The sequence below is a fragment of the Pseudoalteromonas sp. MB47 genome (assembly GCF_011319765.1).
Classification (GTDB): domain Bacteria; phylum Pseudomonadota; class Gammaproteobacteria; order Enterobacterales; family Alteromonadaceae; genus Pseudoalteromonas; species Pseudoalteromonas simplex.
Map to the genome: position 1 here is coordinate 57,672 of NZ_VFBD01000011.1, position 54,023 is coordinate 111,694.

68 protein-coding genes, 1 tRNA gene and 1 other RNA gene (2 of these 70 cut by a window edge) are annotated in these 54,023 nt (G+C 42.3%); 27 read left to right on the forward strand and 43 right to left on the reverse strand.

Annotated features, from left to right (window positions below; genetic code table 11):
* A protein-coding gene (gene zntB, locus IMPJCBKJ_RS06990; protein WP_054554207.1) for a zinc transporter ZntB crosses the window boundary here: on the forward strand, positions 1 to 133 show its 3' end. 839 nt of this gene lie to the left of the window's left edge; only the last 133 of its 972 coding nucleotides appear in the window; the start codon falls outside the window, past its left edge; its stop codon occupies positions 131 to 133.
* Here the strand turns inward: zntB and IMPJCBKJ_RS06995 are convergent.
* The gene (locus tag IMPJCBKJ_RS06995; protein WP_138601139.1) at positions 128 to 349 is read right to left on the reverse strand and encodes a Rho-binding antiterminator; all 222 of its coding nucleotides are present in this window, start codon (positions 347 to 349) and stop codon (positions 128 to 130) included. The genes zntB and IMPJCBKJ_RS06995 overlap by 6 nt on opposite strands.
* A 62-nt stretch (positions 350 to 411) precedes the next feature.
* Positions 412 to 486: transfer RNA gene (locus IMPJCBKJ_RS07000), tRNA-Arg, on the reverse strand.
* Positions 487 to 705: 219 nt separating this feature from the next.
* Between IMPJCBKJ_RS07000 and IMPJCBKJ_RS07005 the strand changes: the two genes are divergently transcribed.
* Positions 706 to 888, forward strand: coding sequence for a hypothetical protein (locus IMPJCBKJ_RS07005; protein ID WP_054554205.1), 183 nt, complete (start codon positions 706 to 708; stop codon positions 886 to 888).
* Here IMPJCBKJ_RS07005 and IMPJCBKJ_RS07010 read toward each other — a convergent pair.
* The 3 genes from IMPJCBKJ_RS07010 to IMPJCBKJ_RS07020 are packed head-to-tail and all read right to left on the reverse strand — an operon-like array spanning position 885 to position 2,593.
* Positions 885 to 1,691: a phosphotransferase gene (locus tag IMPJCBKJ_RS07010; RefSeq protein ID WP_138601286.1), complete on the reverse strand. Its 807-nt coding sequence runs from the start codon at positions 1,689 to 1,691 to the stop codon at positions 885 to 887. The genes IMPJCBKJ_RS07005 and IMPJCBKJ_RS07010 overlap by 4 nt on opposite strands.
* The gene (pnuC, locus tag IMPJCBKJ_RS07015) at positions 1,692 to 2,315 is read right to left on the reverse strand and encodes a nicotinamide riboside transporter PnuC (protein ID WP_054554203.1); all 624 of its coding nucleotides are present in this window, start codon (positions 2,313 to 2,315) and stop codon (positions 1,692 to 1,694) included. It abuts the gene before it with no gap.
* Positions 2,316 to 2,335: 20 nt separating this feature from the next.
* Positions 2,336 to 2,593 (reverse strand): YkoF family thiamine/hydroxymethylpyrimidine-binding protein, encoded by a 258-nt coding sequence (locus IMPJCBKJ_RS07020; RefSeq protein WP_054563401.1) that lies wholly within the window; start codon positions 2,591 to 2,593, stop codon positions 2,336 to 2,338.
* Positions 2,594 to 2,708: 115 nt separating this feature from the next.
* On the opposite strand from IMPJCBKJ_RS07020, the gene IMPJCBKJ_RS07025 reads away from it, so the two are divergent.
* Positions 2,709 to 2,948, forward strand: a complete 240-nt coding sequence (locus tag IMPJCBKJ_RS07025; protein WP_166339563.1) for a DUF2960 domain-containing protein — start codon at positions 2,709 to 2,711, stop codon at positions 2,946 to 2,948.
* A 5-nt stretch (positions 2,949 to 2,953) separates the two neighbouring features.
* Here IMPJCBKJ_RS07025 and alr read toward each other — a convergent pair whose 3' ends face one another.
* From alr to radC, 17 genes are all read right to left on the reverse strand, one after another.
* On the reverse strand, positions 2,954 to 4,033 hold the full coding sequence (gene alr / locus IMPJCBKJ_RS07030; protein ID WP_166339565.1) for an alanine racemase: 1,080 nt from the start codon (positions 4,031 to 4,033) through the stop codon (positions 2,954 to 2,956).
* Positions 4,033 to 5,412: a replicative DNA helicase gene (gene dnaB / locus IMPJCBKJ_RS07035; protein WP_054554199.1), complete on the reverse strand. Its 1,380-nt coding sequence runs from the start codon at positions 5,410 to 5,412 to the stop codon at positions 4,033 to 4,035. Before dnaB ends, alr begins: the two co-directional genes overlap by 1 nt.
* 111 nt (positions 5,413 to 5,523) lie before the next feature.
* Positions 5,524 to 6,465: a DUF4097 family beta strand repeat-containing protein gene (locus IMPJCBKJ_RS07040; protein WP_054554198.1), complete on the reverse strand. Its 942-nt coding sequence runs from the start codon at positions 6,463 to 6,465 to the stop codon at positions 5,524 to 5,526.
* Positions 6,466 to 6,476: 11 nt separating this feature from the next.
* On the reverse strand, positions 6,477 to 6,962 hold the full coding sequence (locus IMPJCBKJ_RS07045; protein ID WP_082389308.1) for a hypothetical protein: 486 nt from the start codon (positions 6,960 to 6,962) through the stop codon (positions 6,477 to 6,479).
* Entirely contained in the window at positions 6,949 to 7,500 is a 552-nt protein-coding gene (locus IMPJCBKJ_RS07050) for an RNA polymerase sigma factor (protein ID WP_054554197.1), read from the reverse strand. The genes IMPJCBKJ_RS07045 and IMPJCBKJ_RS07050 overlap by 14 nt, the downstream gene beginning before the upstream one ends.
* A 142-nt stretch (positions 7,501 to 7,642) precedes the next feature.
* Entirely contained in the window at positions 7,643 to 9,391 is a 1,749-nt protein-coding gene (locus tag IMPJCBKJ_RS07055; protein ID WP_346774155.1) for a PilX N-terminal domain-containing pilus assembly protein, read from the reverse strand.
* A complete protein-coding gene (locus IMPJCBKJ_RS07060) occupies positions 9,384 to 9,908 on the reverse strand; it encodes a prepilin-type N-terminal cleavage/methylation domain-containing protein (protein ID WP_166339567.1) in 525 nt (174 codons plus the stop codon). The genes IMPJCBKJ_RS07055 and IMPJCBKJ_RS07060 overlap by 8 nt, the downstream gene beginning before the upstream one ends.
* Positions 9,905 to 10,306, reverse strand: a complete 402-nt coding sequence (locus IMPJCBKJ_RS07065) for a prepilin-type N-terminal cleavage/methylation domain-containing protein (protein WP_166339569.1) — start codon at positions 10,304 to 10,306, stop codon at positions 9,905 to 9,907. Before IMPJCBKJ_RS07065 ends, IMPJCBKJ_RS07060 begins: the two co-directional genes overlap by 4 nt.
* Positions 10,303 to 10,755, reverse strand: a complete 453-nt coding sequence (locus IMPJCBKJ_RS07070) for a GspH/FimT family pseudopilin (protein WP_054554194.1) — start codon at positions 10,753 to 10,755, stop codon at positions 10,303 to 10,305. The genes IMPJCBKJ_RS07065 and IMPJCBKJ_RS07070 overlap by 4 nt, the downstream gene beginning before the upstream one ends.
* A gap of 5 nt (positions 10,756 to 10,760) precedes the next feature.
* Positions 10,761 to 11,192 (reverse strand): type IV pilin protein, encoded by a 432-nt coding sequence (locus IMPJCBKJ_RS07075; protein ID WP_327077894.1) that lies wholly within the window; start codon positions 11,190 to 11,192, stop codon positions 10,761 to 10,763.
* A 303-nt stretch (positions 11,193 to 11,495) separates the two neighbouring features.
* The gene (gene rplI / locus IMPJCBKJ_RS07080; protein ID WP_054554192.1) at positions 11,496 to 11,948 is read right to left on the reverse strand and encodes a 50S ribosomal protein L9; all 453 of its coding nucleotides are present in this window, start codon (positions 11,946 to 11,948) and stop codon (positions 11,496 to 11,498) included.
* Positions 11,949 to 11,983: 35 nt separating this feature from the next.
* On the reverse strand, positions 11,984 to 12,211 hold the full coding sequence (rpsR, locus tag IMPJCBKJ_RS07085) for a 30S ribosomal protein S18 (protein ID WP_002962753.1): 228 nt from the start codon (positions 12,209 to 12,211) through the stop codon (positions 11,984 to 11,986).
* Positions 12,212 to 12,223: 12 nt separating this feature from the next.
* On the reverse strand, positions 12,224 to 12,526 hold the full coding sequence (priB, locus tag IMPJCBKJ_RS07090; protein WP_036973732.1) for a primosomal replication protein N: 303 nt from the start codon (positions 12,524 to 12,526) through the stop codon (positions 12,224 to 12,226).
* Positions 12,527 to 12,592: 66 nt separating this feature from the next.
* A complete protein-coding gene (rpsF, locus tag IMPJCBKJ_RS07095) occupies positions 12,593 to 12,934 on the reverse strand; it encodes a 30S ribosomal protein S6 (protein ID WP_036973113.1) in 342 nt (113 codons plus the stop codon).
* Positions 12,935 to 13,162: 228 nt separating this feature from the next.
* Positions 13,163 to 13,318, reverse strand: coding sequence for a 50S ribosomal protein L33 (gene rpmG / locus IMPJCBKJ_RS07100; protein WP_022946036.1), 156 nt, complete (start codon positions 13,316 to 13,318; stop codon positions 13,163 to 13,165).
* An 11-nt stretch (positions 13,319 to 13,329) separates the two neighbouring features.
* A complete protein-coding gene (gene rpmB / locus IMPJCBKJ_RS07105; protein WP_036973115.1) occupies positions 13,330 to 13,566 on the reverse strand; it encodes a 50S ribosomal protein L28 in 237 nt (78 codons plus the stop codon).
* Between the two features lie 273 nt (positions 13,567 to 13,839).
* Positions 13,840 to 14,514, reverse strand: coding sequence for a DNA repair protein RadC (radC, locus tag IMPJCBKJ_RS07110; protein WP_166339571.1), 675 nt, complete (start codon positions 14,512 to 14,514; stop codon positions 13,840 to 13,842).
* Between the two features lie 144 nt (positions 14,515 to 14,658).
* Here radC and coaBC point away from each other — a divergent pair, with 144 nt between their 5' ends.
* Together coaBC and slmA are read left to right on the forward strand one after the other, a co-directional pair.
* Positions 14,659 to 15,852, forward strand: coding sequence for a bifunctional phosphopantothenoylcysteine decarboxylase/phosphopantothenate--cysteine ligase CoaBC (coaBC, locus tag IMPJCBKJ_RS07115; protein WP_063529717.1), 1,194 nt, complete (start codon positions 14,659 to 14,661; stop codon positions 15,850 to 15,852).
* A 112-nt stretch (positions 15,853 to 15,964) separates the two neighbouring features.
* On the forward strand, positions 15,965 to 16,552 hold the full coding sequence (gene slmA / locus IMPJCBKJ_RS07120) for a nucleoid occlusion factor SlmA (protein WP_166339573.1): 588 nt from the start codon (positions 15,965 to 15,967) through the stop codon (positions 16,550 to 16,552).
* A gap of 42 nt (positions 16,553 to 16,594) precedes the next feature.
* On the opposite strand, the gene IMPJCBKJ_RS07125 is transcribed toward slmA, so the two are convergent.
* The 3 genes from IMPJCBKJ_RS07125 to rsmI all read right to left on the reverse strand — a co-directional run bounded on the left by IMPJCBKJ_RS07125 (position 16,595) and on the right by rsmI (position 18,954).
* Positions 16,595 to 17,116, reverse strand: a complete 522-nt coding sequence (locus IMPJCBKJ_RS07125) for a hypothetical protein (RefSeq protein WP_054554188.1) — start codon at positions 17,114 to 17,116, stop codon at positions 16,595 to 16,597.
* Between the two features lie 572 nt (positions 17,117 to 17,688).
* Positions 17,689 to 18,054: RNase P RNA component class A (gene rnpB / locus IMPJCBKJ_RS07130), an RNA gene on the reverse strand.
* 42 nt (positions 18,055 to 18,096) lie between these two features.
* Positions 18,097 to 18,954 (reverse strand): 16S rRNA (cytidine(1402)-2'-O)-methyltransferase, encoded by an 858-nt coding sequence (gene rsmI / locus IMPJCBKJ_RS07135; RefSeq protein ID WP_138616426.1) that lies wholly within the window; start codon positions 18,952 to 18,954, stop codon positions 18,097 to 18,099.
* A 61-nt stretch (positions 18,955 to 19,015) separates the two neighbouring features.
* Between rsmI and IMPJCBKJ_RS07140 the strand changes: the two genes are divergently transcribed.
* From IMPJCBKJ_RS07140 to dolP, 4 genes are read left to right on the forward strand one after another with little or no spacing between them, the layout of a single operon-like run.
* Positions 19,016 to 20,893, forward strand: coding sequence for a penicillin-binding protein activator (locus IMPJCBKJ_RS07140; protein WP_166339575.1), 1,878 nt, complete (start codon positions 19,016 to 19,018; stop codon positions 20,891 to 20,893).
* Between the two features lie 37 nt (positions 20,894 to 20,930).
* A complete protein-coding gene (locus tag IMPJCBKJ_RS07145) occupies positions 20,931 to 21,302 on the forward strand; it encodes a YraN family protein (RefSeq protein ID WP_138602020.1) in 372 nt (123 codons plus the stop codon).
* A gap of 32 nt (positions 21,303 to 21,334) precedes the next feature.
* Positions 21,335 to 21,922 (forward strand): SIS domain-containing protein, encoded by a 588-nt coding sequence (locus IMPJCBKJ_RS07150; protein WP_138602022.1) that lies wholly within the window; start codon positions 21,335 to 21,337, stop codon positions 21,920 to 21,922.
* A complete protein-coding gene (gene dolP / locus IMPJCBKJ_RS07155; RefSeq protein ID WP_054554183.1) occupies positions 21,922 to 22,488 on the forward strand; it encodes a division/outer membrane stress-associated lipid-binding lipoprotein in 567 nt (188 codons plus the stop codon). The genes IMPJCBKJ_RS07150 and dolP overlap by 1 nt, the downstream gene beginning before the upstream one ends.
* A 65-nt stretch (positions 22,489 to 22,553) precedes the next feature.
* Here the strand turns inward: dolP and IMPJCBKJ_RS07160 are convergent, their stop codons facing one another.
* The 8 genes from IMPJCBKJ_RS07160 to IMPJCBKJ_RS07195 form a co-directional block, all read right to left on the reverse strand.
* Positions 22,554 to 22,994, reverse strand: a complete 441-nt coding sequence (locus tag IMPJCBKJ_RS07160) for a ClpXP protease specificity-enhancing factor (RefSeq protein WP_054554182.1) — start codon at positions 22,992 to 22,994, stop codon at positions 22,554 to 22,556.
* On the reverse strand, positions 22,994 to 23,620 hold the full coding sequence (gene sspA, locus IMPJCBKJ_RS07165) for a stringent starvation protein SspA (protein ID WP_054554181.1): 627 nt from the start codon (positions 23,618 to 23,620) through the stop codon (positions 22,994 to 22,996). Before sspA ends, IMPJCBKJ_RS07160 begins: the two co-directional genes overlap by 1 nt.
* A gap of 79 nt (positions 23,621 to 23,699) precedes the next feature.
* Complete coding sequence (locus IMPJCBKJ_RS07170; RefSeq protein ID WP_054554180.1) at positions 23,700 to 24,437, reverse strand: cytochrome c1; 738 nt, start codon at positions 24,435 to 24,437, stop codon at positions 23,700 to 23,702.
* A complete protein-coding gene (locus tag IMPJCBKJ_RS07175) occupies positions 24,434 to 25,699 on the reverse strand; it encodes a cytochrome b N-terminal domain-containing protein (RefSeq protein WP_054554179.1) in 1,266 nt (421 codons plus the stop codon). The genes IMPJCBKJ_RS07170 and IMPJCBKJ_RS07175 overlap by 4 nt, the downstream gene beginning before the upstream one ends.
* The gene (gene petA / locus IMPJCBKJ_RS07180) at positions 25,699 to 26,289 is read right to left on the reverse strand and encodes a ubiquinol-cytochrome c reductase iron-sulfur subunit (RefSeq protein ID WP_054554178.1); all 591 of its coding nucleotides are present in this window, start codon (positions 26,287 to 26,289) and stop codon (positions 25,699 to 25,701) included. Before petA ends, IMPJCBKJ_RS07175 begins: the two co-directional genes overlap by 1 nt.
* Before the next feature lie 620 nt (positions 26,290 to 26,909).
* On the reverse strand, positions 26,910 to 27,302 hold the full coding sequence (gene rpsI / locus IMPJCBKJ_RS07185; protein ID WP_095209788.1) for a 30S ribosomal protein S9: 393 nt from the start codon (positions 27,300 to 27,302) through the stop codon (positions 26,910 to 26,912).
* Positions 27,303 to 27,310: 8 nt separating this feature from the next.
* Entirely contained in the window at positions 27,311 to 27,739 is a 429-nt protein-coding gene (gene rplM / locus IMPJCBKJ_RS07190) for a 50S ribosomal protein L13 (RefSeq protein ID WP_054554177.1), read from the reverse strand.
* 269 nt (positions 27,740 to 28,008) lie between these two features.
* Positions 28,009 to 29,180, reverse strand: a protein-coding gene (locus IMPJCBKJ_RS07195; protein ID WP_166339577.1) for an IS3 family transposase whose coding sequence is annotated in 2 segments (ribosomal slippage) — positions 28,009 to 28,907 and positions 28,907 to 29,180 — 1,173 coding nt in all. Because the reading frame shifts where the segments join, the coding sequence is not laid out codon by codon here.
* A 31-nt stretch (positions 29,181 to 29,211) separates the two neighbouring features.
* Here IMPJCBKJ_RS07195 and IMPJCBKJ_RS07200 point away from each other — a divergent pair.
* Positions 29,212 to 29,364: a hypothetical protein gene (locus IMPJCBKJ_RS07200; protein WP_166339579.1), complete on the forward strand. Its 153-nt coding sequence runs from the start codon at positions 29,212 to 29,214 to the stop codon at positions 29,362 to 29,364.
* An 87-nt stretch (positions 29,365 to 29,451) separates the two neighbouring features.
* On the opposite strand, the gene zapE is transcribed toward IMPJCBKJ_RS07200, so the two are convergent.
* The gene (gene zapE / locus IMPJCBKJ_RS07205; RefSeq protein WP_054554176.1) at positions 29,452 to 30,540 is read right to left on the reverse strand and encodes a cell division protein ZapE; all 1,089 of its coding nucleotides are present in this window, start codon (positions 30,538 to 30,540) and stop codon (positions 29,452 to 29,454) included.
* A gap of 178 nt (positions 30,541 to 30,718) precedes the next feature.
* Here zapE and IMPJCBKJ_RS07210 point away from each other — a divergent pair, with 178 nt between their 5' ends.
* The 3 genes from IMPJCBKJ_RS07210 (at position 30,719) to IMPJCBKJ_RS07220 (ending at position 33,819) form a co-directional block, all read left to right on the forward strand.
* On the forward strand, positions 30,719 to 31,162 hold the full coding sequence (locus tag IMPJCBKJ_RS07210) for a YhcB family protein (protein WP_055020791.1): 444 nt from the start codon (positions 30,719 to 30,721) through the stop codon (positions 31,160 to 31,162).
* Between the two features lie 123 nt (positions 31,163 to 31,285).
* Positions 31,286 to 32,638 carry a Do family serine endopeptidase gene (locus tag IMPJCBKJ_RS07215; protein WP_138602010.1) on the forward strand — a complete coding sequence of 451 codons (1,353 nt, stop codon included), beginning with the start codon at positions 31,286 to 31,288 and terminating at the stop codon, positions 32,636 to 32,638.
* Between the two features lie 98 nt (positions 32,639 to 32,736).
* Complete coding sequence (locus tag IMPJCBKJ_RS07220; protein WP_166339581.1) at positions 32,737 to 33,819, forward strand: trypsin-like peptidase domain-containing protein; 1,083 nt, start codon at positions 32,737 to 32,739, stop codon at positions 33,817 to 33,819.
* Positions 33,820 to 33,886: 67 nt separating this feature from the next.
* On the opposite strand, the gene murA is transcribed toward IMPJCBKJ_RS07220, so the two are convergent.
* The 7 genes from murA to IMPJCBKJ_RS07255 are packed head-to-tail and all read right to left on the reverse strand — an operon-like array spanning position 33,887 to position 38,543.
* Positions 33,887 to 35,146, reverse strand: a complete 1,260-nt coding sequence (murA, locus tag IMPJCBKJ_RS07225) for a UDP-N-acetylglucosamine 1-carboxyvinyltransferase (RefSeq protein WP_138602006.1) — start codon at positions 35,144 to 35,146, stop codon at positions 33,887 to 33,889.
* 15 nt (positions 35,147 to 35,161) lie between these two features.
* A complete protein-coding gene (locus IMPJCBKJ_RS07230; protein WP_054554171.1) occupies positions 35,162 to 35,419 on the reverse strand; it encodes a BolA family protein in 258 nt (85 codons plus the stop codon).
* 5 nt (positions 35,420 to 35,424) lie between these two features.
* On the reverse strand, positions 35,425 to 35,718 hold the full coding sequence (locus IMPJCBKJ_RS07235; RefSeq protein WP_054554170.1) for an STAS domain-containing protein: 294 nt from the start codon (positions 35,716 to 35,718) through the stop codon (positions 35,425 to 35,427).
* Positions 35,711 to 36,388, reverse strand: a complete 678-nt coding sequence (locus IMPJCBKJ_RS07240) for an ABC transporter substrate-binding protein (protein WP_054554169.1) — start codon at positions 36,386 to 36,388, stop codon at positions 35,711 to 35,713. Before IMPJCBKJ_RS07240 ends, IMPJCBKJ_RS07235 begins: the two co-directional genes overlap by 8 nt.
* A gap of 2 nt (positions 36,389 to 36,390) precedes the next feature.
* A complete protein-coding gene (mlaD, locus tag IMPJCBKJ_RS07245) occupies positions 36,391 to 36,939 on the reverse strand; it encodes an outer membrane lipid asymmetry maintenance protein MlaD (protein ID WP_054554168.1) in 549 nt (182 codons plus the stop codon).
* Between the two features lie 13 nt (positions 36,940 to 36,952).
* Complete coding sequence (gene mlaE, locus IMPJCBKJ_RS07250) at positions 36,953 to 37,732, reverse strand: lipid asymmetry maintenance ABC transporter permease subunit MlaE (protein WP_054554167.1); 780 nt, start codon at positions 37,730 to 37,732, stop codon at positions 36,953 to 36,955.
* Positions 37,725 to 38,543 carry an ATP-binding cassette domain-containing protein gene (locus IMPJCBKJ_RS07255; protein ID WP_082389312.1) on the reverse strand — a complete coding sequence of 273 codons (819 nt, stop codon included), beginning with the start codon at positions 38,541 to 38,543 and terminating at the stop codon, positions 37,725 to 37,727. The genes mlaE and IMPJCBKJ_RS07255 overlap by 8 nt, the downstream gene beginning before the upstream one ends.
* A gap of 248 nt (positions 38,544 to 38,791) precedes the next feature.
* Between IMPJCBKJ_RS07255 and IMPJCBKJ_RS07260 the strand changes: the two genes are divergently transcribed.
* From IMPJCBKJ_RS07260 to mgtE, 12 genes are all read left to right on the forward strand, one after another.
* The gene (locus IMPJCBKJ_RS07260; RefSeq protein ID WP_166339583.1) at positions 38,792 to 39,760 is read left to right on the forward strand and encodes a calcium/sodium antiporter; all 969 of its coding nucleotides are present in this window, start codon (positions 38,792 to 38,794) and stop codon (positions 39,758 to 39,760) included.
* 3 nt (positions 39,761 to 39,763) lie between these two features.
* Complete coding sequence (locus IMPJCBKJ_RS07265; protein WP_166339585.1) at positions 39,764 to 40,735, forward strand: KpsF/GutQ family sugar-phosphate isomerase; 972 nt, start codon at positions 39,764 to 39,766, stop codon at positions 40,733 to 40,735.
* A 3-nt stretch (positions 40,736 to 40,738) separates the two neighbouring features.
* The gene (kdsC, locus tag IMPJCBKJ_RS07270; protein WP_138602001.1) at positions 40,739 to 41,290 is read left to right on the forward strand and encodes a 3-deoxy-manno-octulosonate-8-phosphatase KdsC; all 552 of its coding nucleotides are present in this window, start codon (positions 40,739 to 40,741) and stop codon (positions 41,288 to 41,290) included.
* The gene (gene lptC / locus IMPJCBKJ_RS07275; protein ID WP_054554162.1) at positions 41,287 to 41,841 is read left to right on the forward strand and encodes an LPS export ABC transporter periplasmic protein LptC; all 555 of its coding nucleotides are present in this window, start codon (positions 41,287 to 41,289) and stop codon (positions 41,839 to 41,841) included. Before kdsC ends, lptC begins: the two co-directional genes overlap by 4 nt.
* The gene (gene lptA / locus IMPJCBKJ_RS07280) at positions 41,831 to 42,352 is read left to right on the forward strand and encodes a lipopolysaccharide transport periplasmic protein LptA (RefSeq protein WP_054554161.1); all 522 of its coding nucleotides are present in this window, start codon (positions 41,831 to 41,833) and stop codon (positions 42,350 to 42,352) included. The genes lptC and lptA overlap by 11 nt, the downstream gene beginning before the upstream one ends.
* Entirely contained in the window at positions 42,349 to 43,074 is a 726-nt protein-coding gene (lptB, locus tag IMPJCBKJ_RS07285) for an LPS export ABC transporter ATP-binding protein (RefSeq protein WP_054554160.1), read from the forward strand. Before lptA ends, lptB begins: the two co-directional genes overlap by 4 nt.
* Positions 43,075 to 43,180: 106 nt before the next feature.
* On the forward strand, positions 43,181 to 44,677 hold the full coding sequence (locus IMPJCBKJ_RS07290; protein WP_054554159.1) for an RNA polymerase factor sigma-54: 1,497 nt from the start codon (positions 43,181 to 43,183) through the stop codon (positions 44,675 to 44,677).
* Between the two features lie 26 nt (positions 44,678 to 44,703).
* Positions 44,704 to 44,991, forward strand: a complete 288-nt coding sequence (gene hpf / locus IMPJCBKJ_RS07295; RefSeq protein ID WP_054554158.1) for a ribosome hibernation promoting factor — start codon at positions 44,704 to 44,706, stop codon at positions 44,989 to 44,991.
* Positions 44,992 to 44,994: 3 nt separating this feature from the next.
* The gene (gene ptsN, locus IMPJCBKJ_RS07300) at positions 44,995 to 45,447 is read left to right on the forward strand and encodes a PTS IIA-like nitrogen regulatory protein PtsN (protein ID WP_054554157.1); all 453 of its coding nucleotides are present in this window, start codon (positions 44,995 to 44,997) and stop codon (positions 45,445 to 45,447) included.
* Entirely contained in the window at positions 45,448 to 46,293 is an 846-nt protein-coding gene (gene rapZ, locus IMPJCBKJ_RS07305) for an RNase adapter RapZ (RefSeq protein WP_138601999.1), read from the forward strand.
* A 13-nt stretch (positions 46,294 to 46,306) separates the two neighbouring features.
* Positions 46,307 to 46,579 (forward strand): HPr family phosphocarrier protein, encoded by a 273-nt coding sequence (locus IMPJCBKJ_RS07310; RefSeq protein ID WP_054554155.1) that lies wholly within the window; start codon positions 46,307 to 46,309, stop codon positions 46,577 to 46,579.
* A 211-nt stretch (positions 46,580 to 46,790) separates the two neighbouring features.
* Positions 46,791 to 48,149, forward strand: coding sequence for a magnesium transporter (gene mgtE / locus IMPJCBKJ_RS07315; protein WP_138601996.1), 1,359 nt, complete (start codon positions 46,791 to 46,793; stop codon positions 48,147 to 48,149).
* A gap of 77 nt (positions 48,150 to 48,226) precedes the next feature.
* On the opposite strand, the gene IMPJCBKJ_RS07320 is transcribed toward mgtE, so the two are convergent.
* Both IMPJCBKJ_RS07320 and IMPJCBKJ_RS07325 read right to left on the reverse strand, forming a co-directional pair.
* Positions 48,227 to 50,404, reverse strand: a complete 2,178-nt coding sequence (locus IMPJCBKJ_RS07320) for a YgiQ family radical SAM protein (protein WP_166339587.1) — start codon at positions 50,402 to 50,404, stop codon at positions 48,227 to 48,229.
* 121 nt (positions 50,405 to 50,525) lie between these two features.
* Positions 50,526 to 52,721: an EAL domain-containing protein gene (locus tag IMPJCBKJ_RS07325; protein ID WP_054554152.1), complete on the reverse strand. Its 2,196-nt coding sequence runs from the start codon at positions 52,719 to 52,721 to the stop codon at positions 50,526 to 50,528.
* 177 nt (positions 52,722 to 52,898) lie between these two features.
* Between IMPJCBKJ_RS07325 and IMPJCBKJ_RS07330 the strand changes: the two genes are divergently transcribed.
* On the forward strand, positions 52,899 to 53,477 hold the full coding sequence (locus IMPJCBKJ_RS07330) for an SRPBCC family protein (protein WP_138601925.1): 579 nt from the start codon (positions 52,899 to 52,901) through the stop codon (positions 53,475 to 53,477).
* Positions 53,446 to 54,023: the 5' portion of a TIGR03899 family protein gene (locus IMPJCBKJ_RS07335; RefSeq protein WP_138601923.1), read on the forward strand. Its footprint extends 310 nt past the window's final position; 578 of the gene's 888 nt are visible here — the first part of the coding sequence; the start codon lies at positions 53,446 to 53,448; its stop codon lies off the right edge, out of view. Before IMPJCBKJ_RS07330 ends, IMPJCBKJ_RS07335 begins: the two co-directional genes overlap by 32 nt.

Genomic DNA, 54,023 nt, shown 5'->3' on the forward strand with positions numbered 1-54,023 from the left:
AGGCTTATTAGGTGTAAACGTAGGCGGTATTCCGGGCACTGAAAGCCCTTACGCATTTAGCTTGTTTATTATTTTCTTGGTGGTGCTAACCGTTGGGATTGGCATTTACTTTAAAAATAAAAAATGGCTATAGCTCGACAACCTTTTTAATTAAATCAAGGCGGATGGCATGTTCGCCTTTTTTTGTTGCCAAAATCAGGTGCTCGCCATCGGAGTTGAGTATTTTGAGGGTCTCAGCTTTTCCTTCTAACTGCTCACCAGATTCTAAGGTAATGCGTAATAAAGAGTTATGCATGCACCATAATTCATATTTATCGTAGTCGCCACAGGCGATAGGTTGATAAGTCATTAGCTTTTTGAGATTGCTGAAGGAATAAATCGAGCTTAGAAGATATTAAAGTGAAGAGCAAATGGCGCTCTCGGCAGGGATCGAACCTGCAACTTAGCCTCCGGAGGGCCACGTGATATCCATTTCACCACGAGAGCACATTTGTCGTTATCAATACTGACTCGCGATATCAGCATGACAACCCGGCAATGATAATGGCATCTTGCGCTAAATGCTAGCATCAAGGCCTTTATATGCACACAAATTCAGCAATTTGCATTAAAACACTTCACTTTCGTGCAGAACCAAGGTATTAACGTATACTTAATAAAATTAATAACAAGGTGGCAGTATTGCCATGTAAGGGGAATTTGATCATGAGTTTAATGTCTACAGAGCAAGTCGCGGAATTTTTGGGTGTAAAAGTTGAACGCGTAAAGCGCCTTGCTCGCGAACATTTACTGATCTCGAAATCACAAGATGACAAAGGGGAGCCTTTGTTTGAACAAGAAGATGTAAAAAAATATAAAGAACTTGCTGAGCGAATTGGCGGTCTTTAATTTTTAGCTTTTTCTATGAAGTGGTTAAGCTGTGTTAGCAGTGGCGCCACTTTATCCATCGCACCACGTTGTTCATACCAACAAATACATAAAAGTAAAAACAGCGCATGAAATGCCGCGAGCTTTTCAACTGATAAGTAAAACTCGTGATGTTCGCACACTAACGCTTGGTAATGTTTAAGTAACGCCAGTTGCTGCTCATCATTTAACGCAAAGCTCACCACCAGCGCAGCTAAGTCAAAGTAAACATCGTTGCTTTTGGCATATTCAAAGTCGATTAAAAACATACCCGTCTCATTCACAATGATATTTTCTTTCACTAAATCATTATGACAAAAGCCCATGTCTTTAGGTGCACTATCAATATAAGCCAGTGACTGCTTAATTAGCTCTGCGTGTTGCTGGTATCGCGCTGTTTGCTGGTAGTAGTTAATTTCATAAGCAATATTCATCGGCTCGGTTAGCACAGGGTAACGGTGTAAATTAACTAAGTCGGGCAATAAGCTACTACAAAATTCACCGCTGGCAATACTACCTGCCACGTATTCGAAAATAGCCGTGTCGGTTGCTTGTTCTAACCAAAGTGGGGCTGGGCAGCAGCTTTGCTTTGCAAAATGCGCTTGCGCTGCAAGACCAATCGCCGGCCAGTGGTCGCGATAGTGCTTAACCAAAAAATCTTGGCTTGCTGTTTTTACTAGGTAGTTATCATTGCTTAACCCCTCAACCAGTGGACTGATTGAGGTGATAACTAAACGTGAGTTGAAGCGCGTAAAAAGCGCGTGAATTTGTTGCTCAGTTTTCATCTATAGCTGTGCAAGCGGCTTAGCCTGATGCTGCTCGTATTCTTCATACCAAGTTTTAAAGCCCCATGCGGCCATAATGGTGTAAAACACGAAAAGTACTAAGGTTGGGTAATACCCTTTTTCAAAGTACAGATACATAGATGCTGCATCAATTACAATCCAGTACAACCAGTTTTCCAGCACCTTCTTGGCAACAAGGTAGGTTGTCACCACCGCAAAACAGGTGGTAAAGCTGTCTAGATAAGCAAAATCAGCGTGAGTGTAATTGGTCATCACAAAACCAATGGCAACTGAGGCCAGTGAGGTGGCAAGCAAAATCACCGCATGGCGCTTTAACGACCATGAAATAATGGGCAGATGATCTTTATTGTCCACGCCCCTGCGCCAAACGACCCAACCATATACCGCCATATACATGTAGTAAAAATTCAGGAGCGACTCCATCAACAGTGCGCCATTCCAGTACATTACGGTATAAATAAAGGTGCTTACAAACGCGGCAGGCCAACACCATAAGCTTTCTTTAATCGCTAACAGCAAATACGCCACCGATAAAGCAACGGCAATATATTCCCAATGCGACATGGCAGTAAAGCCTGAGAAGGTTTCGTTTAAAAATTCCATAACACGCGCTACTGTAGGCTTTAGTCTTCGCTAGGCGACAAGTCACCATGTAAGAATTTACAGACGAAAATAGCTTTACCAAACTCTTCATAAGAACGTTTGATTTCAGTATTAAGTACAGACATCACTAAATCATAGTCACCAAAAATCTGAGTAGATAGGGTGTTGGTGATCACTTTAAGCCCTTCATAACTGTTTACACGGTCAATAAAACCTTTGATAAACGGAATGTAGTCTTGATGTAGTGGGTACTTACTGATCTCTACTGAAAGTTTCATTATGAGTTACCGAGTCTTTAAAAAGTATTGCATTGTAACCCGCTTGTACTAACAAGTCATGGCTATGGTTATTTTTTAGTGTAAAATCAGCCCCGATAAACATTGAGGATTCATTATGGCACGCCGCATCACTTACAAATTTAAAAACCAGCCTCGCGAAATCAATTTTGCAAAAGATAAATACCGCGATATGTACCATGCGATCGCAGCGGCTGAAGGCATTGATTTAAGCAATTATTTAAAGATGGAACAACAGGTCGAAATGACTTCAAAAGGCTCTGCAGCAGTACGTAACTTTCGTGACCAAGAATTCGCACGAATGGGTTTCAGTGACGTATATTTTATTAAAGAGTAACAAAGTTACTCTTGATACTCGTAGCTGACTCGTGGGGTGATATTACAGAGTAATTCGTAAGGAATAGTTGTTGCGCACTGGGCAATCTCTTCAACGGGAAGCTCTGGCCCCCACATGATCACCTCATCACCCACTTTTATGTTGTCGCGGTTATCACCAATATCCACCGTGATCATGTCCATCGCCACACTGCCAACAATACCATAGCGTTGTGATTTGATAACCACAGGTGTGCCCTGCTCGGCATGGCGTGGATAACCATCCCCATAGCCCATCGCAACCACCGCAAGCTTAGTCGGTTTATCGCTATGCCAGCGTCCGCCATAGCCAACACACTGATCGGCATCGACATCGCGTATCGCGATAACTCGCGTTGTTAAACGCATAACAGGCTCTAATCCGTGCTGTTGCCCTACACCATTAAGCATCGGTGATACGCCATAAAGCATCAAGCCAGGACGCACCCACTCACCATGACCTTTTGGCCAAGCAATAATACCAGCAGAGTTTGCAAGGCAATGCTGCTCACTTTTGCCATCTGCCAGTGAATCAAATAAGGCAATTTGCTGAGCGGTCTTTTCATCATTGATGTCATCGGCGCACGAGAAATGCGTCATTAACTTAATGTCATCACGGGCATTCTGGCTTGCTTTTAAGCGACTGTAGAAAGACTCAAATTGCGATGGTGCAATACCCAGTCGATGCATCCCAGTATTCACCTTTAACCAGCATGCAATTGGTGCATCAAGGCTTGTTTCTTCAAGCGTTGCGAGCTGATTTTCATCATGAATAATGGTTTGAAAGTTATTGGCAAGCAAGATAGGTAAATCATCTTTATGAAAAAAACCTTCAAGCAATACAATCGGTTTTGTCAGTCCACCTGCACGTAGCGCTAACGCTTCGTCTATTCGCGCAACCGCAAAAGCATCCGCATCATTAAGGTATTGGGCAATTTTTACTAAGCCATGGCCATAGGCGTTGGCTTTAAGCACTGCCATTACTTTGCAACCAGGCGCAAAGCGCTTCACTTGTGCTAAATTATGAGCAAGTGCTTTTAGGTTGATTTCGGCAATGGCTAAGCGCATTAGTATTCGTCGTCCATGGCTGGACCCGCGTAGTTATCAAAACGCGAGAATTGACCTTGGAAGGTTAAACGTACTTTACCGATTGGGCCGTTACGTTGCTTACCTATGATGATTTCGGCCACGCCTTTTTCTGCACTGTCTTCGTTATACACTTCATCACGGTAAATAAACATGATTAAGTCGGCATCCTGCTCGATTGAGCCTGATTCACGTAAGTCGGAGTTGATCGGGCGTTTATCGGCACGTTGCTCTAGGGTACGGTTAAGCTGCGATAGTGCAATAACCGGACACTGCAGCTCTTTTGCCAGTGCTTTTAATGAACGAGAGATTTCAGCGATCTCTAAGGTACGGTTATCCGACAAGCTTGGCACACGCATTAGCTGCAAGTAATCGACCATGATCATACTAATACCGCCATGGTCACGGGCAATACGACGTGCACGTGAACGCACATCTGTTGGTGTTAGGCCCGATGCATCATCAACATACATCTTACCTTTTTCCATCAACAAGCCCATGGTTGACGACAGGCGCGCCCAATCGTCATCATCTAGCTGGCCGGTACGCACCTTAGTTTGGTTAATACGACCTAGCGATGCTAGCATCCTCATCATGATTTGCTCTGAAGGCATCTCTAATGAGTAAATAAGTACAGGCTTGTCTTGGGTCATAGCGGCGTGTTCGGCTAAGTTCATCGCAAAGGTTGTTTTACCCATCGATGGACGTGCCGCCACAATGATAAGGTCAGAAGGCTGCATACCCGCCGTCATTTTATCCAGATCGGTATAGCCGGTACTTACACCCGTCACACCATCTTGTGGCGACTGATAAAGCTCTTCAATCTTATCAACGGTTTTTTCTAAGATACTGTGTAAGTTTTGTGGGCCTTCGGTGCTTTTACTACGCTGCTCAGCAATTTTGAATACTTTACTTTCAGCAAAATCAAGCAGGTCATGACTAGTTCGCCCCTCGGGGCTAAAACCAGCTTCTGCAATTTCGTTCGCAACACCAATCATTTCACGAATAACAGCACGCTCTCGTACGATATTCGCGTAAGCATCAATGTTCGCCGCACTTGGCGTGTTCTTGGCAATTTCAGCAAGGTAGGCAAAACCACCAACACTACTTAACTGATTGTTTTTCTCTAAGCTCTCAGAAATAGTGATCAAATCGATTGGATCACCCCCTTCAGCAAGATTCACCATTGCTTCAAAAATGAGCTTATGGGTGCGGGTATAAAAATCCTGCGCAACCACTAACTCAGCAACACGGTCAAACGCTTGATTATCAAGCATTAAACCACCTAAAACAGATTGCTCAGCTTCAATTGAATGGGGAGGGACTTTTAACGTATCGACTTGCTTATCTGGTTTGGCCATAACATCACAAAACTAAAATTGAATGGCTCTATTCTATCTACTTGCTAAGGCTGTGCAAATAGTAAAGCGGGAAAACTTCCCGCTTTATTGTAATTGAGTGAACTGCAATCGTTATTTCTGTTTACGAAGTTCAATGCGTCCGCTAATCGTATCCATTTCGATATCAGCATCCCCACCGTTAATACTAAATTCTAAGTCGCTAGATGGGCCGTATTTCGCCTTCGTTGCTCTGTCATCACTAAGCTCATTAACAATTTTACCGTTAGCGTGAGCTTCAATTTCAAACGTTGCCGATACATCTGCAGGGAAGTAAAACTCGGCATCACCACTGACTGATTCAAAACGAATATTGGCATCTGCTAGCAGCTTATTGATGTGTACTTCTGCTTCACCATTTACAGTATTGATGCGCAGTTTTTTAATTGCATCAAAAGCAAAGTCGATATCACCGTTTACGTTTTCAAGACGCACATCTTGTGCTTTGGTTTTTGACTTAATGTCGCCATTCACCGCGGTAAAGCGTAAAGCACCTTGTGAGTTTTTATCGTTAATTTCACCATTAACGGTTTCAAAGCGAATATCACCGTTTAAGTCGTGGGCATTTACATCGCCATTGACCGTTTCAAAGCTCATGTTGCCGCGAATATCTTGCACTGTGATATCACCGTTGACGGTATCAATCTCTGCGCCCGCTTCAAGCTCTTTAGCACTAACTGTGACATTCACCCCAGCAAATTCAAGCTCACTGCTTTTTGGCATGTAAATGGTTAAACGAGAACCGTCACCACTATTCCAGCCACCTAAGTTACGCGGCATTTTTACGATAAATTCAACACGGCTGCCTTCAACCTCTAAACGATAGCCTTGTGCTTTATCGTCAAGCTCACCTTCGATTTTAAGTTGTGGTTTATCCCACCCTTCAATGCGTACATCACCACGTTGGTTTTCAATAAAAATGCGTTTATTTGCAGGTACATCAATTTGTTCATTAATGGTTTGTCCTGCCATTGCCATCAGTGGCAGTAATCCTAAAGTTAAGGCTAGTAATTTCATAATTGTCACTCCTAAATCGTTTGCCACTTCGGTGCATGCACCTTGTTAATTAAGTCCAGTTGTTGCTGATAAACCTGTGACAGCATTTGTAATAAAGCTGGGTTTTCAGGTTCATTCTCAAGTGCTTGCTTTATGGCACTTTCGGCTTCTTCTAACTCTTTTAGTTGTTGCTGCCAGTTATCGGTTAACGCAGGTTGATTTTGATACTGCACCAACAAACCTTGCTTTTGCTTAGTAAAATAATCGCTCATTGCCATCATGCTATTTGGCTCACCTTGGCCAACAAAAAGCTGTACGGTCAATAGTGCGGCAATACAACAAGCGGCAACTGCAGCGAGTTTATTCCAGCCATGGTTTGGCTTCTCAGTTTGCTCTGGTTGCCCTGTTGCAATTGCTCGCTCAACACCGGGCCAAAGATCTTTATCAGGGCTAATATCTTGCTTATGGTTAAGCGAGTCATTTAAAAATTGTTCAAATTCTGGCTTACTCATTTTCATACCACTCTTTTAATAACTGCCTTGCACGGTGAAATTGCGATTTACTTGAACCGACCGCCATATCAAGCATGCTTGCTATCTCTTCATGGCGATAACCTTCAATTGCATGGAGTACAAACACCATACGTGCTCGCTCAGGTAGTCTCAGTACTAATTTGTCGAGGCCGTTAAAGCCGTCGCAATCTGCTGCGCTTTGCTCATCCATACCGCTTTGTTCAAAACTCACTACTTTTTGAAACCAGCTTTTATGTTTGCGAATGTAGCTAATCGCAATATTGCTGGTAACACTATGTAACCAAGTCGAAAATTGTGAGCGTCCATCAAAGTTAGCAATTTTGTGCCACAACTGTACAAACACTTCTTGTGTTGCATCTTCGGCGTGCTCTTTGTCTGCAAGTAATCGCAAACAAAGGCTATAAACCCGCTTCACATGCAACTCATAAAGTGTTGCATAGGCAGCTTGATCACCGCTTTTTACGCGCTCAATCAAGGCATGCTCACTTTGCTGGGCGAACGCTTGTTCTGCATCTATCAACATCCTGGATGTTGTCCTTTATGATTATTGTTGTGAATTTAGTGTATTAGACGTAAGGAGGAATTCAAAAGGTTTAAATGAAATTAAATTTTTTTGTGTAAGCTACAAATAATTGAGCTTACACAATTTTATTTGGGGATTTGCGTTATTCGGCAGGTGATGCTTCGCTTTCTTCTTCAGTTGTTTCTGCGGTTTTGTAGCTCCAACCTAAAAATACGATACGTGCCGAAGAAGCAGGCGTGCCGCCATTTTGTACTTGTAATAAACCCGCATCATAGTGAGCACCACTGCCCCCTGTTGCGGTAATTGTAGAGCCACGTACACTACCAAACAGCTCACCACTTCCCGATAGCTTCACCGTTGTCAAAGGGGCATAAATAGCCGCATATAAATTCGCAGCACCGCTAAATTGCACGCCATTTACACCATTAAATGATGAGTAGAATGATAACGACGGATGACCACTAGTAGTTAATCCTTCTTGCTCAGTAATAACTTTTGCGCCTGCGCCAATATTGACTTTTCCGGTTAATAACACAGTTAAACTACTGTCTTTTTTAATAGTCAGTGTTGTGCTCCCCGCCATCGAAAAGTCACCATCAATCAATAAAATAACATCACCACCAGAAACTTCCATTTTGCCGTCACTGGTCATTTTGAGTCTATCAAGAGCAAAAATATACTCTTTGCTATTGCTACCATTAGCTTGGTTCTGTGCTTTAGAGTTAAACAAGAAAACATCAGCAAGGCTTGGCATAATAACTTGGCTACCACCGCGACTAAAATAGCCCTTTTCAGTATTAAGCTTAAATTGTTGCGTAGGACCTACAGAAATAGAGCTGTAACTGCTTACTTGGTCTGTGATGCCTGTCATTTTCTCTGGCAAAATTAACGGGTCGCAACTGGTATCTGGGTTTGTAGGGTCATAATCAGGTGCAGCTGGATCGGCTACAGTTACCGGTTCAACATTCGGGTTCACGTTAAATTTACGATCACTATAATGCACACCATCTTGCTGGTTATTGCTGGTATCTTTAAAATCGCCTGAACCGCCATACATAATATCCAACGCTTCGCCTTGGCTATTCGTGATGAATGTTGACCACTGCATTTTTGCATCACCATTGGCTCGCACAACCCCCGAAACAGTCCCGCCACGATGGGTATAATAACCACGGGTATAGACATTACCGTCTACACGTAAACCACTGCCAGGAGAGATATAAACACCGGAGTTCGAATGGATATTACCAATAATTGGTGATGAGCCATTTAAGTAAATAACTCCGGTCGCTTTTACATCGCCCTTTATCGGTGAATGACCCGATAGCACTACATCTGAATCGCCAGCAATGGTTGAAACATCACCATCATTCGACTTTGTTTCTTCGTAGGTGCCTTTACTCGAATCATAGCTGTCGATACTACCACTGCCCGATAAATCGACTCCCTTACAGCCCACCATCGCATTAGTGAAAACAGAACTACCTTTCGCGCCTTGTACTGCAAAACGGGCGACTAAGTTACTTTGCGCGTCACCATCAAATCGTTGCCCCAAGCTTGCAATTTCAAGCTCACCAGCAGCGTTTTGACTTAAACTGGCATTAAAAATGGCATCATCAGCAATAACACCAGAGCCCGATGCGTTACTGGTTTTACTGATCAAATCTTCAACCGCTAATACACCTTCATCATTCAAGGTTTGTTGCAGTAACTTAGCTTGTTCAAACACACCTTTTTCAGCCATTAAGCGGCTGTTTAATTTCTTTTGAAAGTTGCCACTTAAACGTTCTTGAACAACGTTTTCACGTAGCGAACTAAGCACCACTATGCTAGCCATACTGGTCAAGATCAACACTGTAATTAGGGTAAAACCATTTTGCTTGTTATACACTGCCAGCTCCGTATGCTTTGACTAATATTGCATTAGTTAAAGCAATATCAATGTTAATACCATTACCGAACTGAGCTGGTAAATCATTTGGCTTTACAGTGACTGTGACAAGCTCACCGGCGATATCAAATGACAAAGCTTCGATTCCTGTCAGTAATCGCTCTGAGGCAGCACCATCGAGTGAACACATTAAGTTGCTACCATTTAAGCTATATACTTCAACCACCTGCGCAGTTGTCGCAGAGCCATCACAAGCAATAACTCCGCTAGGCTGAGTAATGGTAATCGTGCTTTTATCTGCACTGATGGTCGGTGTTAGTTGTGTCTGCTTTATGCTGCGGGTGAATACTTTACTGGTATAGCGAATCACTTCTTGAGCGTTTTCGAGCTCTTTACTTACTTCAATCGTGCTTTTAATCGCCGAGTAAGACAAGCTCACTCCCGCTAATAAAAAAGCGCCAGCTGCCAATGCCACCATCAGTTCAACTAAGGTAAAACCCTGAACGCGTTTGTTCATGAGCACACCGCCGTTAAATCAGGAAAACTGGCATTTAGACTAATTTGATTTTCTGCATTGTCTGTCATGCGTTTATCAACCCAAGCTACATTAATTTGCATGTCATCACTGTAAGTAGCTGGGATCGTCAGCTGATAATCACTCACTTGTGGCGCGAGCGAAGCTCTAAATGTCGCGTCTTGAAAAAGTGCGGTATTAGTTTTTTGAATTTCACAAATGCGTGGCCACAAACGCTCAATGGTGTTTTGCCCTTGAATAAGTGACACAGTGTAATCAAAACTATTGGTTGCATATTGCAGCGATTTTAGCTGCGCTGCCGCCAAGCCTAATAATGCGATGCCAGCGATCACCACTGAAATCATCACTTCTAATAATGAAAAGCCTGCCTGCTTATTCATGCACATCCTCGCTGTGAATTTTCTACTAACCAGTTTTGGCCACTTTTAAGCACACACATCACGTAATCAGTGGTATTTGTGTGCTCATCTTTCACTAAAATTTCAGCTTGTTTATCAACTTCGCCACTGGCACTAATGGCCAATGCGACTAAATTGACGGCAACGCCGCTTTTTGTGACCGAAAATTCTTTTAAAACCGTGTCTACGCCGCCCTCGTTGAGGGTCACTTGCCAACTATTATTACTAACAACTAGGTTAATAGGTTTGTCGCGTTTGACCGCTTCACTGCGTGCAAATTTATAAGCACTATTTAATTGATTTGCAGTAGTTACGACGCGATCTTGCAAAATTTGCTGACTAAAAGACGGGAAAGCAAGGGCTGCCATAATGCCAATAACACTCAGCACAACCATTAACTCAATTAAGGTAAACCCTGCAATTCGACGCAATTGTGTTACTCCCAGCAATCACTAAATGAAGCGCTATAACTACCATCATGTTTAACGGTTAAGTCACCACAGCGATCACTCGCTTGCGCCGAACCCGATTTAGGAGCGGCTTTTAAACTGTAGCCACGATTTTTAAAATCGCTTACAGCACCTGATACTTTATCTGTTGCTGTGTAAGTAAGGTTGTAATAGTCAGTATTTTGAGTTGCAAATGCATTGGGGTAGCCGCCATTTCGTGAATAAATTCGTTCAAGACTGGCGCTGTATTGCAGTAACTCTTGTTGAATATCTGCACGGCGACTACGTTGCATGTGCTCAGTGTAAGCTGGCAGTGCTACGCTATACAGAATCCCTAAAATAGCGATCACGATAAGAATTTCAACTAGTGTAAAGCCTGTTTGTTTGCCCATTCCATGTGATACTAATGCACTTCTCAACCTTAACCCCTTAATACTTTTTAACCAGCACAATATAAATGACAGCGTTGTCAGTGTCAATTTTAACCAATTTACTTTTACTCATTCGATTATACTAATAAGAAAAATAAAATTAAGAAAAAAGAACGTATGCTTGTAAAATAGGTAAGATTATAGGATTGGTATTTGTCTGTTTAAAATATAGAAACCAATACTATTGGATGGCAACTGAAGAAGCAATAGCGGTACAAAATGCTACAATTTATAAATTTCAGGCACAAAAAAGCCGCACCTAAGTGCGGCTTTTTTTACTTAATATTGCTATTAAGCTTCAGCGATAACGATTACTTTGATAGTAGCCGATACGTCTGAGTGTACTGCGATTGCTACGTCAAATTCGCCAGTCTCACGGATAGTACCTAGAGGTAAACGAACTTCTGATTTAGCAACTTCAACGCCAACAGCTGAAATAGCTTCAGCGATGTCGCGAGTACCGATAGAACCGAATAACTTGCCTTCGTCACCAGCTTTAGAAACTAGTGTAACTTCAGCTAATGCTTCTAACTTGTCAGCGCGAGCTTGAGCAGCAGCTAGATCTTCAGCGATCTTAGCTTCTAAATCAGCACGACGTGCTTCGAAAGTTTCGATGTTAGCTTTAGTTGCAGGAACTGCCTTACCTTGTGGGAAAAGGAAGTTACGTGCGAAGCCAGATTTAACTACAACCTGGTCACCTAGGCCACCTAGGTTTGCGATCTTGTCTAGTAGAATAACTTGCATGTCTCTACACCTTTTAAAAACTGTTAATCCGCTGCTTACTTATGTAAGTCAGTGTATGGAAGAAGGGCTAAGTAGCGAGCACGCTTGATAGCAGTTGCTAGCTGACGCTGATATTTAGCGCTAGTACCTGTGATACGGCTAGGTACGATTTTGCCACTTTCTGTAACATAGTTTCTAAGAGTAGCTAGATCTTTATAATCGATTTGTTGTACGCCTTCCGCTTTGAAGCGGCAGAACTTACGACGTCTGAAATAACGTGCCATGAGTAAAATTCCTCAAAAAATTCTTTCTATATGTTGAGCATGCAAGACCAATTGGCTTAAGCCGTTTCGGCCCTCGTGACGGTTTAAAAACCCCGTCACTTGCACTTGTTGCCCAACGTGCAATTGTTGAGTTTGTTGTTGCATTGGCGTGCCGCTGGCAACAACTTGAAGCCTGACATAACTATTACGGTTAAGGTCTGCTTCAACTTGCATCGATTTATGTTCAAGAACAAAAATACAATGCGGTATACCAGCAGGGCTTTGACTATATTTAGGTGTTTTACAAACAACCCCAGATAGTGTCAGCTGATTCATATAAGGATTAAGCGGTTGGCTCATCTTTTTTCTCAACTGCAAGCGCCATGCTTGAACTCAAAACGATTAAGCAGCTGGTGCTTCTTTCTTCTCTTCTTTCGCAAGAGGAGATGCTTCAGTTACAGCGTCTTTAGTACGCATAACTAAGTTACGAAGCACTGCATCGTTGTAGCGGAAAGTAGTTTCTAGCTCGCTGATTACTTCAGTAGGTGCTTCAACGTTCATAAGAACATAATGAGCTTTGTGAAGCTTGTCGATTGGGTAAGCCAATTGACGACGGCCCCAGTCTTCAAGACGGTGGATAGTACCACCAGCTTCAGTGATAGAACCAGTATAACGTTCGATCATACCAGGTACTTGCTCACTCTGATCAGGGTGAACCATGAATACGATTTCGTAATGACGCATGGATATTCCTTACGGTTAATAGAGCCTTCTACCGTTTCGGCCAGTCGGTTTAAGGCAAGGAATTAAATTTAATAAGCCGAAATGAGCGCGCATTTTACGCTTAGATTGATAATTAAGCAAGATAAAACAGCAAGCCAAGCTAGATTATTGTACCCTATTAAGATTTTCTAAACGCTAAAAACAAAAAACCCAGCCGAGGCTGGGTTTTTGATATTCTGAAAACTAAAATTACTTGATTTTAGCTTCTTTGAAAATCACGTGTTTACGAGCTTTAGGATCGTATTTTTTGATTTCCATTTTTTCAGGCATGTTACGCTTGTTCTTGTCGGTAGTGTAGAAAAAACCAGTACCAGCAGTTGAAACTAAACGGATCTTATCGCGCATGATTCAGTTCCTTAAACTTTTTCGCCACGAGCACGGATTTCTGTAAGAACCGCGTCGATGCCTTTTTTATCGATAATACGCATACCTTTAGTAGTAGTGCGTAGTGTTACAAAACGTTTTTCACTTTCAACCCAAAAACGGTGAGTTTGTAGGTTAGGTAGGAAACGACGTTTAGTCGCGTTTCTCGCGTGTGAACGGTGATTACCAACCGCTGGACGCTTACCTGTAACTTGACATACTTTAGACATGTCTATATATCTCCAATAACTTCGCTCGAGCTTAATTTTCCCTTAGGCCAGTATTTGTGCCCCGGGATAAATCGAAGGGCGCTCTTTATACAGCTTATACAGGCAAAGATCAAGTAACAGATCTTATCCAATCAGCTCATGTGTAAATTTGATAGCGGCTAATTATAAAGATCGAATGCCCTTAGGGAAAGTAAAAACTGCATTTAAATTAAACTAATTTCTAAAATCGCCCTAAACTGCTCATTTTTAACACACTCTCTAATACAGTTGGCTCTATATAAGCCCTCTTTCGGCAAACGAAACACAATTTTCACCACCCACTATGATGTGATCCAGCACATTTATATCGACTAAGGCTAAAGCTTGCTGCAATTTAGTGGTGATCAATTTATCGGCCTGACTAGGCTCAGCCACCCCACTTGGGTGGTTATGAGCAAGTATTAGTGCCGCCGCATTATTACGCAGCGCTGCTTTAACCACTTCACGGGGGTACACAGACGCGGCATTAATAGTGCCGTAAAAAAGTACTTCGTCTTTAATCAACTGGTTTTGACTATCTAAGTACAGCACCATAAATACTTCCTGCTGTAAGCCACGTAACTGAATAGTTAAATAGTCATACACGGCTTGTGGCGAAGTAAATAACGCCTCGCGCTTACATTGCTCAAGAATATAGCGCCGGCTTAATTCAAGCACTGCTTGAAGCTGCACATACTTAGCAGCCCCTAAACCCTTTTGAGCGCAAAACTCTTGTTCAGATGCATTAAATAAGTCATGCAGCGTACTATTAATATCGAGCAGATGCTCAGCCAGTTCAATGGCATTCATGCCCGGCACACCGGTTCGTAGGAATATTGCTAATAACTCTGCATCTGAGAGTGCTTTGGCACCTTGGGCAAGTAACTTCTCCCGCGGCCTTGCTGATAAAGGTAAATCGGTTAATGGCATTGCTTCATCCTTAAAACAACTATTCCATATATTAAACTGTACTATAAAATTTAGTTTTTTCCTGTCTGTAGAAAAGAAAACTTCATGCTATCGGTAAAGATTTGCTATCGTTAGCCCATATCGACAAAGGTTAAATTTCACGTAATGACAAAATCAGTAAATAAAAAAATCCTGTTAGGTATGAGTGGTGGTATTGCAGCCTATAAATGCGCAGAACTTGTTCGCCGTTTAAAAGATCAAGGCTGTGAAGTAAAAGTCGTCATGACCGACTCAGCCAAACACTTTATTACTCCTTTGACTATGCAAGCGGTAAGCGGTGAGATTGTTTCTGATTCATTACTCGACCCAGCAGCAGAAGCCGCAATGGGTCATATCGAATTTGCCAAATGGGCAGACCTTATTTTAGTCGCCCCTGCAACCAGTAATATTTTAGCGAAAATGGCCATGGGTATTGCAGATGACTTACTGACGACCCTACTGCTGGCTACCCCTGCAAAAGTGGCGGTTGCACCTGCCATGAACCAACAAATGTATGCCCACCCTGCTACACAAGCAAACCTTGCCACACTTAACGAGCGTGGCGTGGCTATTTGGGGCCCAGGTAAAGGCGAGCAAGCCTGTGGTGATGTAGGCGCAGGACGCATGTTAGAGCCTCATGAGTTAGTCGCGCTTTGTACACAACCTGAAGTAGAGCCACTACTTGCAGGTAAAACTATCACGATTACTGCAGGACCAACCCGAGAAGCCCTCGACCCAGTTCGTTATATCTCTAACCACAGCTCAGGCAAAATGGGTTATGCCCTTGCTGAAGCTGCGCTTGCGTTAGGTGCAAAGGTAAATCTGATTTCAGGCCCTGTAACAATTAAAGCACCTGCTAATGCCCTGCTCACTAATATAGAAAGTGCGGAGCAATTACTCGCCGCCTCAATGAAGCTTGCCGCGCAATCGGATGCTTTTATCGGCTGTGCAGCAGTGGCTGATTACCGTGCAGCTGCAATTCATGAGCAAAAGATGAAAAAGCAAGGCGATGAACTAACCCTTACTTTAGTTAAGAACCCAGATGTCATCGCTAATGTCGCTGCGCTTAGCGAAAACCGCCCTTATACCGTTGGCTTTGCGGCAGAAACTCAAGATGTTGCAAGCTATGCTCAAGGTAAATTAAAGAACAAAAACCTCGATATGATCTGCGCAAATGACGTATCAAAAGAAGGCCTTGGCTTTAATTCTGATCATAATGCTTTAACACTCTTCTGGCACAATGAGCAGCTAGATTTAGCAATGGGAAGTAAAAAAGATTTAGCCATGAGCGTAATGACTGAGCTTGCCAAGCGTTTGTAAAAATGCTGGAAAGAAACTGAATAAAACATTAACATAAGCCACTCATTTGCACAAAAAATGGCTTGTCTGACTCCCAACAGCGCAAGTAATAAATTATAAGAAAGGAATGGTCATGCCTGCGACAAAAAGAAGTAATCGCAAAGAGCAGATTCTGCAAGCACTCGCACAAATGTTAGAAACCAGCCCAGGTCAACGTATCACAACCGCAAAACTTGCGGCTGAGGTCGGTGTGTCTGAAGCTGCGTTATATCGTCATTTTCCGAGTAAAGCACGGATGTTTGAGGGCCTAATCGAGTTTATTGAAGATACCCTGTTATCACGCATTAACCTCATTTTAGAAAATGAGAAAGAAAGCCAAACACGTGTGTACAATATTTTGCTGTTATTGTTAGCCTTCGCCGAGAAAAACCCAGGCATTACCCGCATTTTGACCGGTGATGCCTTACAAGGTGAGCAAGAGCGTTTACGTGAGCGTGTACAAGGCTTATTTGAAAAGCTAGAAACTCAGTTCAAGCAAGTGCTACGCGAGCGCAAACTGCGCGAAGGTAAAGCATTTCAGTCAGACGAAAGCACCCTAGCCAACTTCTTACTCGCCTATGTAGAAGGTAAGATGAACCAATTCGTGCGCAGCGACTTTAAAGCAAAACCCAGTACACAATTTGAAAAGCAATGGCCAGAGTTACAAAAGATTTGGTTGTAGTTCAAGCTTTATTAGCTGGTAGTTTAACTACCAGCTTAATACCTACCTTATATACACTTGATTTGAAAAGTATTTCTTTTTTGAGTTAGTTAATTGAATTTCGGCCTGGTTACCAACAAGCTGCAATAGTAAGCCCTGAGCAATTTCCCTTTCACCCAATTTCGATTTCACAACAACTTCTTTTCCTATTGCTCCTTGCAACCTCGGTTTAGGGAAACTCGCTTTAGTAACTGGTTTTAGCCCTTCATTTTCAACAAACAAATTTAGACAATGCTGCTTAGCGGCACTGATCCAGTCATCATGGGATTTAACAATATCAACGTTATTTAAAAAGTGTATCAACGCACTATTTCGACTACTAAATTCACTCGAAACATCGGCCATATTTTTAACTTGCGCCCATTTACGAATAACAACGTACTTGCCTTGCGTGAGTCTCGCTAAACTCGTCGATGCGCCCGTCATCCGGCTATACCATTCGATTCTATAACAAGAAGAACCCAAGCTATGAAGTAGAATAGTCGTATTGCCAAATTCCTTAGTACTGCCCTCAATAACACTCACTTTCAATCCTTTAAGCAAAAGTAAATCAGACTTAAAGGATATGAAGAACAAGCCGTTATGATAATGAGTGACTTTCTTAGTAAGCCTAAGAAATATTCCTAGATTGCAGAGAATGGTTAAACAACTTAAAGGGGTAATCGAGATTAAAGAGCAAAGAATGATGATTCATTTTGAATATTGAGCGGAGTGGATTTTCTCCGCCCAAAAAGCAAAAAGCCCACAGTTTTCACTGTGGGCTTTCTTTAAACTTGGTGAGTCAGCCAATAAGCCGCTGTTTTGTATGAGCGGAGTGAGTTTTCTTAATTCTGTGTCCATGCAGTAAGCAAAAAGCCCCGCATCGCCGCGAGGCTTTTTATATGATTTGATGAGTCAGCCAGTAAGCCGCTGTTTTGTATCCGCGGAGTGGGTTTTCTTTTAGAAAGCAAAAAGCCCGTAGCATTCACTACGGGCTTTAATATGATTTGGTGAGTCAGCCAATAAGCCGCTGTTTTGCATGCGCGGAGTGGATTTTCTAAATAACTTTAAACACCCAGAAAAAAGCCCACAGTTTTTACTGTGGGCTTTCTTTAAATTTGGTGAGTCAGCCAATAAGCCGGGTTCTGTCGTGGATAATCATTCGTCTAGGCCATAAATTGCTCTATGGCTCAAGCAACCTACCCGGTTCTCACGTGGGCCACGCGTTCATTATTTAAAATGATAGAACCCTATTTGGTCTTGCTCCGGGTGGAGTTTACCTTGCAACCAACTGTTACCAGTGGCCCGGTGCGCTCTTACCGCACCCTTTCACCCTTACCAACCGAAGTTGGCGGTCTCCTCTCTGCTGCACTTGTCGTAGGCTCGCGCCCCCCAGCCGTTAGCTGGCACCCTGCCCTGTGGAGCCCGGACTTTCCTCCCCCTGCGCATTTTCGTTGCAGGCAGCGATTATCTCGGCTGACTCGGCGCGCAGTATACCTGAGCGCGCACGTCTATGCAGTAAAGAATTAGTCTTTTTCGTCAATAATTGCTTTATAAAGTGCATTTTTCTTCAAACCAAAATACTCAGCCACAACACCACAGGCTTTTTTCAGTGGCATTTCGGCTTCAAGTAAACCGAGCATACGGCGCGCATCTTCTGGAATATCGTCACTTTGCTTCGCTTTACCCGGTAACATCAATACGATTTCACCGCGCTGCTTAGTGGGATCATCCGTTAAAAACTGTTTTAACTCGGCAACCGTGCCATTGAAAAAGGTTTCGAAGGTTTTGGTGAGCTCTTTGGCGAACACCACTGGCTGCTCTGCACCAAGTGCTATTTCTAAATCATCAAGGCTCGCCATGATACGGTGGGTGCTTTCATACATAATGCTAGTAATGCCTGAGTTTACCGCTTCAATGAAAAAGGTCTGCCTTGCTTTACTCTTTGCAGGTGTAAAACCAATAAACTGAAAACGATCTGTTGGTAAACCAGAACAACACACCGCGGTAATTGCAGCACATGCCCCCGGCACCGGCGTGACATGCGCGCCTTGTTCACGGCATAAATTAACCACCGCATAACCTGGGTCGCTAATAAGTGGCGTGCCGGCGTCAGATACCAGCGCAATATTCATTCCTTGCTCTAACCAATCTACAATTTGTTGCGCTTTTTGTTTCTCGTTATGGTCATGTAAAGCAAAGGTTTTTGCTTTGATATTAAAATGGCTTAACAACTTTCCTGTGTGACGAGTATCTTCAGCGGCTATTAAGTCAACCTCAGATAGGGTTTGGATGGCACGCTGGCTGATGTCATCAAAGTTACCAATAGGCGTGGCAACAATGTAAAGAGTGCCGATTTTATCTGAATTGTCCTCATTTAACATTGAGGTCTCCTGCGTCAGTCAGTAATATAAGCAAATCGCGTTAACGTATCGGGAAATCATTGTGCGACTTAAACTTGTTAGTCTATTAATTGTATTGTCAGGGTTATCGGCTTGTAGTACAACCGAAAAACCTCGAAATAGTGCAGAAAATCAATCGGGCCAATCGAGTATTGCCCTATCACAGCTAACCGACGCACAATCTATGTACCAAGCGGCGCTAAACCGTCAAGGTGCCGATAAAATACAGCTTTTATACACTGCGCGTGATGCGGCTATCAGTGAGGAGCGCTGGGCACTACTAGAAAAAGTCTGCCTTGAACTAGAAGCGACCCCAAGTGTAGACCAAATTCAAAACAAACTTTACATTGCTCTTGCACAAGAGCATCAAGGCAAAAGTGATTTAGCTTTAGCTCAGTTACAGCAACTCGAGCCACAGTTAAGCCAGCCTGAACATCAAGCATGGCACCAATATTTAACTGCGCGTGTTTATGCATCGCAAGGCATGCCAAAACGAGCAATGCCTTTCTTTTTTAAAGCATCAACACTTAGCAGCGAAAACAATTTTATCGTTGCCAATCTAAACAAAGATTTATGGCAAAGCCTAACCCAGCTTTCATCGTACGCACTTGAGCGTTTTAATCGTGGCTCTGTGGTGCAACAAGGTTGGGTCAATTTAGCGCTCTATCACCAAGTGTATTTAGGTGCGCCTGTTGAGCTTCATCAAGCAATGAACAACTGGCTGCGCCGCTACCCGGGTCACCCAGCAGCTGAGGTGCTGCCTAAAAAGGTAACAGAGCTAGTACAAATTGAACCTTTAAATGTAAACCGCCTCGCAGTACTACTCCCTCAATCAGGCGCCAATGAGCGATTAGGTGATGCACTAAAAGCAGGTGTGCTTGCTGCCTTAGATGGAAAATCATTAGAACAAACATTATTTATTGATGAGTCGCTATCAGCCGCAGAAATTACACTTAAACTCAGCGAATTTAATGCTGATTTTGTTATCGGCCCTTTATTAAAAACTAATATCGAAAAGCTAACCAACGCTCAAACACTAGTTGATTACCCAGTGATGCATTTAAACACCTTTGATGGTGAGCGAATTTCACAGCAGCACTTTTTCTTTGCTTTAAGTCCTGAACATGAAGTTCAGCAAGCGCTGGAGCGATTTTTAACAGCGGGCTATCAAAAGCCGATGCTGCTAGCGCCAAATAATAGTAACGGCCAACGCCTAGTTAAATACTTCAATACGCAGTGGCAACGCTACAGCGAAGTTAAACCTCAAATTGGGCTTTACTCTGGTAAAGACGACATGCCGAAAACAATCACTGGCTTACTTGAAGTAGACCAAAGCAAAGAGCGTATTAAAGTTGCCAAATCGTTATTCAAGCAAGAAGTTGAAAGTGAAACTCGCTCGCGCAGCGATATTGATGTGATTTATATTTTAGGTGATGCTACTGAAACGCGTTTAATCAAGCCCTATTTAGACGTAAACGTAAGTACTTTTGCTGAGCGTATTCCGCTTTATGCCAGCTCAAAAAGCCACAGTAAGCAAATCGATAGAACCGACAAAGGCGATTTAGATGGCCTTTATTTTACGGAACTACCTTGGATGCTTGATGGTCAAATTCAACAACACAATTTACGCCAGCAATACGAAAGTTTATGGCCAGAAAACGCAGATATAAGCCAGCGCTTATTTGCCATGGCATTCGATGCAGCCAGTATGCTAGGTGATGTGAAGCAATTAAGCATGGTGCAAGGTAAACGCTTTAGTGGTATCAGTGGTCAACTGAGCATTGCCAGCAATGGCTATGTTACGCGCACTTTAGATTGGGCACAGTACAAGAATAAACAAATTATTGCGGTTGATTTAGCGACTGAGCAACCAATTCCATTATTTATGCAATCTGCCTTTGGAATTAACGCTGCTGAATAATCTTTTTAAAACGTAGTAATAGCTCAAGGATGAAGCTATGTCTTGGTTTAAGCAATTATGGCAAAATAGCCGCGAAAAAGGCCTGTATTACGAAAAACAGGCTGAACAATATTTAATACAACATGGTTTAAAAGCCATTGAACGCAATTACTTATGTAAATACGGTGAGCTAGACCTAATAATGCGTGACGGGCAAACGCTGGTATTTGTAGAAGTAAAATTTAGAAAAAACGCCTTGCGTGGTGGCGCAAACTATGCCCTCAGCAAACAAAAGCAGCAACGATTACGGCGCACGATTAGCCATTATCTTGCCGAGAAAAAAATCTCAAACCAGTCTATGCGGATAGATTATGTCGCTATAACAGGTGAGCTTAACAGCACCCTAAACTGGTTTAAAAATGTTTACTAACGCCGTTTGGCGTCGGCTTAATTTGGTAGGTTATGCAAGAAACGATAAAAAAAATCTTTACTGAAAATATTCAAGTTCAAATAGCGGCAGGTGAAGTACTGCCAAGCGCACTTGAATCAGCAGCATTCACCATTGCACAAAGCCTCATTAACGGCAATAAGCTGCTATGTTGTGGCACTCCTAGCTGTCATATGTTGGCACAGCACATGGCAGGGCTATTAATTAACTTTTATGAAACCGAGCGCCCTTGCCTACCCGCAGTTGCGCTTGCACAAGATCAAGTTAACTTAGGCGCAGCAGCCAATAACGATGAGCACGAAACCTTTGCACGACAAATTCGTGCATTTGCTCAGCAAGGCGACCTTTTATTAGCAATTGCAGTTAATGGTAATGAAAAGCAAATTATCTCAGCAGTTGAAGCGGCACTGACTCGTGATATGAAAGTGATTGTGCTTGTTGGTGATGACGGTGGTGAATTAGTTGGCTTACTTGGCCCAAATGACGTTGAAATTCGTGTGCCATCAAAGCGCCCAAGCCGTATCGTTGAGTCGCATTTAGTGAATTTGCACTGCCTCAGTGAACTTATCGATTTAACCTTATTCCCACAGGAAGAAAATTAATGTTTAAACAGTCTTTAATTGTTATTAGTACCGTTTTATTGCTGCAAGGCTGTGCAGCTGCCGTTGTCGCCGGTACAGCGGGCGCTGTAACTGCCGCGAATGATCGCCGCACAATCGGTTCACAAATCGACGATAACAACATCGAAATTAAAAGCTCTATCGCTATTAGCGAAAATGAGCGACTACATAAATTTGCCAACGTAAACGTTATCAGCGTCAATGGTATTGTGCTTATGATTGGCCAAGTTGCTAACGCAGAAATGAAAGACGAAGCACAACGCGCTATTGAAGGCGTTGATGGCATTCGTAAAATCCACAACCAAATTCGCATTGGTTCAAATATTGGTATGAGTACGCAAACGCACGACTCTTGGTTAACTTCTAAAGTGAAAACGCAATTGCTCACCACAGAAAGCATCAGCAGCAATAACATCAAAGTAGTAACAGAGAATGGCGAAGTCTTTTTAATGGGCTTAGTGAGCGATTCTGAAGCGAATTTGGCGGTTGATGTAGCACGTAACGTATCAGGCGTTGAACGTGTTATTAAAGTGTTTGAATATCTGTAACGCTAAATAGTTAATTAATAATAAAAAACCCGCTAAATAGCGGGTTTTCTTTTGTCTGACTAAGGTTACTTAATCACTCGTAAGTGAGCACCTTTTTTCTTCTCTGGTTTAGCAGGTGGTTCATCATCTGGCGTAATATCGTCAGGTGTTTCAACACTTTCTAATACCGGAGCAAAATCGTCTTCGTCCTCGATGAATTCTTCTGCAGTAAATACAGTCCCTTCACCATTCTCACGTGCATAAATTGCGAGCACAGCACCCATAGGTACGTACACTTGCATTGGTTGGCCACCAAAGCGCGCATTAAAGCTAAGCTGTTGGTTGTCCATTGCAAATTGTGTTACCGCTGATGGGCTAATGTTCAAAACGATCTGACCGTCTTGCACAAACTGTGTTGGTACTTGTACAGCAGGAAAATCAGCGTTAACCACTAAGTGTGGTGTGCACTGATTATCAACAATCCAATCAAAGAAAGCGCGTAGTAAATAAGGACGATTAGGCGTCATTATAATCGGATCTCACGCTCTGCTTCAGTTAGTGAAGCTTGGAATGATTCACGCTCAAATAAACGCAACATGTATTCTTTAAGCTCTTTCGCGCCTGCACCATTAAGCTCAATGCCAAGCTCAGGTAAACGCCAAAGTAATGGTGCTAAGTAACAATCAACTAAGCTGAACTCTTCACTCATGAAGTAAGGTGCTTCAGAGAAGATTGGTGCAATTGCAAGTAACGCTTCTGTAAGCTCTTTACGTGCTTGCGCTGCTTCGCTGCTACCGCTAGTGATTTTGTTAGCTAGGCTATACCAATCCGTGTCGATACGATGCATCATCAGACGACTACGGCCACGCATAACCGGATAAACTGGCATTAGTGGAGGATGAGGGAAACGTTCATCAAGGTATTCCATGATGATGTTTGCCTGATATAAACCAAGCTCACGATCGATCAGTGTTGGTACTGTACCGTAAGGGTTAATCTCATGAAGTGCTTCTGGCAGGTTATCCTTTTCAGCCAGGTGAATGTCAACACTTACACCTTTTTCAGCAAGTACGATACGTACTTGATGGCTATACATACAGTTAGCACCAGAAAACAGGGTCATTACAGGGCGCTTATTGGCAGCTACGGCCATGCCTACCTCCATTATATTACAAAAACAGCAATAGGGGCTTAAGCCCCTATCACAAAACTACCTTTCAAAATGCCCAGGATTAGTGAACATCTCTCCAGTATTCTTTCTTCAGCATGAATGCCAAGATAAATAGAATCACTAGGAAACCAATTACCTTTAGACCTAACGCTTCTGACTCTAAACGTGACGGCTCGCCAACGTAAGCTAAGAAGTTAGTTAAGTCACGAGCAGCACGATCGTACTCGTCAACACTCATTTCACCAGAACCATCTGTCTCAACGCCAACAACTTTAGTCACTGTGTGACCATGTTCTTCCACTTCTTCAGTGATTGGTGTTGGTAAGCCTTGTAGTTCTTGAAGAACGTGTGGCATACCTACCGATGGGAAAACAACGTTGTTTACGCCAAACGGACGAGATTCATCTTTATAGAATGACTTCAGGTAAGTATAGATCCAGTCAGTACCACGAACTCGCGCTACAAGCGTAAGATCCGGTGGCGCTGCGCCAAACCATTTAGCTGCGTCATCTTTATCAATCGCATTTTTGATGTGGCTACCTACTTTTGAGCCATCAAAAATTAGTTGCTCTTGACCAATCTCAGTAGGAATACCGATATCGCGGAACGTACGCTCATAACGTTGATACTGCATTTGGTGACAACCAAGACAGTAGTTCATGAACAATTTAGCACCGCGCTGTAAAGATGCGTTATCTTTAAGGTCAATGTTCGCATCCATTAAAGGAACCGAAGGACCTGCTGCCATTGTCAACGATGGCAACAATGCGAATAAACCGATAATTAGCTTTTTCATCATTTCGTCAACCTCGTTGGTAATGGCTTAGTTTTCTCATTCTTGCTGTAAACAAATAACAATACGAAGAACATGAAGTATGTCACAGTCGTGATTTGTGATAACAGCGTTTTGAAATCAGTTTGTGGTGTAGCACCAACCCAACCCAAGATAACGAAAGTTACCACGAATTGTGCGATGTTTAACTTGTGTAAGCCACAACGATAACGAATAGAGCGAACCGAACCACGGTCAATCCAAGGTAGTAACGCAAGCACTACGATAGATGCACCCATCGCCACAACACCCATTAACTTGTTAGGGATTGCACGTAGGATTGCGTAGAATGGCGTAAAGTACCAAACTGGGAAAATGTGCTCTGGTGTTTTCAGCGGGTTAGCTGCTTCGAAGTTTGGCGCTTCTAAGAAGAAACCATTCATCGCAGGCATAAAGAATACAACCCAACAGAATAAGATTAAGAAACCAACCACACCTACAATATCTTTTACTGTGTAGTAAGGATGGAACGGGATTGCATCAACAATGTCTTTCTTGTTGGTGTAATACTCGTGGAATTTGAATTTAGGCTTATCTTCTTCAGCTACAGTGCCTTTCTTACGCTTGATCTCAACACCATCTGGGTTGTTTGAACCCACTTCGTGTAGTGCAACAATGTGTAAGAATACTAAGATAACGATTACTAAAGGTAATGCAATTACGTGTAGTGCAAAGAAGCGGTTAAGCGTAGCACCAGAAATTACGTAGTCACCACGGATCCAAAGCGTTAAATCATCACCAATAACCGGAATCGCACCGAATAGTGAAATGATTACCTGTGCACCCCAGAAAGACATTTGTCCCCAAGGAAGTAAGTAACCCATGAAAGCTTCAGCCATAAGCGCTAAGAAGATGAACATACCGAATAACCACAGTAATTCACGTGGTTTTTGGTAAGAACCGTAGATCATGCCACGGAACATGTGCAGGTATACAACGATAAAGAACGCTGATGCACCTGTTGAGTGAAGGTAACGAAGTAACCAACCGTATTCAACATCACGCATGATGTATTCTACCGATGCGAAAGCACCTTCAGCAGATGGTACGAAGTTCATTGTTAACCAGATACCAGTTACGATTTGGTTAACAAGTACTAACATGGCTAGAGAGCCAAAGAAGTACCAGAAGTTAAAGTTTTTTGGTGCTGGATACTGTGCAATATGCATGTTCCAAACACGTGTCATTGGAATACGATCGTCGATCCAACCAATAATTTTACCAAACATTACGCCACTCCTTTTTCTTCACCGACTAGAATAGTCGTGTCATCAAGGAAGGTATACGGAGGAATTTCTAGATTTAATGGTGCAGGTACAGATTGGAATACACGACCAGCCATATCAAATTTAGAACCGTGACACGGACAGAAGAAACCGTCATCTGTGCCCTCTACTTTCTCACCAAAGCCACCTTGTAGGAAGCTAGGAGAACAACCTAAGTGCGTACAAATACCAACAGCAACGAAGATCTCAGGACGTTGCGAACGATATTCATTGGTTGATGATTCAGGTTGTTGAGGCTCTTCAGACGCAGGATCACGAAGTTGACCTTCATGTTCTTTCATCTGTTCAAGCATTCTTGGTGTACGATTAATAACCCAAACAGGTTTTCCTCGCCACTCAACACGTATTAATTGTCCTGGCTCAAGCTTGCTGATATCTACTTCTACAGGCGCACCCGCAGATTTAGCTCGCTCACTTGGATTCCAAGACGCAATAAAAGGAACAGCAGCCCCAGCCGCACCAACACCACCAACAACAGAGGTAGCTATGGTTAAAAAGCGACGTCGGCCATTGTCTACAGGCGCATTGCTCATCCACTTATCTCCACTATGATTCCCAACACTTGCCATATTGAGAACATCAGTTACAGCAGGTTAATTTTTAGAAATTTCAAAATAGACGCGATCATAATTAAAACCCTTGATTAAAACAAGGTTATTCACAGTCTCATGCTCGAATAAACCCTATTTAATAGATTATTAATTTAGGTTAGCTCGAGTATGAAGCCGCTGGTTATGATAACGCATATAAAAAAACAATATACTGACCAAGATCAACCTCACTAAGAGGAAACAGAATTCTGCATTAGCTGTTGTTGAACTCACTCACATTACTTGCCCCCCAATTGTAGCAAAAAATTTCATCAATTAACTGATGGATTTAAGCTAATTTTGCTAAATCTTGAAGTTTTTTTACTGTAATACGCACTAATTATTAACAGCGGTTAAATATCGAACGAAAAAAGGTAGTTTTTTGTACTTCAGCTATCAAAAGCTTAAAACCCGAGAAATGAATGTAAAGCTATTGTTGTTTAAAAGCATAAATAATGGAACCCCCTCTCGATCTGCTAAAAACTGACGTCTGAAAGCTGACAGCTCCAAAAACAAAAAACCCAGCCGGAGCTGGGTTTTTGGTATTCTGATAAACGTAAATATTAACGTTTTGAGAATTGTGGACGCTTACGTGCTTTCTTAAGACCCACTTTCTTACGCTCAACTTTACGTGCATCACGTGTAACGAAACCTGCTTTACGAAGTGTAGGACGTAGAGACTCGTCAAACTCCATAAGTGCACGAGTGATACCGTGACGGATAGCACCAGCTTGACCAGTTGTACCACCACCTGAAACAGTGATGTGTAGGTCAAACTTTTCAGTCATTTCTACGTGCTCTAATGCTTGACGAACAACCATGCGAGCAGTCTCACGACCGAAGTACTCTTCTAGAGAGCGCTTGTTGATTACGATGTTACCAGTGCCTGGGCGTAAGAATACGCGAGCACTTGAACTTTTACGACGACCTGTACCGTAGTATTGATTTGCCATGATAGTGCTCCTTAAATGTCTAGAACCTGAGGCTGTTGTGCAGCATGGTTGTGCTCAGTACCTGAGTAAACTTTAAGTTTACGGTACATTGCGCGGCCTAAAGGACCACGTGGCAACATGCCTTTAACAGCTTTTTCGATGATCATTTCAGGCTTTGCAGCTTGAAGCTTGTCGAAAGTAGTAGACTTAAGACCACCTGGGAAACCAGTGTGTGCGTGGTACATTTTGTCTTTTGCTTTATTACCAGTAACAGTAACTTTCTCAGCGTTGATAACGATGATGTAATCACCAGTATCTACGTGAGGAGTGTATTCAGCTTTATGCTTACCGCGTAGGCGACGAGCGATTTCAGTAGCGATGCGACCTAAAGTTTTACCTTCAGCGTCAACTACGTACCAGTCACGTTTTACTGTTTCTGGCTTAGCAACAAACGTTTTCATTTATTAAAATCCAATGTTTTTTAATTAAAACCACAGGTAATTATTATTAATTACCGCTCTAAGTTGAATGCTTTAACCCCTTCGAGTTTAAGACTTTGAGCCATCAATTAGAGGCTAAACTAATATCTGGCAATAGAACGCAACGTGGCAGACGCGGGAGTATACCAGCACTTGAACCACATTGCTATATGATGGTTGTTTTTTATTCGAGAAAATCGGCTATCAGCTATCAGCTATCTGATCTGACCCCGATAAAGTAGACACGGGGTTTAATTAACTTGTTCGTACTGCATGGGACTTTTATACCCTAGGGTGCCATGCCTTCTTACTGAGTTGTAGTATTTTTCAATATAAAAATACGTTTGTGTTGTCATTTCACTACGACTCAGTTCATTTAAATTCTTTATCCACTCCTTTTTATACTGCGCGAAAAAGCTTTCTGAGCACGCATTATCCCAGCAGTTACCTTTTCTAGACATACTCACTGTGACACCTCTATTCGTTAACCACTTCACTGTTTCCTTTGCGACATACTGAGCTCCTTGGTCTGAATGAAAGAGCAAGTTCGAACCATCAGGTTTGCGTGCTGACCATGCTTTTCTCAGTGTTTTAATAACTAACTCGGCGTTGTTTATCCGACTTGTTACCCAGCCAACAACCTTACGAGAATACAAATCAAGGATGACGCATAAATACTGCCAACCATCTTTACAGCGTACTTGTGTGATATCTGATACCCACACGGTATTTGCTGTATCAACATTAAACTGGCGTCGTAATAAATTACTCGCTTTAATTGTACCTTCTTTCTTCGCGCGACTTGTATAGCGTCTCTTACCTGATTTTGAACGATAGCCAACGCTTTGTAATAGTCTCTGCACACGTCCCTTACTGCAATCAAAGCCATGCGCTACCGCTGCCTCCCAAAGCTTTCTATAACCAGGAATGCAGTGCTCTTGGTCGCTGACATGCTTTAGAAATTTCAGTAACGAACTGTTCTCTTTATGGCGTGTGCTAGGTAATTGCTTTAACCATTTATAATACCCAGCCGGCGACACAGATAACCAACTGCACAACTTCTTCACTGTGCGTTTAGCGTCTGTGACCTTGTGGATATATTCGAACCTTATTCTTTTAGGCTGTCGAAGTAGACCTTCGCCTTTTTTAAAACGTCATTCTCCAACTGAGCATCTTCGAGTTGCTTCTCAAGCTTACGAATTTGGCGTTCTAAATCTGCGTATGATTTGTCAGGGCCTTGGTTCTTTAGTGGCTTTGCCGTTTTCTTTTTCGAGGTCATGTGACTTCTCCAACTTGATAGCATGTCAGGATGAATACCGTACTTATTAGCGACCATCTTAACTGTATCTGTGGTGTCTAACGACTCTTGAACGACTTTTATTTTAAATTCGAGGGAATATCTACGCTGTGACTTTACTTTCATGATTACTGACTCCAAAAAGGTGTCTACTTTTATGGAGTCAGATCAATCAGCTATCAGCTATCAGCTATCAGCTATCAGCTATCAGCTATCAGCTATCAGCTATCAGCTATCAGCTATCAGCTATCAGCTATCAGCTATCAGCTATCAGCTATCAGCTATCAAAAGCTTAAAAATCGAAAAATGAATGTAAAGCTACTTCAGTTCATTAACACAAATAACTAAACCACTATCTCGATCAGCTAAAAACTGACGGCTGAAAGCTGACAGCTCACTAAGCTAGATGCTCTTTTGCTAAATACTCTAACGATTGCATTTCTTGTAGTCGGCTAATACAGCGCTTAAATTCAAAATTTAAGTTACCTTCGCTATATAGCTCGGTTATTGGCTTTTCAGCAGAGATAATCAGCGTAACATGACGCTCGTAGAATTCATCCACTAACGCGATAAAACGACGTGCGGCATCATCATTGGCTTGCCCAAGAGCTTTTACGTTCGACAAAATCACCGTGTTATAAAGTCGGCTTATTTCCATGTAATCAACTTGGCTGCGGGCTGTTTCGCATAGTTCACTAAACTCAAACATAGCAATACAGTCAGACACTTTACGGGTTTTGATCATCCGCCCTTCAATTTCAATTTCTTTATCGAGCACACCCGGCTCAGGTGACAACTTATCGAAGTATTCAAATAAATTATCATCAGCTTGCTTATCAAGCGGACTATGGAAAATTTCGGCTTGCTCAAGGGTACGTAAGCGATAATCAACCCCCGAGTCTACATTTACGATTTCGGTGTTGGCTTTTACCAACTCAATTGCTGGTAAGAAACGTGCACGCTGCAAACCGTTTCGATACAGCTCATCAGGCACGATGTTTGACGTAGCTACCAGCACAATGCCGCGCTCAAATAAGGCTTCCATCAAACCACCTAGCAGCATTGCATCAGTGATATCTTGCACAAAAAATTCATCAAAACAGATAATATCTGTTTCTGATTTAAAGATATCTGCAACCACATTTAATGGATTACTGGTATTTTTTAACTTTTTCAGCTCATCATGCACGCGATGCATAAAACGGTGAAAGTGCACACGCATCTTACGATCAGTAGGTAAAGCTTCGTAGAACGTATCAACTAAATAGGTCTTACCTCTACCTACTCCGCCCCAAAAATACAGCCCTTTTATACTTGGCGTGCTATCTTTAGAGAATAGTTTGGCAAACCACCCCTTCGCGGCCGGTTTGTCTGCCGTTAGGTCATCATAGAGTCTTTGCAAATGGCGCACTGCATTTTCTTGCGCTGCATCATGTACAAAGTCTTCACGTTGTAAATCTTGTTGGTATTTCTGCCAAGGAGTCATAGGTCGTTACAATAAAACACAGTTAAATTTGCACAGTATATTAACACGCATCGTATCTCAGGGTATATTAGCCCGCAGTATGATTTCACAATCAAATTAAGCATATTTTAATAATGATTGGACTATAAATGCTTTTAAAGCATTTGTTTTTGTTATTTTTTCCCAAAGGGGTAGATTTATGGGCACAATTACCTGGATAGGTATTCTAATCATCGTTGCAATTTCAGCATTCTTCATTGGTGCTTTTGTAACCAAAAAACAATTTAAGCAAGACGAACTAGAACAACAAGTCGAGCAAGCTAACAATGCACTTGAACAATATCGTCAAGATGTAGCTGATCATCTAGCGAGCACAGGTAAGCTAGTATCTAAAATGAAAGATAACTACGACCAGCTACTGAACCATGTAGAAGAAACAAATAAACTGCTACTTGCTGATAAAAAACAGCACCCAAATGAGCCGTTCTTTTCTAAAGAAACAACTGAGCAATTACAAAACTCATTACAAGACCGCAGAGGCGATCGTTCAAGTGCTGAAGCTCAGCCTGCTGACTATGTTGTTGGTGAAACGGGCTTGTTCACTGGCTCAGAGAAAGTTTCAGAACATTCTAAAGCCTCTTGATGAACTTTTTTTTGACCCCATAGTCATTAGATATAACAGCTTTATATCTAAACCAAGAAAAGGGCTGCTTATGCAGCCCTTTTTAGTTTTTGCTTTATCTCTGAAGTGGAGTAAACCCAGACTATGAAAATGAAATTATCTGTTATCAGTGCTGCTATTTTATCTTCTAGCTTATTATTAAGCCCTGCAATTTCAATGGCAAAACTTCCTGTTGCTGTAAATGGTCAACAATTGCCAACCCTCGCACCTATGCTTGAGCAAATCACACCGGGCGTGGTGAGCATTCAAGTATCAGGCTCCAAAGAAGTTCGCCGCCGTGCGACTCCATTTGATGACTTTTTTGGTGTTCCTCGTGGTGGCAGTCAAAAGCGTGAATTTAGTGGCCTAGGCTCAGGTGTGATCATTGATGCAGACGAAGGGTACGTGGTTACTAATAACCATGTTATCGAAGATGCCGAAAAAATGGTGGTGACCTTAGAAGATGGCCGCGAATATGACGCGACCAAAATTGGTAGTGATAAAGAGTCAGATATTGCCTTGCTGCAAATTGATGCTGAAGACTTAACAGCGCTTAAAATTGCCGATTCAGATCAGTTACGTGTAGGAGACTTCGCAGTTGCCATTGGTAATCCATTTGGTCTAAGTCACACAGTAACATCAGGTATCGTCAGTGCCCTTGGCCGTAGCGGTTTAAATATAGAGGGCTATGAAGACTTTATTCAAACCGATGCAGCTATCAACCAAGGCAACTCAGGCGGCGCGTTAGTGAACCTTAATGGTGAACTGATTGGTATCAACACTGCTATCTTAGGTGCATCAGGTGGTAATGTGGGGATTGGTTTTGCCATTCCATCTACCATGATGAAAAACCTTGTTGACCAGATCATCGAGCACGGTGAAGTGCGTCGTGGCTCGCTGGGTATTTCAGGTCGACCACTTGATGCAGGCCTCGCTAAAGCACAACAGCTAGACGTAAAACAAGGCGCTTACGTTATGCAAGTAATGGATGATACAGCAGCAAGTAAAGCGGGTATCAAAGCGGGTGATGTAATCATTAGCGTTGATGGTACTGAAATTAGTGGTTTCCATGAATTACGCAGTAAAATTGCTACCCTTGGCGAAGGCAAAAAAGTAAAACTGGGCATTTACCGAGATGGCAAAATCAAAACCGTTAATGTCACATTAGATGGTGCATCAGCAACGACTGCTGCTGGCGAAGAAACGCACCCAGCTTTCCAAGGAGCGACATTAGAAAATACCCAGAAGAGTGATGGTAAGGGTGTTGAAGTAACCGGCGTACAAGCGCGTTCTCCAGCTGCTCGTGTCGGCCTTGAAGAAGGTGATGTGATCATGCAAGTGAACCGTCAACGCGTTGAAACAATCCGCGACATGAATAAGATCATCGAAAATACCAAAGGTAACATCGTACTAGGTGTTAAACGAGGTAGAGAGCTTATTTTCGTACTTATTCAGTAAACCTAGTTGATAAATCATGAAAAAATAACAGCGGTGCTTGCCGCTGTTATTTTTTTTGTGCCATCATTAAGGGATTGCTCACTGATAATAAGAATACTGTGCTGAAACTTTTAAAATTTATCCTTCCACCGCTTTTCACTGGTTTAGGCATTGCCTTTTTAGTGGTTTTATTTAGCCCAAGCCTTCGTAGCACACTGTTACCAGATATGAATTTACCTGCAGCGATATCCTCTGAACATATGAGCTTTGCTGATGCAGTACAAAAAGCAGCGCCGTCGGTTGTTACTATTTTTTCAGAAAGCATTTCCAATCAACCGCGCTATAAACGTCAAAACACCGTTCAAGCTCTTGGCTCTGGTGTGATCATGACCCAAGACGGCTATATCTTGACTAACTACCATGTAATCAAAAATGCCGATCTCATTATCGTTACACTCGCTGATGGCCGTCGTTTTTATGATGTACAAGTGATTGGTTTTGATACTCAAACAGATTTAGCACTGTTAAAGATCAGCGCTGAGCATTTACCAAAGATTCCAGTGAACGATAAATTTAAACCACGTGTAGGTGATGTTGTTTTAGCGATAGGTAACCCGCTTAACTTAGGTCAAACCATTACCCAAGGTATTATCAGTGCGACGGGTAAACAAAACTTAATCGATAGCCCTTACAGCAGCCTATTACAGATGGATGCTGCGATTAACGTGGGCAACTCAGGTGGCGCGTTAGTCAATTCAAGAGGTGACTTAGTCGGTATTACCTCGGCACAATTTAAAACTCATGAAAATCTCGATATTCAGGGTATTTTCTTTGCGGTGCCTTACTCGATTGCCAAAGATGTGATGGATAAACTAATAAAGCATGGCCGTGTCGTACGTGGCTATTTAGGCTTTAGTGGCACCGGCATTGATAGTACAGGTAAAGATGTTAGCGATAACTTTACGCCTGTTGCAGGTATGCGTATTTCTCAACTTGATCCATTTGGCCCAGCCTGGAAAGCAGGTATTAGAGAAACAGATATTGTAGTTAAAATTGGCGGTATTGCAGTAGCAAACCCACAACAAGTGCTCGAGAAACTGGCCAATACAGAGCCAGGAAAAGAACTTGAGTTTGAAGTATATCGCAATGGCAAAATCTTAAAAGTAATGGTGACTGTTGCAGAACTCGAAGACGAGCAGTAGTTACTTAGGTAATACAGATACAAAAAAGGCCTAACACTTGTTAGGCCTTTTTTGGAAGTCTTAGCGATTAGCTTGAACGGCGCTTGATATTAGCACCTAGCGCACTCAGCTTATCTTCAATGCGTTGATAACCACGGTCTACGTGATAGATGCGGTCAACAATAGTCTCACCTTGAGCAACGATCCCTGTCAAAATAAGGCTCGCTGAAGCACGTAAATCAGTTGCCATCACTTGCGCGCCTGATAGGCTTTCTGTATCCCCACAAATTGCCGTATTACCTTCTAAGCGAATGTTTGCGCCCATACGCTGTAACTCTGGTACGTGCATAAAACGGTTTTCAAAAATCGTTTCTGTGATGGTTGCACTGCCTTTCGCTACCACATTTAAAGCTGTAAACTGCGCTTGCATATCGGTAGGGAAACCCGGGTGTGGCATAGTCTTAATATTAACTGCTTTTAATTCGCGGCCACGCATATCAAGATAAATGCTGTTATCAGTGACTTCAACCAAGGCATTGGTAGCGCGTAGTTTTTCAATCACAGGATCAAGACTATGGTGGTCTGTATTTTTACAAAGCACTTCACCGCCAGCCATTGCCGCCGCAACCAAGAAGGTACCTGTTTCAATGCGATCAGGAAGAATGCTGTACTCACAACCCGATAGTGACTCAACCCCTTCAATTTCGATACGGCTAGTGCCTGCACCGCTGATCTTCGCACCCATCGCAATTAAGCAATTAGCAAGATCGGTAATTTCAGGTTCGCGAGCGGCATTTTCAAGTACAGTTTTACCATCAGCCAGCGTTGCTGCCATTAGTAAGTTTTCTGTTGCGCCAACACTGACCATCTCCATAAAGATTTCAGCACCTTTTAAGCGACCATCAACCTTAGCGTTGATGTAACCATTTTCAACCTTGATGATAGCGCCCATGCGCTCGAGGCCTTGAATATGGATATCAACTGGGCGGGCACCAATCGCACAACCACCTGGCAGTGATACTTGCGCTTGGCCAAAACGGGCAACTAAAGGGCCTAATGCAAGCACAGAGGCACGCATTTGCTTTACCAGCTCGTACGGTGCAAGCGTTTTATCAACCGTCGCACCATCAATGATTAGTTTGTCTTGCTGCCATTCGACATTTGCACCCAGCGTTTTTAACAAGGCTTCTGTGGTGCCGATATCGCGTAAACGAGGAACATTACTAAAGGTACTTTTGCCCTGCCCTAAAAGCGCAGCAAAAAGAATTGGAAGAGCGGCATTTTTAGCGCCAGAAATAGTGACTTCACCTGCCAGCGAGGTGCCACCTTGAATAACAAATTGATCCATTAGGAGGCCCTGCGACTATTGAGGTAAAATAAATTTTTGTTCGCGTTTCCATTCAGTCGGTGTGAACGCTTTGATAGATACAGCGTGGATTGTACCGTCTGAGATTGTTGACATTAACGGAGCATAAACCAACTGTTGCTTCTTCACGCGAGATAAACCATCAAAACACTCACCAACAGCAATCACTTCGTAGTGGCTACCATTTGCTTTAACAATCACTTCATCTAGTTTTAATTCGTCGCGTAATAACGTTTCGACTTGGCTCGTTTCCATAAATCTCACTCAAATAAGTTTGTGACCTGACCCAACTGCATTAAGTTTTGCAATTGCTCAGGGCTATTTTGCAGTTCAAGGTGAATGCCTTGCTGCTTTAATTCTGCGAAAGAGTGAATTAACCAAGCTAAGCCCGCCGTGTCAACCCTAGAAAGCCCAGAAAGGTCAAAATACCATGTTTTATGCTTAGTATCTGGCTTAACGTTCAGAAGCCGTTCACGACCAATTGAATTTCGAGTCAGTTCGCCACTGACTCGAAACTGGTTCTCTTCAAGTTGAGTAATCTCGACTTTACTCATTGCCACCTTCACCTCTGAACTGAACTGGCAACTGGCTCTTCTGCTCCAATAAATCACTCACATATTCTATACCTTGTTGGCGTAAAATACCTTGTAATTCACTTTGTTTAGCATCTAATAAGCTAATACCTTCCGCAATCATGTCATAGGCTCGCCAATCACCATCACGATCCTCGCGTACCTTAAAATCGATTTTAATATCTGGCTTACCCGGCTCAACAATTTTTGTTTTCACTACTACGACATCTTGGCCTTTGAAAGGCTGCGCAGGTGCGAACTCAACGCTTTGATTAGTGTACTGTGTAAACACGCCAGCGTAAGTGGCGATTAAATATTTTTGAAATACATCAATAAAGCGCTGCAACTCTTTAATTGCTTTCGCTTTTTCTTCTTTATCTTCGATAGCGCGCACCTTTGATACATGATTACCTAATACGCGCAGTGCAGCATATTTGTAGTCTATGTAAGGCATCAGCTCTTCTTCAACGATAACGCGTAAATGCTCTTTATCTTTCGCAATTAGAGGCTGATCTTTAGAAATACGCGCAAACGTATGATCAGATACTTTACGCACCATTTTATAAGGATCTTTTAAATCAATATTTGCATCAGCTGCATTGACATTTAACGTCAACAGCATGCCCAAACATACTAAAAACTTCTTAAACATAATTATTCACTTCCTTGGTTGAATAAGAACTGACCTATCAATTCTTCTAAAACTAATGCTGATTTTGTGTCGGTAATGTAGTCACCATTGGCAAGAGCCTTACTTTCAACACCAAACAGCTCATCTAAGCCAGCATCTTGTTCATTAACTGTCACTTCATTGCCCATACAACGCTGCTCAGCAGATTCTGGGGCAATAACAGGGTTAATACCTAAATACTGTTCACCTAAAATACCTGACGTTAAAATAGAGATTGATGTGGTGTCTGAAAACTTACATAAGTAATTAGCATCAATCGCCATATTAACCACCGGCACAAACTCTTTTGGATGGATAAAAATAGATTCAACTCGACCAACAACCACACCACCTACTTTGATAGGCGCTCTTGCTTTTAAAGAACCAATATTCTCAAACTTTGCGTTAAGTTGGTAAGTTTCACCACTCCCACTAATGCCAGCATTCGCAACTTTAAATGCTAATAATGCAAATGCAGCGATACCAAGGGCTACAAAAAAGCCAACTAATATTTCTAATTTCCGTGAATTCATCTTAATACCCTAATTAGCTGGTAAACATTACCGCTGTTAAAATAAAGTCAAAACCTAATACTGCCAATGACGAGTGCACAACGGTTTCTGTTGTGGCCTTACTGATCCCCTCAGATGTAGGAACACAGTCATAGCCTTTGTAAAGTGCAATCCAAGTCACAATCATGGCGAATACAAAACTCTTAATCATGCCGTTCACAATATCTTGTTGAAACGACACTTGCGCTTGCATGATTGACCAGAAGCTTCCTGAGTCAACACCAAGCCAATCAACACCCACTAAATGAGCGCCAATAATAGCAACCGCAGAAAATATTAGTGCAAGCAATGGCATACTGATAAAACCAGCCCAAAAACGCGGTGCAATAATGCGTTTAAGTGGATCGATCGCCATCATTTCTAAACTTGATAATTGTTCAGTCGCTTTCATTAACCCAATTTCAGCAGTAAGCGCACTACCCGCGCGACCAGCAAACAGTAATGCTGTTACTACAGGGCCTAACTCACGTAATAAGCTCAATGCCACTAAGGGTCCTAAGCTATCTTCAGCACCATAGCCTACTAATACGGTGTAACCTTGCAGAGCGAGCACCATACCGATAAATAGGCCTGACACCATGATGATCAAAAGAGATTGCGAGCCCACCATATATAATTGGCGAACAAGTAAAGGTGTGCCTTTTTTAAAGTTTGGCACATTAACGAGTGCACCAAACAGCATTTGAGTAGAACGACCAAGCGCGGCAAAGCGCCCTAGCGTTTTGTGACCTAACTTCTGGAATAGATCAAGCATTATGCACTCCTAGTAATTCATCATCATACGCAGGAGCTGGGAAATGGAATGGCACAGGGCCATCCGATAAACCATTTAAGAACTGTTGCACAAGCTCAGATTCATGGTTTTGCATTTGCTCAGGTGACCCTTCGCCTATCACTCCTTGATCAGCAATGATGATCACGTGGTCGGCAATACTCATAACTTCTGTTACATCATGAGTTACGATCAGTGATGACAAACCTAACACCTCATTCAATGACTTAATAAGTTTAACAAGCACACCCATGGAAATAGGATCTTGACCAGCAAAAGGCTCATCATACATGATAAGTTCTGGATCAAGGGCAATTGAACGCGCTAAAGCAGCACGACGAGCCATACCACCTGAAAGCTCAGACGGCATTAAATCTTGTGCACCACGCAGGCCAACAGCTTGTAATTTCATTAAAACAACAAGGCGGATTAAATCTTCGCTAAGCTGAGTATGTTCGCGCAAAGGAAAGGCGATATTGTCAAACACTGACATATCGGTAAATAAAGCGCCGCTTTGGAACAGCATGCTCATTTTGGTACGGGCGGCGTAAAGTTCCTTGCGAGTCATGCTAGGAATGCTTTTGCCTTCAAATAAAATGTCACCAGAGTCAGGCTTCAGCTGACCGCCAATTAAGCGTAACATGGTGGTTTTACCAATGCCGCTCGGTCCCATGATAGCGGTAATCTTGCCTTTCGGAATGTTAAAACTCATATTTTTATATATGATTCTATCGCCCCGTGAAAAGGTTACATCCTTGATTTCTACTATTGATTGCGACAAGTCGCTCTCCATAACGTTTTTCACTAGTTTTGCCATTTTAAGGGTTTTTTAGTCAAGATGGAAAAAACAAATCGTAAAATTTTGTAATATTTTCTATCAATAAATTCTAAAGCTAGCTGTAAAGAGCTTAACGACACCTGAAATTTAGTTTCCTTACCAAGCACGCTTTATGCTTGCCAGCCCATTCTTTTACTTATACTTTCAGGTTCGCTTTTGTTACTATTTGCAGTCATCTGTATAAGTAATGTTGGCGTATCGCAATGGTGACTTCTTTTGTCATTTTAATTATTGGCTTTGCTGCACTCGTTTGGAGTGCCGATCGGTTTGTTTATGGGGCGGCTGCACTGGCAAAAAATATGGGGATCCCCACCCTAATCATTGGTTTAACTGTTGTTGCTATGGGCTCATCAGCCCCTGAAATGATGGTATCTGCATCGGCAGCACTTGCTGATAAAACAGATACTGCGGTAGGAAATGCGGTCGGCTCTAACATTACTAACATCTTACTTGTACTTGGTGTCACAGCTTTACTGCGCCCCCTTTCAGTATCTTCAATGACACTTAAACGCGAAATGCCGCTGGTACTGTTAATCTCAGTAGCCGCTTGGTATGTGTTCTCAGATAACTATTTTTCGTTCGCTGAAGGCATTGCCTTGATGATTGCCTTTGCGGTGTTCATTGGTGGCTTAGTTATTGTGTCTCTGCGTGCTAAAAATCAAGATGACCCATTCGTCAGCGAAGCGTGTGAAGACGTTCCGAACGATGTCAGCACTAAATCAGCCATATTTTGGTTAATCATCGGCATGATTTTATTACCAGTCAGTTCACACTTTTTAGTTGAATCAGCCGTTGATATCGCAAAATATTTTGGTCTATCTGACCTTGTTATCGGCTTAACCATAATTGCTATTGGTACCAGCTTACCAGAGCTAGCGGCTTGTATTGCAGGGGTTTTAAAAAACGAAGACGACTTAGCACTTGGTAATATCGTTGGCTCAAATATTTTCAATTTACTCGCCGTATTACCTCTTGCGGGTATTATCAACCCTTCAATTATTGACCCTTCTGCGGCAAACCGCGATGCACTTATCATGATTGCAGCAACCGTTGTATTGATTGCCATGTCATTGAACTTTAAAGGTGCTCGTCGTATCAATAGAGTAGAAGGTGGCTTCTTGTTAGTCGCATTTATTGCATATCAGGGCTATATTTTCAGCCAAGTAGGATAATTAATGACACAACCTAGCTTTATCGCGCAGGGTAAGCGCGTACTCGAAATTGAAGCACAAGCTTTACAAGAAATTGAGCAATATATAAATCAAGATTTCGATAATGCTTGCCAATTAATGTTCCAATGTACAGGTCGTATTATTGTGATTGGTATGGGCAAGTCTGGCCATGTAGGTAATAAAATTGCAGCAACCCTTGCAAGTACTGGCACTCCGGCATTTTTTGTTCATCCTGGCGAAGCTAGCCACGGTGATTTAGGCATGATCACCCGCGACGATGTGGTGATGTGTATTTCAAATTCAGGTGAGACCAGCGAAGTACTCAGTATTATCCCTGTTATCAAGCGCATTGGCGCAAAAATGATTTCATTAACAGGCAACCCAGACTCAACAATGGCAAAACTGTCTGATGTTCATGTGTGCATCAAAGTTAGCCAAGAAGCGTGTCCGTTAGGCCTTGCCCCAACGGCAAGCACCACTGCAACCTTGGTTATGGGCGATGCAATGGCGGTTGCGCTACTAGAAACCCGTGGTTTCACTGCCGACGATTTTGCACTTTCGCACCCTGGTGGCAGCTTAGGTAAACGTTTATTACTTACATTAGATGATGTGATGCACGCAGGCGACGCAACGCCAATCGTTAGCGAAACCCAAAGCATCAAAGATGCATTGATTGAAATGTCAGCCAAGGGCCTTGGTATGACCGCAGTGATTGGTGCAGATGAAAAGTTAGCCGGGTTATTCACTGATGGTGACTTACGCCGTATTTTAGAACAGCGCATCGATATCCATAGCACGGCAATTAGCCAAGTGATGACCCGTTCATGCACAACGGCTCGCCCTGACATGCTTGCGGCTGAAGCTTTAAATATTATGGAGCATAAACGTATTAATGGTTTAATTGTGGTGGATCAAAGCAACACACCAATTGGTGCCCTTAATATGCAAGACTTATTAAAAGCAGGAGTTCTCTAAGCAATGACATTCGCCGAACTATACCAGCCCCTGAGCCCTGATGTGAGTCAGCGTGCTCAAAAAATAAAACTATTAATCTGTGATATTGATGGTGTTTTTTCTGATGGTCGAATTTATTTGGGTAATAATGGCGAAGAGCTTAAAGCATTCAATACTAAAGATGGTTTTGGTATTAAAGCACTCATTAATAGTGGCTTTGAAGTGGCAGTGATTACTGGCCGCCATTCACAAATAGTTCAGCAGCGAATGACTAGCCTAACAGTTCAGCACATTTATCAGGGACAAGAAGATAAGCTGATTGCTTATCAAGAGTTAAAGGATAAACTGGGGCTGACAGATGAACAGATTGCCTATATTGGTGATGATGGTCCAGACTTACCAGTTATGGAAAAAGTTGGCTTTGCTGTCGCAGTAAACGATGCACACCCGCTTATCAAGAAGCTGGCTCATTACACCACATTATTACCGGGTGGCTTTGGAGCCGTGCGTGAATTAACTGATTTACTGATGTTAGAAAACGGCAAGCCGTTAACTAGCGATGGAACCAGCGCATGAATATAGCCCGTATTTTACTGAGTATTGTTTTTGTCTGTTGCATGGTGTGGTTATGGTACCCGTACTTTAACCAGTCAACTGATACAATAACTAGTGAAGACGAGATCATCGCAACACCTGATTACACTGCCGTTGCTCTAAAGCAAACAGCTTATGACGAGCAAGGTAAAATTAGTCATAAAGTGGCAGCTGCAAAAATGGAGTTGTATCAACAATTAGGGTTTACCTTTTTTGAACAACCTATTTTTACTATTTATAGCGATCAGCAAGTTTGGCAAGTAAGAGCCAAAGAAGCTACTTTATACGAAAATGATCAGCTGATTTTTGAAGGGGATGTAGTTGCTAAAAACTTAACCCATAACGGTATGATCGAAGACATAAAAGCAGAAAATATTAATGTCGACATTGATAAAATGACGATGTTTTCAAAGCAACCTGTAACACTAACAGGACCGAATTTAAAAATTACCGGTAAAGGCTTAAAAGCCGATTTAAAAGCCGAAATTGTTGAGTTAACTAACCATACACGAACCATATACTATGACCAATAAACTGAAGAAATTACTCCTGATCCCAAGCTTATTGATTGCCTTTTCGGGCGCAGCTGCCGAGCAAACAGGCGCTCAAATTAGCATTAGCTCAGATCGCCAAGTCGGTAAACTAAAAGATGGCGTTGGCATATTCGAAGGTAACGTAGAGATCGTGCATGGTGATCGTCGCATTACAGCAGAGCGACTTGAGGCACATGGCGGTGACACCGAAGGTACAGTCGAATTAATTATCGCTACAGGCAAACCAGCTTACTTCGAAGAAAAGCAAGCTGATGGTACCGTGATGAGCGCCAGCGCCGAAGAAGTTCGTTATGATGTTGCGAAACGCTTCTTAACACTCAATGGCGAAGCTGAAGTCACTCAAGCGGGTCAAAAAGTAACGGCAAAAAGCATTACCTATGATATGGCTCAACAGCTGATCAGCGCAGAAAAAGACGAAAACTCAACAGATCGTGTACACACTATTTTAGTGCCTGTAGAAAATAAAAAAGACGATAAAGGCCAACCATGAGCACATTAAAAGCAGAGCTTTTAGCTAAAAGCTACAAAGGCCGCCAAGTGGTTAAAAATGTCGGTCTTGAAGTTGAAGCGGGCAGTATTGTTGGCTTGTTAGGGCCAAATGGTGCAGGTAAAACCACCACCTTCTATATGATTGTAGGCCTCGTACCAAGCGACAAAGGAAAAATAAGCATCGATGATAACGATATCACGCTTTTGCCAATGCACAGCCGTGCGCGCTTAGGTATTGGTTATCTACCACAAGAGTCGTCTATTTTTCGAAAATTAACAGTTTACCAAAACTTGATGGCCATATTAGAGACCCGCAAAGATCTTAACAAAACAACGCGCGAAGAGACTCTTAACAACTTATTAGATGAATTTAGCATTCAACATATTCGCGATAGCCAAGGTATGGCACTGTCAGGTGGTGAACGACGCCGCGTTGAAATTGCACGTGCATTAGCCGCTAATCCTAAATTTATCCTTTTAGATGAGCCTTTTGCTGGTGTTGATCCTATTTCGGTGTTAGATATAAAGAAAATTATTGAGCACCTAAAAAATCGTGGTATTGGTGTACTTATTACTGACCATAATGTTCGAGAAACCCTTGATGTTTGTGAAAAAGCCTACATTGTTTCTCATGGGGAGCTAATTGCATCAGGCACACCTGAGCACGTATTAGCTGACCAAACTGTACGTGATGTTTATCTAGGCGAGCAATTCAGGCTGTAACCATTACGCCACCGACTAGAGCATCTGCTAGACTTATACAATGACAATAAATCGATAACAGTGTCCTCACCGTTACCGATAACTTAAAAAGGATTGTTAGGGATACATGAGGCAATCATTACAGCTGCGCATGGGCCAGCAACTTACAATGACTCCACAACTGCAACAAGCCATTCGCTTGTTGCAGCTCAGTACATTGGATCTCCAGCAAGAAATTCAAGAAGCGCTTGATAGTAATCCTCTGCTTGAAGTGGAAGAAGCGGATTACAACGAAGAAAGCATCGGTAAGAATGAGCAAAAAGCGGAGTCTGACGATGTACAAGTCAGCGCGTCTGCCGACGAAGCACCTAGCGAATTCGAGCAAGAAAGCAGTGATGCTCTGAGTAAGGATACGGTTAGCGATGACTTAGCTATGGATGTTACGTGGGATGAGTACATGAGTGCCGCCCCATCAACATCGTCTGGGCCAATGCCTGAAGACGAGTCTATTTACCAAGGTGCTTCAACAGAAACACTGCAAGAATATTTAATGTGGCAACTACAGCTCACACCATTTAGTCCTACCGATGAAGCGATTGCCGTTGCCATCGTTGAAGCTATCGATGACTCAGGTATTTTAACGGTTAGCTGCGAAGATATTGTCGAAAGCTTTAATCAAAATAATGATGAAGAAGAAATCGAACTCGATGAAGTTGAAGCTGTCTTAAAAAGAATACAGTTATTCGATCCAGTTGGTATCGGCGCGCGAAGTTTACAAGAGTGCCTGTGTATACAACTTCGTCAATTCGATGCCAATACGCCATATTTAGCTGAAACTAAAATGGTTTTATCTGAGCATATCGAATTATTAGCAAGTCGCGACTATCGCACTTTAATGAAAAAGACTAAGCTTAAAGAAAACGAGCTTAAAGAAGTGATGACGCTCATTCACAGCTTAAATCCTAAGCCTGCGGATAGCATAGTACGCGAAGAATCTGAGTACGTCATACCCGATGTATCAGTGAAAAAAGTGAAAGGCCGCTGGGTAGTCGAGTTAAACCCAGATTGTATGCCAAAAATTAGAGTGAATAGCCAATATGCAGCGATGTCTCGCTCTGTTAAATCAAGTAGCGACAGCCAATTTATTCGTTCTCACTTACAAGAAGCAAAGTGGTTTATTAAGAGCTTAGAAAGCCGTAACGATACTTTACTAAAAGTGACCAACTGTATCGTGCAACAACAGCAAGCTTTCTTTGAACATGGCCCAGAGGCAATGAAGCCAATGGTGCTAAACGATGTCGCTGAAATGGTCGAAATGCATGAATCGACGATTTCTCGGGTTACAACACAAAAATATATGCATACCCCAAGGGGAATTTTTGAGTTGAAATATTTCTTCTCAAGCCATGTCAGCACCGAAAATGGTGGTGAGTGTTCTTCTACAGCAATTCGCGCTTTAATCAAGAAGTTAGTTGCTGCAGAAAACTCGGTTAAACCATTGAGTGATAGCAAAATTGCAGATATATTGGCTGAGCAAGGAATTAAAGTAGCTAGACGTACAATTGCAAAATATCGTGAGTCTCTAGCAATACCTCCGTCTAATCAGCGTAAAAGTCTGATTTAGACGTTTTACATAGAAGGAAAATGCTTATGCAACTAAATTTAACTGGTCGTCACGTAGAAGTCACTGATTCATTAAGAGACTATGTAAACACTAAGTTCGCAAAACTAGAAAGGCATTTTGATCATATTAATAATGTTCATGTCATTTTAGATGTAGAAAAATTAAGCCAAAAAGCAGAAGCAACTTTACATGTAAACGGAGGCGAGTTGTTCGCTTCTACAGAACATCAAGATATGTACGCAGCAATTGACTCATTGATCGATAAACTTGATCGCCAAGTCATTAAGCATAAAGAGAAATTAGCTCGACATTAAATTATGAAACTTAGTTCACTTACTAATCAGGACTGCAGCAAAGCTGCGGTCCTTTTTAATAGCAAAAAAAGAATTCTTGAGTATATTAGCGAGTTAGCTCACCAGCAGTTTCCTCATTTATCTCAACAAGATATCCTAGATGCTTTTCTGAACAGGGAAAAGTTAGGTAGTACAGGTATCGGCCGAGGAATAGCTATTCCCCACGGTCGAATGAGTGGTGCTGATGAACCTCATGCATTTATTATTGTCAGTGAATCTCCCATCAATTTTGATGCGATAGACAATCGTCCCGTTGATATTTTTGTCGCACTCATCGTACCAGATGGCGATTGCCAGTTGCACTTGAAGACCTTGTCAACAATTGCTGATAGACTTAAAGATAAAGATTTTTGTAAACAGTTGCGAAGTGCTACAAGCGATCAGCAACTATTTCAAGTAATTGCATCAGAGGCATAAATGGAATTAATAATTATCAGCGGTCGCTCAGGCTCGGGCAAATCGGTCGCTTTACGAGTTCTTGAAGACTTAGGCTACTATTGTGTTGATAATATTCCTGTCAACCTACTGCCTTCGCTCGTGCGAAGTGTTTCTGATAATTATGACAAAATTGCCGTCAGTATCGACGTACGTAACTTACCGAAAGAGCAGCAAGAGTTTAATGATATTCTTGAGTACCTGCCAGGTTTTGCAAACCCAACACTATTCTACCTAGATAGTGATGATCAAACCCTAATTAAGCGCTTTTCTGAAACTCGCCGTTTGCATCCATTATCGATTGATTCTTTACCGCTTGATCTTGCCATTAAACAAGAAAAAATCCTGCTTGATGTGCTGATCACCCGCGCTGACTTTATGATTGATACCACTGATTTGAGTGTTCATCAGTTAGCAGAATCAATTCGTGAAAAGATTTTAGGTAAGAAAGATAAAAAACTGATTATTACGTTTATGTCGTTTGGTTTTAAGCATGGTATTCCAAAAGAAGCTGACTACGTTTTTGATGCACGCTTTTTACCGAACCCACACTGGGAGCCTGATTTGAAGCCACTAACCGGTCTCGATCAGCCTGTCAGGGATTATTTAGCTAGCCACAGCATAGTGCAAAAGTTCACTTGGCAGATTCAAACCTTTGTACAGACTTGGTTGCCACATCTAGAGCGCAATAACCGCAGTTACCTAACCATTGCAATTGGTTGTACAGGAGGCCAACACCGTTCTGTTTACTTAGCGCAAACAATTGGTGAAAGCTTTTCTAAAACTCATGCTAATGTAAAAATTCGCCACCGCGAACAAGATATCTAACTAGGCACCAACAATGCACGCTGAAGATACCTTTTTAATTCAAAACAAACTTGGCTTACATGCTCGCGCTGCGACTGTTTTAGCGCAACTAGCACTGCAATTTGATGCCAAAATTACACTTTTTCAAGATGAGAAAGAAGCTGAAGGCGACAGCGTGTTAGCGTTAATGCTCCTTGAAAGTAGTCAAGGAAAAGAGGTTCGTGTTGTATGCGAAGGTCCTGACGCTGACGCTGCATTAACGGCAATCGGCGAATTAATTGCGCAACGCTTTCACGAGCAAGAATAGCATTTGCTAAGACTTCAAGGTTTACGGTAAACTTACTTCGGATATTTAAAATTCCCTTTAAATATCCTACTTTTATATCGCTCGCTTTTCTAAATTACAAAACTCTTAATAAATTTATCGCAGTGCGACGATATCTCTGCAAATACACTACAAAGCAACTATGCTGTATTTGCATAGCCTATTTAAACTTTTTTCAGTTGTAAGGACGCCAATGCCAGAAGCCTTTGAACAAGATTACCCACTACAACAACTCAAACAAGTGACCAAGTCACTCAATAGTGGTCAATTTGTTCAAGTGCGCGGCATGTTAGCCAAAACGGCACCTTGTGATACAGCCCTTTTACTTGAGTCTTCTCCCCATAAAATTCGTCGTATGCTTTGGCAGCTGGTTGACCCAGATGTCCGTGGTGATGTTCTAGAGGAACTCTCTGAAGATGTACGTCTTGGCATTATTGCCCAGATGGAGCCTGAGCACATTGCTGCTGCTACAGAAGATATGGACGACGATGACTTAGGTGAGGTTTTACGTAGTCTTCCTGATACCGTATATCAAGACGTTGTTAGCGCGATGGACTCGCAAGATAGAGAAAGGGCAACTCAAGCGCTTTCTTATCAAGAGCGCTCAGCCGGAGCCCTGATGAACAGCGATACGGTAACCATTCGTCCAGATGTTACCCTAGATGTAGTTTTACGCTATTTACGCTTACGAGGTGAGTTACCAGAGGGTACCGATGATTTATATGTAGTTGATAAACATAACTGCTTTTTAGGGGCGCTTTCGTTAACCACGCTACTGACAAGTCCTTCTGATAAAGTTGTTCGTGATTTAATGGATGAAGACTGTGAGTCAATCCTAATCTCTATGGATGAAAGTGATGTAGCGCAACTGTTCGAGCGTCACAACTGGATTTCAGCCCCTGTTGTAGATGATAACGCTCACTTGCTTGGTCGTATTACCATCGATGATATCGTTGACGTAATCCGTGAAGATGCTGAACACAGCATGCTAAGCCTTGCTGGTCTTGACGACGAAGAAGATACCTTTGCGCCAGTACTCAAAAGCTCGCAGCGTCGCTCTATTTGGCTTGGGGTTAACTTATTAACCGCATTGCTAGCAGCAATTGTGGCAAGCTTTTTCGAAAACACCTTAGCAATCTTACCTATTTTAGCGGTACTCAATGGTATCGTTCCTTCAATGGGTGGCGTTGCAGGTAGCCAAACCTTAACCCTGGTTATTCGTGGTATAGCGGTTGGCCATATCAACCAAACCAACCAACGCTTCTTATTACTCAAAGAGCTGGCGATTGGCGCACTGAATGGTATTATTTGGTCGATATTAATTGCTGGAGTGGTTGCCCTATGGCAATGGGACTTTAAGCTCGGCGCAGTGCTGGCCTTTGCAATGTTTATGAACCTTGTTGCCGCAGGTATTGCAGGTGCAAGCATTCCATTAATTCTTAAGAAAATGAAAATTGACCCTGCCCTCGCCGGCAGTGTGGTACTGACAACAGTGACGGACATTGTCGGTATCTTTGCCTTTTTAGGCACCGCAACCTGGCTATTAATCTGATACCAATTCACAATAATACTTAATTAAGCGAATTGGTATAACTAAAAACGGCCCTTTAAGAGCCGTATTTATATCTTTTACTTTGCACGCTGCTTATTTTTACCTACTCTAGGTTTAGTATTGGCCTTTTTAAACTGGCTAAAACCGGTATGACGAGTCAGTGCTGCACGGCCTTTACCGCCCTTACCTTTAGCAGTTTTCTCGTTTCGACCTTCTTCAGGTACCAAACAATTCGGCCCTTTACCAATTAAATTCGCTTTGCCCATTTTTCTTAGTGCTTCACGGATCATCGGCCAACCAGCAGGATCGTGGTATCGTAAAATCGCTTTGTGTAAGCGACGCTGGCGTGCGCCTTTTGGAACAGGCACTTGCTCAGTATTATTCTTAATATTGCGCAGCGAGTTCATCTCAGTGTGATAAATTGTGGTTGCATTGGCCATCGGCGATGGATAAAAGTTTTGTACTTGATCAAGCTTAAAGTCATGAGCCTTTAACCATAACGCCATATTCACCATGTCTTCGTCTTTCGTTCCTGGGTGAGCAGAAATAAAATACGGGATCAAATACTGCTTTTTACCCGCTTCTTTTGAGTATTTATCAAATAGCTCTTTAAACTTATCGTAAGCACCCATGCCCGGCTTCATCATCTTAGACAATGGACCATCTTCAGTGTGCTCAGGGGCAATTTTTAAGTACCCGCCTACGTGATGGGTAACCAACTCTTTTACGTAGCGAGGGTCTTCTACGGCTAAGTCATAACGTACGCCAGACGCGATCAAGATTTTCTTCACACCTTTTACATCTCGAGCTTTTTTATAAAGCTCAATCGTTGGGGTGTGATCCGTGTCCATGTGCTTACAAATATCAGGATAAACACATGATAAACGACGACACGTGCTCTCTGCCTTTTTGCTCTTACAGCGCAACTTATACATATTCGCGGTCGGTCCACCTAAGTCAGAAATAACCCCAGTGAAGCCCGGTACTCTGTCACGAATTTGCTCAATTTCATCAATAATTGATTGCTCAGAACGGCTCTGAATAATACGTCCTTCATGTTCTGTTATTGAACAGAAAGAACAACCACCAAAGCAGCCTCGCATGATGTTCACCGAGGTTTTAATCATTTCATAAGCTGGGATTTTTTCATCGCCGTAGCTTGGGTGCGGAATACGCTGATATGGCAAACCAAATACGCCATCCATTTCTTCAGTTTCAAGCGGAAATGCAGGCGGATTTACCCAAATAGAGCGGTCGCCATGGCGTTGAAATAACGCACGCGCACAACCTGGGTTTGTTTCTTGGTGCAAAATACGCGAGGCGTGAGCATAAAGCGGTTTATTCACACTTACTTGCTCATACGCAGGCAGCTTAACGTAGGTCTTTTCCCATGGCTTAGGGCGAGCAGGCTGGATAGTGATTGGCTTAGCCTCCTCGGCACTTAAATCAATACCTGCTTTTTTAAATTCAGATTTACTACAACCCACATCATCTGCGCCATACGGGTTTGGAATTGGGTCAATCTTACCGATTTTATCTATTGCAGTTGAGTCACTACCACGCCAACCCGGTAATGGTTCTTTACGAATAACCGCAGTACCACGAATATCTTGAATTGTCTCAACCGACTCACCCGCAGCAATACGGTGGGCAACTTCAACAAGTGGACGCTCAGCGTTACCGTATATTAAAATGTCAGCTTTAGCATCAAACAATACACTACGGCGTACTTTTTCTTGCCAATAATCATAATGAGCAATACGGCGTAAACTCGCCTCAATACCACCAATGATCAACGGCACATCTTTATAAGCTTCGCGACAGCGTTGGCTGTATACAACTACCGCACGGTCAGGACGTTTACCGCCTATGTTACCCGGCGTATAAGCGTCATCATGACGCATACGCTTTTCAGCAGTATAACGGTTGATCATCGAGTCCATATTACCCGCTGTAACACCAAAGAATAAGTTAGGCTTTCCTAACGCCATAAAGGCATCTTTTGAGTTCCAGTCAGGCTGCGCAATAATACCCACACGAAAACCCTGTGACTCAAGCATACGCCCTATCACAGCCATACCGAAACTTGGGTGATCTACATACGCATCACCACTGACAATGATCACGTCACAGCTATCCCAGCCTAACGCGTCCATTTCTGCACGAGTGGTTGGTAAAAATGGCGCCGTGCCATAGCATTCAGCCCAATACTTAGGGTAAGAAAACAGGCCTCGCTCGGCTTTTAATGCGCTCATAAAGTGTACTCTGCTAACAAAAGGGGCGAATTATACCCCAGTCTTATAGATTATTATAGAAAACAAAACGCCCTTCACATGGGAGGGCGCTGTTTAATTTGTATGCACTGACTGGAACTGGCTATTGCTTAGCTTGCAGGTAAGTAATTAACTCTTTTTCTGGCATAGGTTTAGCGTACATGAAGCCTTGCACTTCATCACAGCCAAGCTGAGCTAAATAATCTGCTTGCGCTTGTGTTTCAACCCCTTCTGCAATGGTTTTTAAGCCTAACCTTGCGCCAAGAGAAATAATTAACGCAGCAATCGCCTGACAATCTTGACCAGGTAAATCTTTGATAAAGTCGCGATCAATTTTTAGTCTGTCTAATGGTAGTTTTTGCAAATAGCTTAACGACGAGAAGCCAGTACCAAAGTCATCAATTGCAATCTCAATACCAAACTCTTTAAGTTCTTTTAATGTGGTGATCACATTAGCTAGCTCATCCATAACCACGCTTTCGGTCACTTCGAGTTCAATAAACTGCGGTTTTACATCGTATTTAATAAGCGTGTCTTTTACTTGTTGAGCATAGCCTTTAACTTTAAACTGCGGTACTGAAACATTTACGGCAATACTGATTGCAAAGCCCATTGCTTCAAGGCGCTTTTGCTGCATACATGCTTGCTCTAGCACCCATTGCCCTATATCAACAATTAAACCAGCATCTTCAGCCATCGGAACGAAAATCGCTGGTGAAATATACTGACCATTACCTGATGGCCAACGCAGTAGCGCTTCACAACCTATGATTTCTAGAGTATTTAAATCAAGTTGCGGCTGAAACCAAACCTCTAATTTACGTTGTTCGAAGTCTTGACGAAGCTGTCTAATGATCCCTAAACGCCAAGCCATTTTCTCTTCCATGTCTGGGGTATAAGTCACCACCGTTTCAGCAGATTGTTTTTTAGCTTGGTTTAAAGCAATGTAACCTAGTTTTAAAGTCTCGATCCCTGCTTGCTGAAAGTCACCTTGATAACATAAGCCAATGTTAAAGTTGATTGGCAAAATATGCTCGCCAGCATTAAATGGTAAACTTAAATGCTCACGAAGTAACTCAATATCGCATTTATCAGCAGCCAACAACAAACCGAAAACATCTGCACCAATGCGCGAGATAAGCTCTGCATTAGGGTATTCTTGTTGTAGCCTATCAACAATTGCATTTAGTAATAAATTACCGATTTCTTGCCCTAAGCCATTGTTGATATCAGAGAATTGCGAAACATCAATTAGTAAAAAGACAAAGTCATTTTTGCCCGGCTGGTAATAGCGCTCCACCTTATTCATAAAATCGTTACGATTCGATAAACCAGTTAATACATCTTTATAAGCTGCATCACGTAAACGGTTGAATAATCGAACATTATCAAGACCTACACTGACGTTCGTTAAGAATATCTCTGCAAATTGCAGTTGTGAAGGACTTGGCGTGTGCTCAGTTTCAAGGTAAATAGCTGCTTGGCGGTTTTTGCTTTTTAATAAATACGTACTGTCTACATCTGTATGCTGATGTTCACCTTGGGCTAGGCAGTTATTGACTTGCATGATAATACGGCCATCATCAAGTTGTTCAATGCCTTGACCAATAAACTCATTGTATTCAGCGCAGCCACCTAGCACATAAACCTGATTGTCATCTTCAATTGAGCCGCACAATAGCCCTTGTGGTTCGCAATCTAAAATAATTGAAAGCTGTTTAATAACCGCCATCGAAAACGCTTTAATATCAGTAAAACCAAGAATTGCCTTAGATGCATACAAAATATTATTTAAAGCACGGCTTTGAAATTCGAGCTGACAAACTTGTTCATAAGAGCGAATTGCTGTTACTAGGGCTGTGATAAGTTTACTACGTGTTAGTTCTGTTTTTGTTTTGTAGTCGTTGATATCGTATTCACGGATCACTTTTTCTTCAGGTGCATAGCCTGGTTGACCGGTACGTAAAATAATCCGCACATTGTGATTATTGAGGCACTCTCGTACCTGCTTTACAACTTGCAGGCCAGCATCATCTGATTCCATAACCACATCAAGTAAAATTACCGAAATGGAATGGTTACTTTTAAGTAATTCGAGCGCTTCTGAACCTGAATAGGCGTGGTGGAATCGTAAGCCTTTATCCCAGAACTCAACGCCAGAAAGCGCTAACTTAGTCACTGAATGTATCTCAGGATCGTCGTCGACTATTAATACGTCCCAAAACTCAGAGACAGTCTCTTCAACAAGCTGCTCCTCATCTTGGTCACTAAACAAAAAGTCGTTACTTTCTGATGCCATTAATAATTCCTTAGAGCAACCCTAGTAAAAATACCAACATTTTACAGTGATGCATAAAATTCTCTCAGTCACTTAACTATGATACATTTATTAGAACATATATAGTCATATCAGATAAATTATAGCCTAGGTTACGTATAATGTTATGAAAGATATAAAACTATTGCCCGAGGTAAAATGATAAAATTTTTTGTTTTAACTCTAAAAGCCCTATTTCTCAGTGCGCTAGTTATGCTTGTCGTTGGGCTATTACTTTCTCAACGCTATACGGTTCATAAATCAATACAGGTCACTGCTAGCAGCTCAGAAATAGCGAAACTAGTAGGTGACTTTAATCAATGGCATAAATGGCAACCATGGAAAAGCGTAGATCCCAGCATCAAGTTTACGGTTTTAGAGCCAAGCCAAGGCGTTGGGGCACACCAATTTTGGCAAAGCCGTTTCGGCGATGGCGAAATGACAATAACACAACAGAATAATGAACAACTTACTTTTAATATTTTATTTAATAAAGAGCATATAGCCCAAGGAACGATCCAATTTACAGGTGCTGGTAATGAAATAAATATTGAGTGCTCGTTACAAGGTGAAGTAAATACTCCTATCATTGGTGGCTACCTTGCATTATTAAGCCAGTATATTCTCAACAACACAGTTAAACTGGCGCTCAATAACATCAAAACCCATGCGCAGTTAGCAACAACAAACAAGGCTATTGCTCCCAATGACAGTGAAAGCGGCTCAAGCGAGAGTTAATCTTGCTAATATTATAGAAAATCAACTTGGCTACCCGATTCATAAGGCATCATCGGCTAAGATTAACCATGCGAGCGATGATAGCTACTCGGCACAAGGTCAGCAGCAATTAGCCTATCAGATTAAAGCGCAAGCAAGCTTATTGGAGCGCGCCCACACTCGCCAAGAAATTCAATTTATTAAACGCCAAGAAAACATTGAAACCATCATGGCGATGGCTATGGCGTTTTGCCCGGATGTCACGGGTCAACAACAGCCCGATTTTGATTGGATAGAGCGATTTATAAGTTTATGTGAAGACACAGCTAATTCCTCAATGCAAAAGCTGTGGGCAAAAATTTTAGCAGGTGAAACAGTATCGCCAGGCACCTTTTCGATTAAAAGCCTACAAACCCTTAAACACATGACTCAACGTGAAGCAGATGCTCTTCAGCGCTGTACATCATTGTGTGGATTCAACGAAAAAGACAACAGCCACTTAATTTTACTCGGCTTTTACAAGAAACCCTCGCTGTTTGATTTACTTAGAAAAGGTAATAAGGTGTC

Bases quoted from the DNA above. Each gene is read 5' to 3' on its own strand.
- sspA (WP_054554181.1), bottom strand. From the start codon at position 23,620: ATGGCCGTAGCTGCCAATAAGCGCCCTGTAATGACCCTGTTTTCTGGT.
- lptC (WP_054554162.1), top strand. From the start codon at position 41,287: ATGAATATAGCCCGTATTTTACTGAGTATTGTTTTTGTCTGTTGCATG.
- IMPJCBKJ_RS07150 (WP_138602022.1), top strand. From the start codon at position 21,335: ATGCAAGAAACGATAAAAAAAATCTTTACTGAAAATATTCAAGTTCAA.
- pnuC (WP_054554203.1), bottom strand. From the start codon at position 2,315: ATGGAATTTTTAAACGAAACCTTCTCAGGCTTTACTGCCATGTCGCAT.
- IMPJCBKJ_RS07200 (WP_166339579.1), top strand. From the start codon at position 29,212: ATGGAGTCAGATCAATCAGCTATCAGCTATCAGCTATCAGCTATCAGC.
- IMPJCBKJ_RS07020 (WP_054563401.1), bottom strand. From the start codon at position 2,593: ATGAAACTTTCAGTAGAGATCAGTAAGTACCCACTACATCAAGACTAC.
- lptA (WP_054554161.1), top strand. From the start codon at position 41,831: ATGACCAATAAACTGAAGAAATTACTCCTGATCCCAAGCTTATTGATT.
- IMPJCBKJ_RS07330 (WP_138601925.1), top strand. From the start codon at position 52,899: ATGATAAAATTTTTTGTTTTAACTCTAAAAGCCCTATTTCTCAGTGCG.
- IMPJCBKJ_RS07045 (WP_082389308.1), bottom strand. From the start codon at position 6,962: ATGAAAATGAGTAAGCCAGAATTTGAACAATTTTTAAATGACTCGCTT.
- dolP (WP_054554183.1), top strand. From the start codon at position 21,922: ATGTTTAAACAGTCTTTAATTGTTATTAGTACCGTTTTATTGCTGCAA.
- rpsF (WP_036973113.1), bottom strand. From the start codon at position 12,934: ATGCGTCATTACGAAATCGTATTCATGGTTCACCCTGATCAGAGTGAG.
- rapZ (WP_138601999.1), top strand. From the start codon at position 45,448: ATGGAATTAATAATTATCAGCGGTCGCTCAGGCTCGGGCAAATCGGTC.
- IMPJCBKJ_RS07060 (WP_166339567.1), bottom strand. From the start codon at position 9,908: ATGAACAAACGCGTTCAGGGTTTTACCTTAGTTGAACTGATGGTGGCA.
- IMPJCBKJ_RS07210 (WP_055020791.1), top strand. From the start codon at position 30,719: ATGGGCACAATTACCTGGATAGGTATTCTAATCATCGTTGCAATTTCA.
- murA (WP_138602006.1), bottom strand. From the start codon at position 35,146: ATGGATCAATTTGTTATTCAAGGTGGCACCTCGCTGGCAGGTGAAGTC.
- IMPJCBKJ_RS07255 (WP_082389312.1), bottom strand. From the start codon at position 38,543: ATGGAGAGCGACTTGTCGCAATCAATAGTAGAAATCAAGGATGTAACC.
- IMPJCBKJ_RS07240 (WP_054554169.1), bottom strand. From the start codon at position 36,388: ATGTTTAAGAAGTTTTTAGTATGTTTGGGCATGCTGTTGACGTTAAAT.
- IMPJCBKJ_RS07310 (WP_054554155.1), top strand. From the start codon at position 46,307: ATGCACGCTGAAGATACCTTTTTAATTCAAAACAAACTTGGCTTACAT.
- coaBC (WP_063529717.1), top strand. From the start codon at position 14,659: ATGACAAAATCAGTAAATAAAAAAATCCTGTTAGGTATGAGTGGTGGT.
- IMPJCBKJ_RS07290 (WP_054554159.1), top strand. From the start codon at position 43,181: ATGAGGCAATCATTACAGCTGCGCATGGGCCAGCAACTTACAATGACT.
- IMPJCBKJ_RS07235 (WP_054554170.1), bottom strand. From the start codon at position 35,718: ATGAGTAAAGTCGAGATTACTCAACTTGAAGAGAACCAGTTTCGAGTC.
- rpsR (WP_002962753.1), bottom strand. From the start codon at position 12,211: ATGGCACGTTATTTCAGACGTCGTAAGTTCTGCCGCTTCAAAGCGGAA.
- mgtE (WP_138601996.1), top strand. From the start codon at position 46,791: ATGCCAGAAGCCTTTGAACAAGATTACCCACTACAACAACTCAAACAA.
- IMPJCBKJ_RS07145 (WP_138602020.1), top strand. From the start codon at position 20,931: ATGTCTTGGTTTAAGCAATTATGGCAAAATAGCCGCGAAAAAGGCCTG.
- slmA (WP_166339573.1), top strand. From the start codon at position 15,965: ATGCCTGCGACAAAAAGAAGTAATCGCAAAGAGCAGATTCTGCAAGCA.
- IMPJCBKJ_RS07050 (WP_054554197.1), bottom strand. From the start codon at position 7,500: ATGTTGATAGATGCAGAACAAGCGTTCGCCCAGCAAAGTGAGCATGCC.
- radC (WP_166339571.1), bottom strand. From the start codon at position 14,514: ATGCCATTAACCGATTTACCTTTATCAGCAAGGCCGCGGGAGAAGTTA.
- alr (WP_166339565.1), bottom strand. From the start codon at position 4,033: ATGCGCTTAGCCATTGCCGAAATCAACCTAAAAGCACTTGCTCATAAT.
- IMPJCBKJ_RS06995 (WP_138601139.1), bottom strand. From the start codon at position 349: ATGACTTATCAACCTATCGCCTGTGGCGACTACGATAAATATGAATTA.
- IMPJCBKJ_RS07040 (WP_054554198.1), bottom strand. From the start codon at position 6,465: ATGAAATTACTAGCCTTAACTTTAGGATTACTGCCACTGATGGCAATG.
- IMPJCBKJ_RS07010 (WP_138601286.1), bottom strand. From the start codon at position 1,691: ATGAAAACTGAGCAACAAATTCACGCGCTTTTTACGCGCTTCAACTCA.
- petA (WP_054554178.1), bottom strand. From the start codon at position 26,289: ATGAGCAATGCGCCTGTAGACAATGGCCGACGTCGCTTTTTAACCATA.
- rsmI (WP_138616426.1), bottom strand. From the start codon at position 18,954: ATGTTAAATGAGGACAATTCAGATAAAATCGGCACTCTTTACATTGTT.
- rplI (WP_054554192.1), bottom strand. From the start codon at position 11,948: ATGCAAGTTATTCTACTAGACAAGATCGCAAACCTAGGTGGCCTAGGT.
- dnaB (WP_054554199.1), bottom strand. From the start codon at position 5,412: ATGGCCAAACCAGATAAGCAAGTCGATACGTTAAAAGTCCCTCCCCAT.
- IMPJCBKJ_RS07065 (WP_166339569.1), bottom strand. From the start codon at position 10,306: ATGAATAAGCAGGCAGGCTTTTCATTATTAGAAGTGATGATTTCAGTG.
- rpmG (WP_022946036.1), bottom strand. From the start codon at position 13,318: ATGCGCGATAAGATCCGTTTAGTTTCAACTGCTGGTACTGGTTTTTTC.
- zapE (WP_054554176.1), bottom strand. From the start codon at position 30,540: ATGACTCCTTGGCAGAAATACCAACAAGATTTACAACGTGAAGACTTT.
- IMPJCBKJ_RS07170 (WP_054554180.1), bottom strand. From the start codon at position 24,437: ATGATGAAAAAGCTAATTATCGGTTTATTCGCATTGTTGCCATCGTTG.
- mlaE (WP_054554167.1), bottom strand. From the start codon at position 37,732: ATGCTTGATCTATTCCAGAAGTTAGGTCACAAAACGCTAGGGCGCTTT.
- IMPJCBKJ_RS07160 (WP_054554182.1), bottom strand. From the start codon at position 22,994: ATGACGCCTAATCGTCCTTATTTACTACGCGCTTTCTTTGATTGGATT.
- hpf (WP_054554158.1), top strand. From the start codon at position 44,704: ATGCAACTAAATTTAACTGGTCGTCACGTAGAAGTCACTGATTCATTA.
- IMPJCBKJ_RS07320 (WP_166339587.1), bottom strand. From the start codon at position 50,404: ATGAGCGCATTAAAAGCCGAGCGAGGCCTGTTTTCTTACCCTAAGTAT.
- IMPJCBKJ_RS07005 (WP_054554205.1), top strand. From the start codon at position 706: ATGAGTTTAATGTCTACAGAGCAAGTCGCGGAATTTTTGGGTGTAAAA.
- ptsN (WP_054554157.1), top strand. From the start codon at position 44,995: ATGAAACTTAGTTCACTTACTAATCAGGACTGCAGCAAAGCTGCGGTC.
- IMPJCBKJ_RS07230 (WP_054554171.1), bottom strand. From the start codon at position 35,419: ATGGAAACGAGCCAAGTCGAAACGTTATTACGCGACGAATTAAAACTA.
- IMPJCBKJ_RS07325 (WP_054554152.1), bottom strand. From the start codon at position 52,721: ATGGCATCAGAAAGTAACGACTTTTTGTTTAGTGACCAAGATGAGGAG.
- lptB (WP_054554160.1), top strand. From the start codon at position 42,349: ATGAGCACATTAAAAGCAGAGCTTTTAGCTAAAAGCTACAAAGGCCGC.
- IMPJCBKJ_RS07265 (WP_166339585.1), top strand. From the start codon at position 39,764: ATGACACAACCTAGCTTTATCGCGCAGGGTAAGCGCGTACTCGAAATT.
- mlaD (WP_054554168.1), bottom strand. From the start codon at position 36,939: ATGAATTCACGGAAATTAGAAATATTAGTTGGCTTTTTTGTAGCCCTT.
- IMPJCBKJ_RS07215 (WP_138602010.1), top strand. From the start codon at position 31,286: ATGAAAATGAAATTATCTGTTATCAGTGCTGCTATTTTATCTTCTAGC.
- priB (WP_036973732.1), bottom strand. From the start codon at position 12,526: ATGAATCAGCTGACACTATCTGGGGTTGTTTGTAAAACACCTAAATAT.
- rpmB (WP_036973115.1), bottom strand. From the start codon at position 13,566: ATGTCTAAAGTATGTCAAGTTACAGGTAAGCGTCCAGCGGTTGGTAAT.
- IMPJCBKJ_RS07175 (WP_054554179.1), bottom strand. From the start codon at position 25,699: ATGTTTGGTAAAATTATTGGTTGGATCGACGATCGTATTCCAATGACA.
- rplM (WP_054554177.1), bottom strand. From the start codon at position 27,739: ATGAAAACGTTTGTTGCTAAGCCAGAAACAGTAAAACGTGACTGGTAC.
- IMPJCBKJ_RS07260 (WP_166339583.1), top strand. From the start codon at position 38,792: ATGGTGACTTCTTTTGTCATTTTAATTATTGGCTTTGCTGCACTCGTT.
- IMPJCBKJ_RS07025 (WP_166339563.1), top strand. From the start codon at position 2,709: ATGGCACGCCGCATCACTTACAAATTTAAAAACCAGCCTCGCGAAATC.
- kdsC (WP_138602001.1), top strand. From the start codon at position 40,739: ATGACATTCGCCGAACTATACCAGCCCCTGAGCCCTGATGTGAGTCAG.